The organism is Polaribacter uvawellassae (assembly GCF_039748955.1).
Classification (GTDB): domain Bacteria; phylum Bacteroidota; class Bacteroidia; order Flavobacteriales; family Flavobacteriaceae; genus Polaribacter; species Polaribacter uvawellassae.
Genome location: NZ_JBDIZN010000002.1, coordinates 173,015 through 230,685, shown reverse-complemented (window position 1 = coordinate 230,685; position 57,671 = coordinate 173,015). Strand labels below are relative to the sequence as shown.

The 57,671-nt window shown below is 30.6% G+C and carries 48 protein-coding genes and 1 tRNA gene (2 of these 49 running past the window's edge); 22 read left to right on the top strand and 27 right to left on the bottom strand.

Going from position 1 to position 57,671, the window contains the following annotated elements; all coding sequences use genetic code 11:
• The 18 genes from ABDX67_RS05265 to ABDX67_RS05180 form a co-directional block, all read right to left on the bottom strand.
• Positions 1-1,485, bottom strand: the 5' portion of a protein-coding gene (locus ABDX67_RS05265; RefSeq protein ID WP_298765373.1) for a heavy metal translocating P-type ATPase. It extends 474 nt beyond the left edge of the window; only the first 1,485 of its 1,959 coding nucleotides appear in the window; its start codon is at positions 1,483-1,485; its stop codon lies off the left edge, out of view.
• Entirely contained in the window at positions 1,482-1,844 is a 363-nt protein-coding gene (locus tag ABDX67_RS05260) for a DUF3703 domain-containing protein (protein WP_070238185.1), read from the bottom strand. The genes ABDX67_RS05265 and ABDX67_RS05260 overlap by 4 nt, the downstream gene beginning before the upstream one ends.
• A gap of 56 nt (positions 1,845-1,900) precedes the next feature.
• Positions 1,901-2,314 (bottom strand): Fur family transcriptional regulator, encoded by a 414-nt coding sequence (locus tag ABDX67_RS05255; protein ID WP_299059540.1) that lies wholly within the window; start codon positions 2,312-2,314, stop codon positions 1,901-1,903.
• Positions 2,315-2,316: 2 nt separating this feature from the next.
• Entirely contained in the window at positions 2,317-3,486 is a 1,170-nt protein-coding gene (locus ABDX67_RS05250) for an efflux RND transporter periplasmic adaptor subunit (protein WP_299059543.1), read from the bottom strand.
• Positions 3,487-3,490: 4 nt separating this feature from the next.
• Positions 3,491-7,825, bottom strand: coding sequence for a CusA/CzcA family heavy metal efflux RND transporter (locus tag ABDX67_RS05245; RefSeq protein WP_347173917.1), 4,335 nt, complete (start codon positions 7,823-7,825; stop codon positions 3,491-3,493).
• 120 nt (positions 7,826-7,945) lie between these two features.
• Entirely contained in the window at positions 7,946-8,257 is a 312-nt protein-coding gene (locus ABDX67_RS05240; protein ID WP_347173916.1) for a DUF6660 family protein, read from the bottom strand.
• A 116-nt stretch (positions 8,258-8,373) separates the two neighbouring features.
• Positions 8,374-8,772: a heavy-metal-associated domain-containing protein gene (locus ABDX67_RS05235; protein ID WP_088352998.1), complete on the bottom strand. Its 399-nt coding sequence runs from the start codon at positions 8,770-8,772 to the stop codon at positions 8,374-8,376.
• A gap of 31 nt (positions 8,773-8,803) precedes the next feature.
• Positions 8,804-10,573, bottom strand: a complete 1,770-nt coding sequence (locus tag ABDX67_RS05230) for an efflux RND transporter periplasmic adaptor subunit (protein ID WP_347173915.1) — start codon at positions 10,571-10,573, stop codon at positions 8,804-8,806.
• A 2-nt stretch (positions 10,574-10,575) separates the two neighbouring features.
• Positions 10,576-11,286 carry a PepSY domain-containing protein gene (locus ABDX67_RS05225; protein WP_347173914.1) on the bottom strand — a complete coding sequence of 237 codons (711 nt, stop codon included), beginning with the start codon at positions 11,284-11,286 and terminating at the stop codon, positions 10,576-10,578.
• Positions 11,287-11,288: 2 nt separating this feature from the next.
• On the bottom strand, positions 11,289-13,766 hold the full coding sequence (locus ABDX67_RS05220) for a heavy metal translocating P-type ATPase (protein WP_347173913.1): 2,478 nt from the start codon (positions 13,764-13,766) through the stop codon (positions 11,289-11,291).
• A 10-nt stretch (positions 13,767-13,776) separates the two neighbouring features.
• A complete protein-coding gene (locus ABDX67_RS05215) occupies positions 13,777-14,229 on the bottom strand; it encodes a heme-binding domain-containing protein (RefSeq protein WP_347173912.1) in 453 nt (150 codons plus the stop codon).
• A gap of 4 nt (positions 14,230-14,233) precedes the next feature.
• A complete protein-coding gene (locus ABDX67_RS05210; protein ID WP_347173911.1) occupies positions 14,234-14,884 on the bottom strand; it encodes a DUF3347 domain-containing protein in 651 nt (216 codons plus the stop codon).
• Between the two features lie 2 nt (positions 14,885-14,886).
• Positions 14,887-16,104 carry a TolC family protein gene (locus ABDX67_RS05205; protein ID WP_347173910.1) on the bottom strand — a complete coding sequence of 406 codons (1,218 nt, stop codon included), beginning with the start codon at positions 16,102-16,104 and terminating at the stop codon, positions 14,887-14,889.
• A complete protein-coding gene (locus tag ABDX67_RS05200; RefSeq protein WP_347173909.1) occupies positions 16,101-19,808 on the bottom strand; it encodes an efflux RND transporter permease subunit in 3,708 nt (1,235 codons plus the stop codon). Before ABDX67_RS05200 ends, ABDX67_RS05205 begins: the two co-directional genes overlap by 4 nt.
• 109 nt (positions 19,809-19,917) lie before the next feature.
• Positions 19,918-20,334 (bottom strand): HYC_CC_PP family protein, encoded by a 417-nt coding sequence (locus ABDX67_RS05195; RefSeq protein ID WP_347173908.1) that lies wholly within the window; start codon positions 20,332-20,334, stop codon positions 19,918-19,920.
• A 59-nt stretch (positions 20,335-20,393) separates the two neighbouring features.
• Complete coding sequence (locus tag ABDX67_RS05190) at positions 20,394-22,238, bottom strand: P-loop NTPase fold protein (protein WP_347173907.1); 1,845 nt, start codon at positions 22,236-22,238, stop codon at positions 20,394-20,396.
• Between the two features lie 29 nt (positions 22,239-22,267).
• Positions 22,268-23,524 (bottom strand): site-specific integrase, encoded by a 1,257-nt coding sequence (locus tag ABDX67_RS05185; protein ID WP_347173906.1) that lies wholly within the window; start codon positions 23,522-23,524, stop codon positions 22,268-22,270.
• 231 nt (positions 23,525-23,755) lie between these two features.
• Positions 23,756-23,830 (bottom strand) — tRNA-Pro (locus ABDX67_RS05180).
• Positions 23,831-23,959: 129 nt separating this feature from the next.
• Between ABDX67_RS05180 and ABDX67_RS05175 the strand changes: the two genes are divergently transcribed.
• A complete protein-coding gene (locus ABDX67_RS05175) occupies positions 23,960-25,072 on the top strand; it encodes a PQQ-dependent sugar dehydrogenase (RefSeq protein ID WP_347173905.1) in 1,113 nt (370 codons plus the stop codon).
• A 111-nt stretch (positions 25,073-25,183) separates the two neighbouring features.
• Complete coding sequence (gene trxB, locus ABDX67_RS05170; protein WP_347173904.1) at positions 25,184-26,122, top strand: thioredoxin-disulfide reductase; 939 nt, start codon at positions 25,184-25,186, stop codon at positions 26,120-26,122.
• Between the two features lie 145 nt (positions 26,123-26,267).
• Here the strand turns inward: trxB and ABDX67_RS05165 are convergent, their stop codons facing one another.
• From ABDX67_RS05165 to ABDX67_RS05150, 4 genes are all read right to left on the bottom strand, one after another.
• Positions 26,268-28,076 carry an acyl-CoA dehydrogenase family protein gene (locus tag ABDX67_RS05165; protein ID WP_347173903.1) on the bottom strand — a complete coding sequence of 603 codons (1,809 nt, stop codon included), beginning with the start codon at positions 28,074-28,076 and terminating at the stop codon, positions 26,268-26,270.
• A 132-nt stretch (positions 28,077-28,208) separates the two neighbouring features.
• Positions 28,209-29,399 (bottom strand): acetyl-CoA C-acyltransferase, encoded by a 1,191-nt coding sequence (locus ABDX67_RS05160; RefSeq protein ID WP_347173902.1) that lies wholly within the window; start codon positions 29,397-29,399, stop codon positions 28,209-28,211.
• Positions 29,400-29,483: 84 nt separating this feature from the next.
• Positions 29,484-31,889, bottom strand: coding sequence for a 3-hydroxyacyl-CoA dehydrogenase/enoyl-CoA hydratase family protein (locus ABDX67_RS05155; RefSeq protein ID WP_347173901.1), 2,406 nt, complete (start codon positions 31,887-31,889; stop codon positions 29,484-29,486).
• 17 nt (positions 31,890-31,906) lie between these two features.
• Complete coding sequence (locus ABDX67_RS05150; protein WP_347173900.1) at positions 31,907-32,365, bottom strand: MarR family winged helix-turn-helix transcriptional regulator; 459 nt, start codon at positions 32,363-32,365, stop codon at positions 31,907-31,909.
• Between the two features lie 198 nt (positions 32,366-32,563).
• Here ABDX67_RS05150 and ABDX67_RS05145 point away from each other — a divergent pair, with 198 nt between their 5' ends.
• The 7 genes from ABDX67_RS05145 (at position 32,564) to ABDX67_RS05115 (ending at position 38,260) form a co-directional block, all read left to right on the top strand.
• Positions 32,564-33,493: an ABC transporter ATP-binding protein gene (locus tag ABDX67_RS05145; protein ID WP_347173899.1), complete on the top strand. Its 930-nt coding sequence runs from the start codon at positions 32,564-32,566 to the stop codon at positions 33,491-33,493.
• Positions 33,494-33,496: 3 nt separating this feature from the next.
• The gene (locus ABDX67_RS05140; protein ID WP_347173898.1) at positions 33,497-34,822 is read left to right on the top strand and encodes an ABC transporter permease; all 1,326 of its coding nucleotides are present in this window, start codon (positions 33,497-33,499) and stop codon (positions 34,820-34,822) included.
• Positions 34,823-34,838: 16 nt separating this feature from the next.
• Complete coding sequence (locus tag ABDX67_RS05135; protein WP_347173897.1) at positions 34,839-35,663, top strand: mechanosensitive ion channel family protein; 825 nt, start codon at positions 34,839-34,841, stop codon at positions 35,661-35,663.
• 7 nt (positions 35,664-35,670) lie between these two features.
• Positions 35,671-36,834, top strand: coding sequence for a sigma-54-dependent transcriptional regulator (locus ABDX67_RS05130; protein ID WP_347173896.1), 1,164 nt, complete (start codon positions 35,671-35,673; stop codon positions 36,832-36,834).
• Between the two features lie 145 nt (positions 36,835-36,979).
• Positions 36,980-37,621, top strand: a complete 642-nt coding sequence (locus tag ABDX67_RS05125) for a peroxiredoxin (protein ID WP_347173895.1) — start codon at positions 36,980-36,982, stop codon at positions 37,619-37,621.
• Between the two features lie 70 nt (positions 37,622-37,691).
• Positions 37,692-38,000 (top strand): thioredoxin family protein, encoded by a 309-nt coding sequence (locus ABDX67_RS05120; protein ID WP_347173894.1) that lies wholly within the window; start codon positions 37,692-37,694, stop codon positions 37,998-38,000.
• A 2-nt stretch (positions 38,001-38,002) separates the two neighbouring features.
• The gene (locus ABDX67_RS05115; protein ID WP_347173893.1) at positions 38,003-38,260 is read left to right on the top strand and encodes a DUF6952 family protein; all 258 of its coding nucleotides are present in this window, start codon (positions 38,003-38,005) and stop codon (positions 38,258-38,260) included.
• Between the two features lie 51 nt (positions 38,261-38,311).
• Here the strand turns inward: ABDX67_RS05115 and ABDX67_RS05110 are convergent, their stop codons facing one another.
• From ABDX67_RS05110 to ABDX67_RS05100, 3 genes are all read right to left on the bottom strand, one after another.
• Positions 38,312-38,473: a hypothetical protein gene (locus ABDX67_RS05110; RefSeq protein WP_347173892.1), complete on the bottom strand. Its 162-nt coding sequence runs from the start codon at positions 38,471-38,473 to the stop codon at positions 38,312-38,314.
• 2 nt (positions 38,474-38,475) lie between these two features.
• Positions 38,476-39,459, bottom strand: a complete 984-nt coding sequence (locus ABDX67_RS05105) for a hypothetical protein (RefSeq protein ID WP_347173891.1) — start codon at positions 39,457-39,459, stop codon at positions 38,476-38,478.
• Between the two features lie 131 nt (positions 39,460-39,590).
• Positions 39,591-40,694, bottom strand: coding sequence for an aminotransferase class V-fold PLP-dependent enzyme (locus ABDX67_RS05100; protein ID WP_347173890.1), 1,104 nt, complete (start codon positions 40,692-40,694; stop codon positions 39,591-39,593).
• Between the two features lie 225 nt (positions 40,695-40,919).
• Between ABDX67_RS05100 and ABDX67_RS05095 the strand changes: the two genes are divergently transcribed.
• The 4 genes from ABDX67_RS05095 to ABDX67_RS05080 are packed head-to-tail and all read left to right on the top strand — an operon-like array spanning position 40,920 to position 46,056.
• Positions 40,920-41,747 (top strand): exonuclease domain-containing protein, encoded by an 828-nt coding sequence (locus ABDX67_RS05095; protein WP_347174286.1) that lies wholly within the window; start codon positions 40,920-40,922, stop codon positions 41,745-41,747.
• Positions 41,748-42,635, top strand: a complete 888-nt coding sequence (locus ABDX67_RS05090; protein WP_347173889.1) for a carboxypeptidase-like regulatory domain-containing protein — start codon at positions 41,748-41,750, stop codon at positions 42,633-42,635.
• A gap of 13 nt (positions 42,636-42,648) precedes the next feature.
• The gene (locus ABDX67_RS05085; RefSeq protein WP_347173888.1) at positions 42,649-43,134 is read left to right on the top strand and encodes an ABC transporter ATPase; all 486 of its coding nucleotides are present in this window, start codon (positions 42,649-42,651) and stop codon (positions 43,132-43,134) included.
• Between the two features lie 3 nt (positions 43,135-43,137).
• Positions 43,138-46,056, top strand: a complete 2,919-nt coding sequence (locus ABDX67_RS05080; protein WP_347173887.1) for a serine hydrolase domain-containing protein — start codon at positions 43,138-43,140, stop codon at positions 46,054-46,056.
• On the opposite strand, the gene ABDX67_RS05075 is transcribed toward ABDX67_RS05080, so the two are convergent.
• Complete coding sequence (locus ABDX67_RS05075; protein WP_347173886.1) at positions 46,040-47,080, bottom strand: lysophospholipid acyltransferase family protein; 1,041 nt, start codon at positions 47,078-47,080, stop codon at positions 46,040-46,042. The two genes, ABDX67_RS05080 and ABDX67_RS05075, sit on opposite strands and share 17 nt — an antisense overlap.
• 12 nt (positions 47,081-47,092) lie before the next feature.
• Positions 47,093-47,779 (bottom strand): Crp/Fnr family transcriptional regulator, encoded by a 687-nt coding sequence (locus tag ABDX67_RS05070; RefSeq protein WP_347173885.1) that lies wholly within the window; start codon positions 47,777-47,779, stop codon positions 47,093-47,095.
• A gap of 106 nt (positions 47,780-47,885) precedes the next feature.
• Here ABDX67_RS05070 and ABDX67_RS05065 point away from each other — a divergent pair, with 106 nt between their 5' ends.
• From ABDX67_RS05065 to ABDX67_RS05025, 9 genes are all read left to right on the top strand, one after another.
• Positions 47,886-50,264, top strand: coding sequence for a heavy metal translocating P-type ATPase (locus tag ABDX67_RS05065; protein WP_347173884.1), 2,379 nt, complete (start codon positions 47,886-47,888; stop codon positions 50,262-50,264).
• Positions 50,265-50,267: 3 nt separating this feature from the next.
• Positions 50,268-50,966, top strand: a complete 699-nt coding sequence (gene deoD, locus ABDX67_RS05060) for a purine-nucleoside phosphorylase (protein WP_347173883.1) — start codon at positions 50,268-50,270, stop codon at positions 50,964-50,966.
• A gap of 73 nt (positions 50,967-51,039) precedes the next feature.
• Positions 51,040-52,401, top strand: a complete 1,362-nt coding sequence (gene hemN, locus ABDX67_RS05055) for an oxygen-independent coproporphyrinogen III oxidase (RefSeq protein ID WP_347173882.1) — start codon at positions 51,040-51,042, stop codon at positions 52,399-52,401.
• An 86-nt stretch (positions 52,402-52,487) separates the two neighbouring features.
• Positions 52,488-52,661, top strand: a complete 174-nt coding sequence (ccoS, locus tag ABDX67_RS05050; RefSeq protein WP_347173881.1) for a cbb3-type cytochrome oxidase assembly protein CcoS — start codon at positions 52,488-52,490, stop codon at positions 52,659-52,661.
• A gap of 20 nt (positions 52,662-52,681) precedes the next feature.
• Complete coding sequence (ccoN, locus tag ABDX67_RS05045; RefSeq protein ID WP_347173880.1) at positions 52,682-54,877, top strand: cytochrome-c oxidase, cbb3-type subunit I; 2,196 nt, start codon at positions 52,682-52,684, stop codon at positions 54,875-54,877.
• A gap of 12 nt (positions 54,878-54,889) precedes the next feature.
• Positions 54,890-55,057 carry a CcoQ/FixQ family Cbb3-type cytochrome c oxidase assembly chaperone gene (locus ABDX67_RS05040; protein WP_347173879.1) on the top strand — a complete coding sequence of 56 codons (168 nt, stop codon included), beginning with the start codon at positions 54,890-54,892 and terminating at the stop codon, positions 55,055-55,057.
• A gap of 13 nt (positions 55,058-55,070) precedes the next feature.
• Positions 55,071-55,937 carry a cbb3-type cytochrome c oxidase N-terminal domain-containing protein gene (locus tag ABDX67_RS05035; protein WP_347173878.1) on the top strand — a complete coding sequence of 289 codons (867 nt, stop codon included), beginning with the start codon at positions 55,071-55,073 and terminating at the stop codon, positions 55,935-55,937.
• A gap of 30 nt (positions 55,938-55,967) precedes the next feature.
• A complete protein-coding gene (gene ccoG / locus ABDX67_RS05030) occupies positions 55,968-57,389 on the top strand; it encodes a cytochrome c oxidase accessory protein CcoG (protein ID WP_347173877.1) in 1,422 nt (473 codons plus the stop codon).
• A gap of 12 nt (positions 57,390-57,401) precedes the next feature.
• Positions 57,402-57,671: the 5' portion of a FixH family protein gene (locus ABDX67_RS05025; protein WP_347173876.1), read on the top strand. 186 nt of this gene lie beyond the right edge of the window; only the first 270 of its 456 coding nucleotides appear in the window; it begins with the start codon at positions 57,402-57,404; its stop codon lies off the right edge, out of view.

Genomic DNA, 57,671 nt, shown 5'->3' with positions numbered 1-57,671 from the left:
AGAAAGCATCATTATTTTTTTAATACCTACTTTATGTAAATTGGTAATTGTTTCTTTTGCATCTTCTTTTAGTTCATCTGCTATCACAACATAACCTGCAAATTGATTATCGATTGCAACTAAAACGATAGATTCTACAATAGATTCCGTTTCAGATGGAACATCAATATTATTAGAAGACATTAAGGCTTTATTTCCTACTAAAACTGTTTTACCATTTACAATCCCTTTTAAACCTTTACCTGCAATTTCCGATACTTCTGAAGCTTGAAAATCTTTACCATCTGCTTTATATTCTAAAATAGCTTTTGCAATAGGATGTGTAGATTGTTCTTCCATTGCCATTAGGTATTTCATAAACTCTTTTTCTTCCCAATTAATGGCTTTAATTTCTTTAATTTTAAACACTCCTTTTGTTACAGTGCCAGTTTTATCCATTACCAATGTATTTATCTTGGTCATAGCGTCTAAAAATGAAGCGCCTTTAAACAATATTCCATTTTTTGAAGCTGCTCCCAAACCACCAAAGTATCCTAAAGGAATAGAAATAACCAAGGCACAAGGACAGGAAATTACTAAAAATATTAATGCACGATATAGCCAATCTCTAAACACATAATCATCTACAAAAAAGTATGGTAAAAATGTTATCGCAATAGCCAAATAAACCACAATAGGAGTGTAGATACGAGCAAATTTTCTAATGAATAATTCTGTTTTAGATTTACGAGCTGTTGCGTTCTGCACCATATGTAGAATTCGAGAAATTGAACTATCCTTAAATTCTTTTGTAGTTTCGATTTCTATTACACCATCCATATTAATGCTACCGGCAAATACTTTTTCACCTTTTGAAATCGTATCTGGCTTGCTTTCACCAGTTAAAGCTGCTGTATTGAAAGACCCTTTTTCGGATAATAAAATACCATCCAATGGAATTTTTTCACCTACACGAACTTGAATTTTCTCTCCAATATTTACAGCTTCTGGCGACACACTTATATAGTCACCATCACGAAATACATTGGCTTCTTTTGGCCTAACATCCAATAATGCTTTAATATTTCCTTTTGCTCTATTTACTGCTGCATTTTGAAATAATTCTCCTACTGCATAAAATAGCATTACTGCAACACCTTCTGGATATTCACCAATTATAAATGCACCAATCGTGGCAATAGACATTAAAAAGAACTCGGTAAAAACATCGCCTTTTATAAGGCTTTTCCATCCTTCTTTAATTACTGGAAATCCAACTGGAATATATGCTAAAGTGTACCAAACTACTCGAATCCATCCTTTAAATTGAGGAATCACATCAAAATAATCTACAGCGATACCTACAATTAACATTACAAAACTTATGATAGCAGGAATGTATGTTTTGAATGCGCTACCATCTCCGTGGTCGTGACCATCATCGTGAGAATGTTGTTCCTTTGAATTTGGTTTTAAATCTCTTAAATTGACTTTCTTTTTCTTCATTTTGAATTGAATAAATTTTTAATATCATTAGGTATAATCATAGATTTTAATGGTGGTACGTTTGCACCGCCTGTGTTACCAAGTGGCACGTGGTCAATAAATGATTTCCAACCACCAACAAGTAACCTAATAATTTGACCGAGTACTTCTTTAGTATCTTTTTGCATAAATCCAAATTTTAGCATTAGCCAATGTGAATAGGTATGTTCTATAGGGTAAGATTGCCCTATTATATGACTGCGTTCTAAATGATACCAAGCATTATTATACTGCTTATTTTCTAAACATAAACTGTATAGTTTTAATTCTTCATTATAAGCCTGTTTAAGAGGTTTAGGTATTTTAGTATTAAACTTCATATCCACTAATTTTTTATAAAAATAATCTAATAGTAAGTGCAATGGAAGTGCATTTGTTATCTACTACACTTATCACAAATACCTTTTACAACCAAATTGACATTCTCTGACACAAAACCATCTGGCACTTTAATTTGAGGAATTTTATGCTCGGTTAAGCAAATGGTTTCATTACAGTTATTGCAATGAAAATGTAAATGCAAATCGGTTTCAATCTCGCAATTACAGCCCTTTTCACACAAAGCATATTTAGTAATTCCTGTACCATCATCTATTTGATGCACAATATCCTTTTCCTCGAATGTTTTAATAGTTCTGTACAATGTAGTTCTATCTGCTTTTTCAAAAGCATTTTCTATATCACTTAATGTTACTGCTACTTGTTTCTCTGCAAGAAACTTATAAATCAATAAACGCATTGCCGTAACACGTATATCTTTTGACTCTAATAATTGTTCTATGGTTTGCATAATTAATGTTCGTGTTCTGCTTCGCCTTTTTTCATTTCTGCTATAAGATAATAGGCATTATTATAAGCAAATTTTGTATTTGGTTTTATATCTTCAGAAAATTGAATAGCTATCCAATTGCCATCTTTTGCTCCTAAAAGCACTTCAACTGGTTTAAAACTCCAATCGTCATTTTCTTTTTCTGCCGAAAACACAAAAAATTTATCCCCTTCTTTTACTATCGCACTTTCGGGCAATGCCATAGTTTGTGTGTTTTCAGTTTGGATTTTTCCTTGAATATACATTCCAGGAATTAAGTTACCTTTCTTGTTTTCAATTTCAGCGTGTACGTGTACTGCTTTAGGGTCATCTTCAAATGTTTTGCTTACGGAATAGATTTCTGCTGTTAATTCTTCATCTTGCATTGTTTGTATATTAAAGCTTACTTTTTGACCTTTCATAACTTTATACACATCTTTTTCAAACACCATTAAATCAGCGTGAACGTGATACGTATTTACGATTTCAAAGAGTTCAGTTTGTGGTTCAACATACTGTCCTGTTTTTACTTCTACCTTTTGCACATAGCCTTCAATAGGACTGCGTAATGATATACTTTGAGCAATTGTTCCATTTCGTACTGATGACGTATTTATGTTTAATAGTTTCAACTGCGCTTCCAATCCATTTACCATTGCTTTAGAGGCATCATATTCGGCTTCGGCCTTTTGAAAATTTGCACCAGAGCCAACTCCTGCATCATATAATTTTTGTTGACGCTCAAAGTTCTTCTTTAAAAAATTACTATTGCTAAAAGCATTCAAATAATCGGTTTGCATTTGAATAATATTTGGATGTGAAAGATATGCCACAACTTGACCTTTATTTACTTTATCACCTTCAATCACTTTTATGGATAACACATTTGCACCAACTACAGAAGTTATTGCTGCTTCACTTTGTGGTGGCACCTCTAAAGTTCCATTTGCTTTAATATACCCACTCATATTACGTAATGCTATCGTGTCTATTTTCATTTTTAAAGCATCATACTGTTGCTGTGAAAGCATTACTTCTTCATTTTTGTTTTGTGTTTCTTTTATTTCTGCTTTTTTACTTTCTTTATGATTGCAGGCAACTACTAAAAGTGATATTATTAGTACTTTTAAAATTGTATATTTTGTGTTTTTCATTTTCTTATTTGTTAAAATATTGTAGTTGAAATGTACTTTCTAAATAATTGATAAGTGCTTCTTGAGCTTCTAATTCTGATTGAATGGCTTCTTTTATAATTTGTGTGAATCCTGTATAATCTATTTCACCTTCTTTATAAGCCAATAAAGCACCTTTTTTTTGTTCTTTTATAAGTGGTAAAACTTCATTTTTATAGAAGAACCAAGATATTTTCCATTTTTGGTAATTCTCTGTAGCCTGTATAAATTTAGATTCCACTTCTTGTTTTTTAAATTGAATATTGGATTCTGCAATTTCAGTATCAATTTTTGCCGTTTTAACTTTCGCTTTATTTGTGCCTGATAAAAAGGGGATTGAAATACCAGCTTGATAGGTATAGAAACCTGAATTACCGTTAACATTTTGCAAACCTGCTTGAAGATTTAACTTGGGCAAATTGTCTGCTTTAGCAGCCTTATATGTTGCTTTTGCTTCTGCTAGGTGTAATTGTGCAATACTGTATAATGGATGTTTCTCTGGATTAAAAGATCTTATATCAATTTTATTAATAATTTCAAAATCATTGGAAACTGTAAAAAAAGTATCAGAAATTAGCCATAAGTTTAGCTGTTGTAATGCGATATTATAGTCACTTTTAGACTTCGTAAATTTATTTTGAATTTGTAAAGCTTGATTTTTAGCAGCTGCATATTCCAGTCTTGAAATGGCTTCTACCTCGTAATTCAAAGCTACAGCTTTGTCAAAATTGGTATAAATGGAATCTAATTCTTTATATAGGTTATATTTTCTCTTGCTTTGAAATGCATTTGCCCAAGCTTTTTTTACCTCTAATTCTAAATCTAATTCCGAAAGTTGAAACGCTTTTTGAGCTAATTGAATGCGTTGTTGTTGCAATCTTTTTTTTGCAGAAACACCAAACACATCAATATTGTTTTGACCAATACCAATAGTTGTATAAATGCCATTCCCGTTATTAACTTCTTCACCACCTGTAAAAATTTGAGTAGTACCAAAATCGTAAGCTGTATTTTTTAGCTGCTCTTGTTTGTTGATTTCTAATTGCTTTTGTTTCAATAATGGGTAGTTTTCTTTGGCTAAATTCACAGCTTCTTGCATCGAAATAACTGGCAACGTATCATTAATTTCTTGTGCGTTTCCACTTAAAGGTAAAAAAAACATAAAAGCTACCATAGCAGTAACTGTAATTACCTTTTTATTTGCTCTAAACTTGAATGATTTGTTTTCTACCCAATGATACAATATCGGTAAAACGAATAATGTTAATAATGTAGAAGTAAGTAAACCACCAATTACAACCGTTGCTAAAGGTCTTTGTACTTCTGCACCAGCTGATGCCGAAATTGCCATTGGTAAAAAACCTAAAACATCTGTAAAAGCAGTTAACATAATTGGTCTAATTCTTCGTTTTGTGCCTTCTATAATACTATCTTTTAAATTAGTTACACCTTCTTCTTTTAGTTCATTTAAACCACTAATCATTACCAACCCGTTTAAAACTGCAACACCAAATAAAACAATAAATCCTACACCTGCAGAAATACTAAAAGGCATATCTCTAAACCATAAAGCAAATACACCACCAATAGTTGCCATTGGAATAGCTATGTAAATCATTAAGGTTTGTGGTAGCGATTTTAGAGCAAAATAAATGAGTACAAAAATTAGTAATAACGCAATTGGCACGACTGTTAATAAACGATTGCTGGCACGTTCTAAATTTTCAAAAGCGCCACCATAACGAATAAAATAACCTGTAGGTAATTCTAATTGCGCATCTAACTTTGATTTTATTTCCATTACCAAAGATTTTACATCCCTTCCTCTAACGTTAATACCAACATAAGTTCTTCTATTCGTATTATCTCTACTTATTTGCATTGGACCAGCTTTGTAGCTTACGTCTGCAATTTCACGAAGTGGAATTTGATTTCCAGACGGTAAATTGATGTATAAATTTTGAACATCTGAAATATTCTTTCGGTTTTGAGAATTTAATCTTACAACTAAATCAAATCGCTTTTCTCCTTCAAAAATGATACCTGCAGTACCACCTGCAAAAGCAGATTGCACCAATTGATTCATTTTATTTATTTGAAGACCATATTGGGCTAATTTATTTCTGTTATACGTTATTGTAATTTGTGGTAAGCCAGTTGTAGCTTCTGCTTTCATATCACCAATGCCTTCTGTACCTGCAATAATTTTAGATATTTCTTCTGCTTTTTGAGATAATATATTTATATCTTCACCATAAATTTTTATAGCAATATCTTCTCTAACACCTTCTAATAATTCATTAAAACGCATTTCAATTGGTTGGGTAAATTCGTAATTAACACCAGGAATTATTTCAACAGCTTCTTTGATTTGCTCAATGAGTTCGTCTTTAGAATTAACTGAAGTCCATTCATTTTTAGGTTTTAAAATCACAAAAATATCTGCAATATCCATAGGCATAGGATCTGTTGGTATTTCTGCAACACCAATTCGACTTACAATTTTTTGAACTTCTGGAAACTTTGCTTTAACAATTTGCTCAATCTTTGTTGTCGTTTCAATGGTTTCAGTTAATGAACTACCAGGTTTTAAAATGGCGTGAAAAGCAATATCACCTTCATCGAGTTGAGGTATAAACTCGCCACCCATTCTTGTAAACATAAAAACAGTAATGCCAAATAAAATGACAGAAACACCAATTATTAGTTTTCCTTTTTTTAAGGCTTTTTCTAATAAAGGTTGGTATTTACGTTCTACCCAATGCACAAATTTATCTCCATAAGATTTTTTTTCTGATTTTGGAGCTCTTAAAATTAATGCAGACATCATTGGCACATAAGTCAAACACAGCACCATTGCACCAATCATTGCAAAAATGAAAGTCAATGCCATTGGTTTGAACATTTTCCCTTCAATACCCTCTAATGCCAATATTGGCAGAAATACGATTAGAATAATAAGCTGACCAAAAAAGGCAGCATTCATCATTTTTTTTGAAGCATCTGCTGCAACGCCATCACGTTCTTTGGACGTCAATTTCTTTTTCTTTAATACTTTTGATGCAATGAGAAAAACGGTGCTTTCTACAATAATTACTGCGCCATCTACAATAATACCGAAATCAATTGCTCCTAAACTCATTAGATTTGCCCAAACATCAAATGCATTCATCAATATAAAAGCAAATAATAATGATAATGGAATAGTGGAAGCCACTATTAAACCACCACGCCAGTTTCCTAATAAGAAAATAAGGACAAAAATGACTATCAATGCACCTTCAATAAGGTTTGTTGCTACAGTTGATGTTGTTTCAGCTATTAGCTTACTTCGGTCTAATAAAGGTTCAATTATCACACCTTCTGGCAAAGATTTTTCAATTTGAGCCATTCTAACTTTAACATTTTCTATTACATCATTTGAATTAGCGCCTTTAAGCATCATTACCAAACCACCTACAACTTCTCCTTCGCCATCTTGTGTTAATGCACCATAACGAATAGCAGCACCAAATTGTACTTTGGCAATATCGCCAATAGTAATAGGAATATTATTAGTGTTTTTTACAACAATTTTTTTTATATCATTTAAACTACGAGCTAATCCTTCTCCACGAATGAAATTAGCTTGATGATTTTTTTCGATATACGCACCACCAGTATTTTGGTTGTTATTTTCCAGTGCTTCAAAAACGTCGGTAATGGTTAGTCCAATCGCACGTAATTCGTTAGGGTCAACAGCGACTTCATATTGTTTTATTTTACCTCCAATTGCATTTACTTCTACAACACCTTCTACCATCGCCATTTGACGTTGTACAATCCAATCTTGCATCGTACGTAAATCAGTTACAGAATATTTATCTTTAAATTCAGGTTTTACTTTTAATGTATATTGATATATTTCGCCTAAACCTGATGAAATTGGACCCATAGAGGGTTCACCAAAACCAGCAGGTATTTGTTCTTTGATGTCGTTCAATTTTTCAGCAACTAATTGACGAGGTAAATATGTCCCCATATCATCGTTAAAAACAATAGTAACTACAGACAAACCAAAACGAGATACAGAACGAATTTCTTGAACATTAGGTAGGTTACTCATAGCAATCTCTACAGGATAAGTAATAATTTGCTCAATATCTTCTGTACCTAAATTTGGTGCTTGAGTAATGACCTGTACTTGGTTATTTGTAATATCTGGAACTGCATCTATTGGTACTTGGGTCATACTCCAAATACCAGCTCCGATAATGGTAAGCGTTAGCAAACCAATTATAAATTTGTTATTGATTGAAAAATCAATGATTTTATTAATCATAGTGAATATGTTAATTCAGTTAAACTTATTGATATAATTCGTAAAAAAAAATAGAATTACACGAGATTTAAAGAACCTTTAGGTTCTAAATTGGATATAATTATCCTTTGAAAAACTGAATTAAGCCCTTGGTGGCTGTAAAATTGAAGTAGTAAAGTCTTTTTCTGTACCATTTTGGTAGAAAAAGTCTTGGGTAGAAATGTAGTATGAGATAATATTTACATCTATAAATTTGAAATCTATTGTATTAATATGACAACATTGACAAATACAAAAAGGAGAGCATAAGTCTAAATCTTGATGTTGATGATCACTGTTTGTTGCTTGTAAATTTTCTGTTTTAACCTCATTATCAAGCGCAGCATAATCTTCGCAAGGTGCTAAATTAAGAGCTAAAATATAAAGCCATAATATGAAGGTTAAATATTTCATTATAGCAAAGATATAAATAAATTAATGCAATGGTTGTGCAAATAATAAAGCTTAACTAATAGTTTTGGAAGAAGTGCTTTTTTATAAAAAAAAATACACTTCTTCCCTAAACAGTTTTATTGGTTCATTTCCATAGAATGATCATATTTACAACAACCAGGTAGCCCCTCATAAGCATCTAAATCTCCATTCACTTTTTCAGTATCATAACCAGAAGCTGCAATTGCTTTATGAATTGACATTACATCTGTTTTTCCTTCATCAAAGGATACTTTTATTAGCTTTTTATCTTTATCCCAATTTGCATTTGCTATACCCTCAACACTATTTGCTGCTTTTTCAATTGTTCTTTTACACATTCCACAGTTACCTCTAACACCAAAAGAAATATCTTTCATTGCCATTTCTTTAGACATTGTAGTAGTTGCTGAATTTGATTCTTTTTTGGCTTCGTTTTTACAACTAGTAAACACTATTGCTATAATAACTACCATACTTAAAATTACTTTCTTCATTGTTTTAAAATTTAATTATTGATTGACTTTATTACTCTAATATTTGTTTTACTTCTCCACAGCTTAACATTGCCTGACCATAATAAGGATTTGTTATTTTTTGCTGTTTGCTTAACCAATATGCCCCTTTATTGTTATTTGCCATTGGGCAAAAATCTACAAAGACTTTTTTATTAATACCAAATAGTTTAATTGCATTGATTAGATGTGAAGAAAGGTGTTTAAAATGGTCTCTTTGAACTTTGATATCTGAACTCTTTGAAATTGAATTGGCTGACACTTTTATTTCTTTTTCTATAGTCATCCAATGATTATGCGCATTCTTATCTGTTAATTGTTTCATATCAACTTGAGATATATTTTCTAATATTATTTTTGATGTTAACATTGCATTATTAGCATCCTCATTAACCAATTCATCTTTTAATTTTATGTAACTATTAAATACATTTTCTAGCTGATTTTGAAAATTTATTGAAACTTTAATACGCTCATTCATTTTAGAGTGGTCTATTTTATTTGTTTTCTTAGTTTCCATTCCTAGATGCCCTTCGTGACCTGTCATTACTTTACCACCCACTTTATTCATCATAGATTTCTTACCTTGTAATTGCGCTGCTGCATCAATAGTGAAAACACCATTTGTTACAATTTCATCACCATTACTTAAGCCCTCTAAAACTTCATAACTATCACCTAATTTTTTTCCTAACGTAATTTCACGCATTTCAAAAACTGGCTTAGTTGTATTTTGTTTTATATAAACAACAGATCTTTTTCCTGTCCATAAAACAGCAGAAGAAGGTATACTTACAGTATTATTTTTGTTACCTGTTCTATTTTTGATTTTAGCTTCAACAAACATTCCTGGTTTAAACTTATTATGCTTATTATTTAAAACAACTCTTAATGTTACTATTCTTGTTTCTGTATTTAAAATTGGGTCTATAAAATCTACTTTCCCTTTAAACTCTTCATTAGCATAAGCATTTGTTGATACCATAACTTCTTGCCCTTTTTTAAAGTTGTCTATTTGATTTTCATACACATCAAAATTACCCCAAACTGTACTTAGTTTTGAAATCTTTAAAAGTGGTTGCCCTTGTTTTATATAATCACCTTGCTCTACTAATTTTGCTGAAACTGTACCAGAAACTGTTGCATACACAGGAAAGTTCTCTATTACTTTACCTGAAGCTTCAATTTGGGTTATTTGCATATCATTTAATTTCCAAAGTTTTAATTTACTTTTTACAGCTTTATATAGAGTAGGTTGTGATTCTTTTAAATTAGCTGCAGTAATTAGTTCTTGTTGAGCGGCATATAACTCTGGAGAATAGATAGTTGCCAAAAGTTGTCCTTTATTAATTTTTTCACCAGTAAAACTGACATTTAATTTCTCTATCCTTCCAGAAAAATAACTAACCTGAACTGCATTTGATTCTTCATTTTCTACAATTTTACCTGACAGTTTTATAAAATTGTCTTGCTGATTGCCTTTGTCTACTATTGAAGTTTGAATGTTTGCCAGTGCCATTGCATTATTTGATAACATAAATTGATCTGCCAATAAACCATCTGAATTACTTGCAGCTGGAATTAAATCCATACCACAAATTGGGCAATCTCCAGGTTCTGATTTCATAATTTGAGGATGCATAGAACACGTCCATTTTTGGTTTGTATTTGTTGTTTCATTATGATTGTGTTGAGATTCTTGAGTTGATGAATTACCAAAAAGTATCCACCCTAATACTAGACCAATAGCTAATATTCCGATATAAATTGCGTATTTTTTCATTTCTAAATTGATTGTTTTTTTAATTTTTTTCTAATTGTAGGGGATGAGGTAAACCATAATAAAAACCCACTTAAAACTGTGATTAATCCTAAAAGTGAAAAGGCTCTTAAAACGATAGTATTAAAATTATCTCTACCTTCATAATCCATTGTGTGAGTCATCCATAAAAAATCAAACCATCTCCAACTTTGATGTCTAACAGTTTGAAATTTTCCATCTTTTATGGATACATAGGCTTTTATGTTCTCATCATTTGCGTAGGTAATTACATAAGCAGGTAGTAGTTTTTCTCTGTATTCGTGATGTTTACCTGTTTTATCAATTAAATTGATTTCAACTACTTCTAAACCCTTTTTCATATAGTTTTTAGCTACATAAAGAGCTTCTTCTTTAGTGATTGCAGCCTTTAAACTACCATCAATAGCATTGTATAATTGTTCTTTGTTAATCCAATAAAATGGGGAATTATTAATGTCTCTCAACTCAATAGAATTGATACCATTTTTAATTTTTAAATCTGATGGACTAATGAGGTTGTTAAATGCCTGTGGTTGATATTTTAAATTTTTGTATTGATCTCCGTGAATTTCATCAATATCTGTCCAACTAAAATATAAACCACTAATTGTCCAAAATAAAAACTGAATTCCTAAAAACAAACCTAAATAACGATGTATCTTTCTAATTTTTAATGCTGCTTGTCTGTTTACCATTGTTATAATTTAATATTTCTTAACCTTAAAGAGTTTACAATTACAGAAACTGAACTAAAACTCATAGCTGCTGCTGCAATCATTGGAGATAGTAAAATTCCGAAAAATGGAAATAATAAACCTGCAGCTACTGGAACACCCAGAATGTTGTAAATAAAAGCAAAAAACAAATTTTGTTTGATGTTTTTCATTACTCCTTTTCCTAGATTTATTGCTTTGACAATACCGAGTAAATCTCCTTTAACTAATGTTACTTCACTACTTTCTATGGCCACATCTGTACCTGTTCCCATTGCAATACCTATATTAGCTTGTGCTAATGCAGGAGCGTCATTAATGCCATCTCCAGCCATTGCAACTATTTTTCCTTGAGATTGTAATTTTTTTATGACATTTAATTTATCTTCGGGCAAGCATTCTGCTTGAAAACTAGCTAAGTTTAATTGGTCTGCAACATATTTTGCTGTTCGCTTATTATCGCCAGTTAACATAATTACCTCTATGCCTTGTTTTTGTAATTCACTTATCGCTTGTTTACTGGTAGCTTTTATTGCATCAGTTATGGTAACATAACCTACCACAATTTGATTAATAGCAATGTAAGAAACTGTTTTACCTTGTTCTTGTTCTGTAATAATTTTAGTGTCAAATTCAGAAGTAATTTTTGCTTTTACTAGCTCCATTAATTTTTTATTACCAAGCGCAATTTTCTTATTTCTAACCGTACCAATAACACCTTTGCCCATAACAGCTTCAAAATCTTTTGATTCTAGAAGTTTTATATTTTTTGCTTTTGCAAAATTTACAATAGCTTCAGCCAAAGGGTGTTCACTGTATTGGTTTAAGGAAGCAATACCTTGTAATAAGTTTTCATCAAATGTGCCAGCTGTATTTATTACTTTTTCTACAGATGGTTTACCTTCTGTTATTGTTCCTGTTTTATCAGTGATTAGTACATCTATTTTATTTAAGTTTTCTAAAGCTTCAGCATTTTTGATTAAAACACCATTTTGAGCACCTTTACCAACACCTACCATTACTGACATAGGTGTTGCCAAACCTAATGCACAAGGACACGCAATAATTAATACAGCAATAGAATTTACAAAAGCAAATACCATTGCTGGTTCTGGTCCATAATAACGCCAAACAATGAAAGTAATAACTGCTACTACAATAACAATAGGTACAAAATATTTAGATATTTTATCTGCTAATTTTTGGATAGGAGCTCTTGAACGACTTGCATTGTTAACCATATGAATAATTTGAGAAAGTAAGGTTTCTGAACCTACTTTCTCTGCAATCATAACAAAAGATTTTGTACCGTTAATTGTACCAGAACTTACAGCATCATCTATTTTTTTATCCACAGGAATAGGCTCTCCAGTTATCATAGATTCATCTATATTACTATGACCTTCTGTAATTTTTCCATCAACAGGAATTTTATCTCCTGGTTTAACACGAAGGAAATCTCCTTTTTTAATATTATGAATTGAAATAATCTCGTCACCTGATTCTGTAACTAAAGTTGCTTCTGTTGGTGCTAATTTTAATAGTTCTTTAATTGCACCATTTGTTTGACTATGTGCTTTCGCTTCTAACAATTGACCTAATAAAACAAGTGTAAGAATTACTGTTGTCGCTTCAAAATAGACGAATACTGTACCACTTTCCGTTTTAAATTGATCTGGAAATACATCTGGAAAAAACATTGCGACTAAACTGAATAACCAAGCAACCCCTGTACCTATACCAATTAGTGTGAACATATTAAGATTCCAAGTTTTTATACTTTTATAGGCACGTTCGAAAAACATCCAACAAGTATAAAATACTACAGGTAGGGATAGAATTAACTGTATCCAATTCCAAGTAGATTGAGAAAGCATTTTTGTTATTGGGTTTCCTGGAATTAAATCTGCCATTGCAATTATGAAAATAGGCACAGTAAATAGTACAGAAATTTTCATTTTTTTAAGCAAATTTTGGTAGGTTTTATCTTCTTCGTTTTCTGAAGGTTCAATTGCGACTAAATCCATTCCACAAATAGGACAGTTTCCTTGTTTATCCTTTATAATTTCAGGATGCATAGGACACGTATATTTAGTTGTTACTTGTAGTTTTGGTTGTTCTACTAAATCCATTCCACAAACAGGGCAACCTACTTGAGAATTATATGTTTTATCATCTTCACAATGCATTGGACAATAAAAAATACCATTACCTTCTTCAATAATTTTTACTTCTTTATGCTTTTTATGACCAGGCATTTCAATTGTATAATGTAACCCAGCATTCAATAAAGTTTCTTGTAATTTTTCTAAAGAAATATGTGAAGACATTTCTATAGCAACTGTTTTTTCTTTTAAAAATGCTTCTACTTTTGTAATCTCCTTTAGTTTACTTAAAGCATTTTCTACATTGGTTTTACAACCATTGCAAGTCATTCCTTGTATGTTATATGTATGTTTCATCTTTTATTTTTTAAAGACTATCAATTATTTTATTTATAAAATCAGTAATATTCTCTTTCTCATTCTTAGTTAATTTTGCATCACTATGAATTAAGGTATAAGAAGACAAAGGCATTTTGTTATCTCTTATTTGACTCATAATTGATTTTAATTTACTTTTCTTTCTTCTATTTGAATATTCTGTCCATTTACTAAAATCTAATTCTTTTTTTCCTTCTTGTATGTGACTTTCTAAAAACAAAGCTATAGGCTGAACTTTATTATACCAAGGATAATTAGTATTGTTACTATGACAATCATAACAGGATTTTTGTAATATTCTGCTAATATTTTTAGGAGTATTGTTTACCAACAAAAAATCAGTTTTTGGAATATTTTTACTTTGGTTGAGCGTTGTGGGAATAAATTGTATTCCCACAAAAGCAACCAGTAAAACCAATGTTATGATTTTTACAATTTTCATTTAATTAATTTATTTGCTTTTTTACACTACCACATTTAAGCATTCTTGCACCATAATATGGATTCTTTATGTCCTTGATTTCACTCAACCAATAACCTCCATTGTTGTTGTTAGCCATTGGACAGAAGTCTTTGTAAAGTGTTTTTTCTGTGCCTAATAATGCTACTAAATCAATAATATCTGTACTTAGAGAAAGAAAATGTTCTCTTTGATGCTTTATATCACTTTTTACAATATGTTCTGCGTGTTCCTTGGCACTTTCCATTATTTCCATATATTCTTTGTGATTTTCAGTTGATAATTTTGCCATATCAAAAACTGAAAATGCTTCCACTAGTGCAGTTCCTCCTTTTGCAGCGTTTTCTTTATTGTCAGAAGCTAAACCATTTTTAATTTCTATATAAGCCTCAATAATTAATGCAGTTGTGATGTTCTTTTGATTATTTACCTCAATTGTTCTTACTTCTTTTTTAATTGATTTTTTATGATGACCATCTGTGTTATTATGTTTCATCATAGAATGAGCTTCACCTTTCATTTCTGTTTGATGCTTCTTGTGATTTTTACTTTCTTTTTTACTGTCTTTGCAAGAAATTGCAATTGATAAGATTAATATTGCTACTATAATTCCTGTATTTAATTTTAAGTTTTTCATTTTTATTGTTTTAAATAATTAATAATTGTTGATTGTATGTAATACTTTCTAATAGACTCTACTTGATTTAGTTGAAACTTTAATTGCAATTCCTGAATGTCTAAAACATCATTGAAATCTATTTTTCCTGTTTCGTAGCTCTTCATTAGAATGTCCTGAGCATTTTTTGCTTGTTTTAAATTTTTAGATTGTGTTTTGTAACTAATACGAGCTGAAACTCTATCATTAACAGCTTTATCTAAACGAGTTATAAGTTTATTAAGACGTTCTTGCTTTTGTGATAATATCTCTTCCTGTTGTAATAGATTTTGTTTTGTTTTCGATTTGTATTTGTTGTTGAATATTGGAATTGATATAGACACCATTGGCATTATAATATCCTTACCATTGTCGCCAAAATCTAAATTTGGGCGTTTTTCTACATTTATATAATCTAATCCAAAACCAATCATTGGACTGCTCTCTTTTTGGTTTAACAATTCAGATTGTTCTACAGAATAATAAAGCTTATCGAATTTTAATAACTCTGGATGTAACTCCAAAACTTTCGAATTATCCTCAAAAGATTCTGAAGGAATTGTTAACTCATTAATAACAGTAACTTTTACTGCTTTCTCACGATTTAAGAGTTTGTTAAAAACAGTCTGTTCTGCAATAAATTGTTGAATCAAAACATCTAGTAATTGCTGCAATTCGTTTTGACGCATTTGTAATCTTAAAACATCAACTACAGAAGCATTACCAACTTCAACCGATGTTAAAGCTAATGTTTCGTAGGTTTTTAATAATTCTATATTTTCTATCAATACTTTTTGTTTCGCTTTGTTAGCATACAAATTGTAATACGATTGTGATACAGAAGTCATTAATTTGCGCTTTGCAATTACAATATCTTCATACTTTGCTTTGGCTAATGAACCTACATAATTCTCACGAGCAGCAATCGTGTTAAACCAAGGTATCATTTGCTTTGCAGATACCTTAAAGCGTTGAGCACCTGTTCTTGTTTCTGGTTCACTCACAAAATAACCTACACCAAATTCAGTATTCGGAATTGTATTCACCTCATTTATTTTTTCTGTAGCAATTTTATACCTCAATTCAAATTTTTGAATTTCTGGATTATTGGCCAATGCTATTTCTATAAGGCTTTCTAACTGTTGTGCTTTTACAGACACAGAAACAAATAGAACGAATATTAAAATTTTTATATGTTTCATTTTGCTGATTTTTTAAGTTGAATTTCAGCTTTCCAGCTGTATAGTACAGGAACAACAAATAAGGTAATTAGCGCAATTAACATTCCTCCAAAACTTGGAATGGCCATTGGAATCATAATATCACTTCCACGACCTGTTGAGGTTAAAACTGGTAATAATGCTAAAATTGTTGTAGCTGTTGTCATCAAACAAGGTCTGATTCTTTTTTCTCCAGCCTCTACAATAGATGCTCTAATTTCTTTTTTGTTTTTTGGTGTATTTCTATCGAAAATTTGAGTTAGATATGTTGCCATTACAACACCATCATCTGTAGCAATACCAAACAGCGCTATAAAACCTACCCAAACCGCTACACTTAAGTTGATTGGGTGCATTTGGAATAGTTCTCGTAGATTTTCACCAAAAAAATTAAAGTTTAAGAACCAACCTTGACCATATAGCCATATCATTATAAAACCACCTGCAAAAGCAACTGCAATACCTGTAAAAACCATTAAAGATGTACCTACTGAACGAAACTGGAAATATAAAATCAGAAATATAATTGCTAACGCAAGAGGAACAACTACAGACAATGTTTTTTCTGCTCTTAATTGATTTTCATAGGTTCCTGTGAATTTGTAATTAATACCTTTTGGTACAATTAGCTCACCATTATCTATTTTTTCTTGAATTAGTGCTTGTGCATTTTCTACTACGTTTACCTCTGCAAAACCTTCTAACTTGTCAAATAAAACATAACCAACCAAAAAAGTATCTTCACTTTTAATAACTTGTGGACCTTGTTCATATCTAATATTAGCGACTTCACTTAATGGAATAGAGCTTCCTTTTGCAATTGGTATGTAAATTTGTTTTAAATCTTCTGGATTGCCACGTAATTCTCTAGGATATCGAACACGTATACCATAACGTTCTCTACCTTCAACAGTTTGGGTTAATACCATACCACCAACTGCTACTTTAAGAACGTTTTGGACTTCTTCTATAGTAATACCATAACGTGCTATTTTCTTTCTATCTATATCAATCAATAAATAAGGTTTACCAACAATACGATCTGCAAAAACTGCTTCTTGTTTCACACCTTCAGCTTGCTTTAAAATATCTTCCAATTGAATACCAAAATCTTCAATTTGTTTTAAATCTTGCCCTTTTACTTTTATCCCCATTGGTGCACGCATACCAGTTTGTAACATTACCAAACGTGTTTCAATAGGTTGTAATTTTGGAGCAGAGGTAACACCAGGTAATTTTGTTACTCTAACAATTTCTTTCCAAATATCATCAGGTGATTCAATTTTTGGACGCCAGTTTCTATAAAATTCTCCATCATTATCTTCAATTAATTGAGAACTTTTAATATTACTGAAAGTAGTATTCTCAGAATTGTTAGGGTTTGCTATGAATTGACCATTTTTTAAAGCAAACAAGCCCTCATCATTTACTTTATATCTCTGTCTTTTTCCATTTTCATTCAATGCGTATTCTGATTTGTATTGAATAACGTTTTCATACATTGATAATGGAGCAGGGTCTAAAGCAGATTCTGTTCTACCCGATTTACCAACAACGGTTTTTATTTCTGGAATAGTTGCAACAGCCATATCTAATTGTTGCAATACTCTTTTATTCTCCTCAACACCAGAATGAGGCATTGAAGTTGGCATTAAAAGAAATGAACCTTCATTTAATGATGGCATAAATTCTTTACCAGTATTTTTCATAATGAAAACACCTGCAATTACAATAGCAGTAGGAACAGATAAGAATAATAATTTATGATCTAAACACCACTTTAAAATACGAGTATAAAACTTTATGAATAATGAGAAAACACCTAGTAAACCAAAACAAATAATACTTACAAAAATGAGGTTCCAAAAGATACTTTTATCAACTCCTAATGGTCTCCAATATTCTGCCAATAGAATTACAATTGCTGAAACAGAAATAATGATGTTTGCAAGGTTAGCATTCTTCTCATTTATTTTTTCTTGAAGTTTTAATACTCCAGTAACTCCAAAACCTATTAAAATTATACCTAACCAATATCCATAGAATAGAGCCGCAAAACCAACAATTATTAAGGTGGAATTTACAACATAATTGAAACTCTTTTTTATAGTTTTCTTTCTGAATAAAAATGCTGCAAAAGGTGGAATTAAAAATAAGGCAACAATTATTGAAGCCGTTAAAGCAAAGGTTTTTGTAAATGCTAATGGTCGGAAAAGTTTTCCTTCTGCACCAATCATTGTAAAAACAGGTATAAAGCTGATAATGGTTGTCATTACTGCAGTAATTATTGCGCCTGATACCTCTGCTGTTGCCTTGTATACTACAGAATTGATTGGAAGCTTATCATTATTTTCATCTAGATGACGAATAATATTTTCTGAAAGAATAACACCAACATCAACCATAGTACCAATAGCAATAGCAATACCTGAAAGGGCTACAATATTTGCATCCACATTAAAAAGTTTCATTGCAATAAATACCATTAACACAGCAACAGGAAGTAAACCCGAAATTAGAATTGAAGCTCGAAGATTAAAAACCATAATCATAATAACCAAAATTGTGATTAGAATTTCTAATGTTAAAGCTTCGTTCAACGTTCCTAAGGTTTCTTGGATAAGTTCTGTTCTATCATAAAATGGAACAATAGTTACTTGTGAGGTTCTACCATCTGCTAAAACTTTGGAGGGTAAACCTGCACTTAATTCGTTAATTTTTTCTTTAACGTTATTAATAACTTCCATAGGATTTGCTCCATACCTTGCTACTACAACAGCACCAACAACCTCAGCACCTTCCTTGTCTAATAATCCTCTCCGAGTTGCTGGACCTAAAGAAACTTTTCCTATATCTTTAATTTTTATAGCTGTAAAGTTTTCTGAAGTTACTACTGCATTTTCAATATCTGAGATTGATTTGACATAGCCTAAACCACGAACTAAATATTCAGCTTGATTGATTTCTAAAGTTTGAGCACCTATATCCTTATTACTTTGTTTTACAGCTTTTACCACTTGACTTAAAGTAATATTATACTGTCTCATTAATTCTGGATTGACATCCACTTGATACTCCTTTACATACCCACCAATAGAAGCTACTTCAGAAACTCCACTTGCAGATGATAAAGCATATTTTACATAGTAGTCTTGAATACTACGTAACTCTTGTAAATCCCAACCACCAGTAACATTTCCTTTTTCATCACGACCCTCCAAGGTGTACCAAAATATTTGACCTAAACCTGTTGCATCTGGACCCAAAGCAGGGTTTACACCTTCGGGTAATAATCCGCTAGGTAATGAATTTAGTTTTTCTAGAATTCGACTTCGACTCCAGTAAAACTCAATATCTTCTTCAAAAATGATATAGATACTAGAGAATCCAAACATAGAAGAGCTACGTATTGTTTTTACTCCTGGAATACCCAATAAAGAAGTTGTTAAGGGATAGGTAATTTGGTCTTCAATATCTTGAGGTGAACGACCATCCCATTTGGTAAATACTATTTGTTGATTTTCGCCAATATCGGGAATTGCATCAACAGCAACAGGATCACTTGGTAAAATTCCGGTCTCCCAATTAAAAGGCGCATTTACAGTTCCCCATCCTATAAATAGGAAAAGTAATAGAACTGCTACTAGTTTATTTTCTATTAAAAATTTTATACTTTTATTTATCATTTTTTGATAATTAAACAATTAGACTATGGTGTTTAAAAAAAACACCGAATACAGCAAATTATCCTTATAACTATGCAGTTATAGGATAAAACGGTCTATTGTTTAAAAATCAAATTAAATAACTCTCGTCAATCTTGTAGATTTGATTCGTGACGATGGGTGGGACGTATTCTTGAAAAGAAGATACATTTTTATCTAAACCTTCAAATAGATTTACATAAGAATAAATGAATGAAGCAATAAATACTTTTTGCTCAAAAGAAATTTTATCAAATTGAATTTGAACTTCATCTTGTCCATCAATTAAAATTTGTTCATCATTGCAACAGTTTTCTTTTATTACAGAACAACCTTCAACAGTAGAATCAAGGTCCATTTCCATACCACAGGTTTCAGCTTTGTTAAAAACTGCTGTATCAATAAGAGTATCACCACAATAATGTTTTGTGATTGCAAATGAAGTTGTAGAAAATAAAACTACAAACGACATTAAAACAGCTAATATTTTATGAGAAAACTCTTTCATTCGTACTGCAAAGGTACAATAATGAAATAAAAAAGATTAAATTTTATGTTAAAAATCTTTTATTCAACATCTTTTGATAGTTTTTTTGTTATCTCTTCTAAAGCATCAATGAATTCATTTAAATTGAAGTTTCTAAGCTTTTCTTCAGGTTTTAAAGTGGTCTTGTATAGTTTGATTTTTAGTAAAATTTTATTTAAAAAATCTAAATCACCTTCCATAAAATCAATAACATTACTATAATCATACCTATCTTTAAATATCTCACATAAACTGAAAATCATTTTATTTTTTGAACTTTTAACTGCTTTTATAAAGCTAGTTACATTAACAAGAGGAATGAAATCTTTATTAAATTTTTGTTCACTAAATAATACTGCTAAATTTACAATATCATTATTCGATATTAATTTAGAAAGTTTCATTGAAGTTTTGGTGTTATTTTCTGATTGTATTTTATTATGAAATTCAAAGATTTTGTCAAGTATTTTTTTTGTATCTGGATCTGGAGTGTTAAAATGTTTTAGAGTTTCAAAGGTTGCTAAATGAAATTCTTTTCTTTTAGCAGAAATTTTTAAGCCATCCAATAAGTTTTTTTCTAAATCTTTTTTTGATATACTTATTAAACCATTTTCTAAAAAATGAAAATAGAAATTTGCAATTTGCTTGTAATCGTACATCCAATAAATACCAGTTGCTGCTTTTTTAATAACATATTTTGATAAATTTTCAAATTCATTATCATCAAGTTCTCTAAACTTATAATTCAACAATTTTCTAAAACTTGTAATTTCTTCTGAAATCTTTTCAGGCTCTCTATTTTCTAATTCTTTTCTAAGTTTTTTGTTATCAAGATAACCAGATAAGACAAATTTATAAATACTTGGGTAAAAGAAGTATTGGTCAATTCTGTTTGTTAAATATCTATCATAAAATAATTCTGGATTTGATTTTTTTCTTGGCTTATCACTTTTATCATTTAAAAAATTAGATACTATTCTTGAATACCAATCTTTATTAATATTATCAAACTCCTTAAAATCATTGCTGTCTTTTGATGTTAGATTTCCGTTTTTGAATTCTATGCTAAATATAGCTGTTGAAAATAAAACTTCATTGATATATTTTTGGTCAGCTTTTTTTATGTTTGGATATACTGCCTCCAAAATATCTAAATAGAAAATTATATTTCGAAGGTTTTTTGATTTTTGTTCTTTAAATATCGAGATTATAAACTTTTGACTTTCATTTAAAAATTTATAAAAAATCTTTTTTGATTTATATTTTTCAATTAATTTTGGAAAAATATCTTCTAATTCAGGATTGAAATTAAGAACTCTACTAATAACTTTCTCTTTAATTTCATCGTATTTATGAGCTAACTGTTTATTAGATTTTTGTTTCTTTATTTTTTCTTCATCAGCGAGAATTATACATTTAGTATGCTTATGTTCAGTAAATTCAGATAAATAACCGATTAATTCATCAATAGGAATTTTGCACCTTTCTAAATCATCTAAACAAATACAATATTTTTTAAAATTAAAAGATTTTACAGTAGATCCTTTTAATAAATCTGTAGCTTCTGTTCTAAAGAAAAGTTTAGTCGTTGCATTTGCAATATTTGTAGAAATATTGGTAATACTTTTAACTAAATCACTTTGGTTTTCTCCTAATTTTGGAATAAAATGTAAGAATAGTTTGTGCTCTAAACTTTCAATAGAACTTATACCATTTAGAGATATGTACATAACTTTGAGATTATTTTTTTCGATAATCTCTTTTAATTGTGAATTTAAATAAAACGTTTTACCACTACCCCAAACACCATTAATTAAAATAGCACTCTGGGTATTTTCTTTTTTAAGATACTTTTCAATTATTTTTTCTATGTGAGCCGTTTTCATATTTTTTCTTACAAAATACTAAAATATAATTATAAGTAAAGTTCTTTTAGGCTTGTTTCATTTTTATTGTTTAGTTTTTGTCTTAATGAAGCCATATCATCACTAACTTTTCTTTCGATAACTTTAGCATAAATTTGAGTAGTAGCAATTTTAGTATGTCCTAATAATTTTGAAACAGTTTCTATTGGAACACCATTGCTTAAAGTAATTGTAGTAGCAAAAGTATGTCTAGCAATATGGAATGTAAGGTTTTTCTTTATTCTACATAAATCTGCAATTTCTTTCAAATAAGAATTTAATTTTTGATTTGAAATGTTAGGAAACAGCGTTCTAGTTTTCTTAGTTTTAGTGTGACCTTTATATTTGTTAATTAACATTTCTGCTATTGGTAGCAGAGGTATTTTTACTTTATTATGTGTTTTCTGTCTGTTAGTAATAATCCATCTACCACCATCTATTCCTAAAGCAATATTATCCTCATTTAATTGCATAACATCAACATATGATAAGCCAGTATAACAACTAAAAATAAACAAGTCTTTGACTAGGGTTAATCTTTCTATGCTAAATTCTTTTTCAATAATATCTTGCAGCTCATCTTCTCTTAAAAATTCACGTTCATTTTTAATATAAGTAGGCTTGAATTTTATGAAAGGATCTTTTTCAATCCATTCCATTTTATAAGCTAATGTTACCATTTTACGCATTCTTTGAATATGCTTCATAACTGTGTTATTTTCCATTTGTTTTTGATGGTCTTCTGGAGTATAAGAACGTAAGAACTTTTCAAAGTCAACTATAAAACGATATGTTAATTGAGATAAATATATGTCTTGAATTTTTCTTTTTTTAGTTAAAAATAGTTTGATATATTTTTGAGTTGTGAAGTAATTTTTTAAAGTACCATATGTTAATGATTCACTCATTTGAGTATTGTGATAATCGATTAAGGTAAGTAAAGAATATTCTTCATTATCTTCCCCTAAAAAACGAGCTTTAATAGATTGAGAGCAGATAAATGCTTTTTCTTTAATAAGCTCATCATAAGCTATATAAATTCTATTTTTTACTTGGTCTAAATATCTGTTAAGTAAACGTGATTCTTGTTTGTTACCTTTTGCTCTTCCTCTTTTAGAATCCCATTCGGATAATATAACTTTTCGTTGTAAGCTTATATTAGCTCTTTTACCATTTACAGTTATCCTGCCATACACAGAAACTTCATTGTTTTTAATACGTGTTGCGTTTACCCAAAAAGATAAGGTAAAGTTAATTTGTGATTGCATAGTTGTCGTCTTTTAATTAAACATTCTTCTAGACGAAAGTCAAATCAACTATTTCAATTACAGTTTATTAAGATTTAATTTGGTTCACACTTTCTTTATTTTGAAACTGTGAACCGAATTGTGAACCAAACTAAACTATATTAATTCAATTCTTATGATGACCTAAAAACCACAAAACCTTGTAAATCATACGATTTACAAGGTTTTAGTTTCTGTTGGTATTCATTTTAGTCGGGGTGGCAGGATTCGAACCTGCGACCTCCTCGTCCCAAACGAGGCGCGATGACCGGGCTACGCTACACCCCGAAATTTGAAATTTGTAATGTTGTTTGTCTTGAAAAAAATCAAGAGGTTACACCTCAAATATTCAGATTGCAAACATACTATATTATTTCTATATTGTAAAGCATTTCTATTTTAAAAACAAACAACAAAATGAAAAGTTTAAAAGCAATTTTCGGAGTACTAATAATGTGTGTTTTACTGTTTGGTTTTATCAACCAAAGCAACGTAAAATCTCAAGAAAGTAAAGAATATGAATTGGTTGTTCCCGATTTAACTATTCCGTGGGGATTTACTTTTTTACCAGATAATTCGATGTTGATAACTGAAAAAAGCGGAGAATTAATTCATTTTAAAAATGGTAAAAAGCAAAATATTACAGGGTTGCCAAAGATTAAAGTACAAGGTCAAGGTGGTTTGTTAGATATAGAATTACATCCAAGTTATAAAAAAAATGGTTGGATTTATTTTACTTATGCATCTGCTTCAGGAGAAGGAGACGGAGCAAACACAACGTTGATGCGAGCAAGGTTAAATAATACTAAATTAATTAATCAAGAAGTTTTATATAAAGCAAGTCCAAATTCTAGAAGAGGACAACATTTTGGTTCTCGAATTGCATTTGATAGAAAAGGATACATATATTTTAGTATTGGAGATAGAGGAGATAGAGATGTAAATCCGCAAGATCTTACAAGAGATGGTGGTAAAGTTTATAGATTGCATGATGATGGAAAAATCCCAAAAGACAATCCGTTTGTAAACGTAAAAAATGCAAAAACAGCAGTTTATAGTTTCGGACATAGAAATCCGCAAGGAATGGAAATAAATCCATTTACTGGAAACATTTGGACGCACGAACATGGGCCAAGAGGCGGAGATGAAATTAATATCATTAAAAAAGGGAAAAATTATGGTTGGCCAACAATAAGTTACGGCATCAATTATAGTGGAACAAAATTTACGGACAAAACTGCTCTACCTGGAATGGAACAACCTTTACATCAATGGACTCCTTCTATTGCTCCAAGTGGAATGGCTTTTGTAAATTCTGATAAATATCCAGGATGGAAAGGCAATTTATTAGTTGGGTCTTTAAAGTTTCAATACATTTCGTACTGTACTTTAAAAAATGGAAAAGTTGTTAAGGAAGAAAAAATATTAGAAGGATTAGGACGAGTTCGTTCTATTGAGCTAGGAAATGATGGATATTTATATGCAGGAATTGAACAATTAGGAATTGTTAGAATTCTACCAAAGAAATAGAGCATTAAACACTATTGGTTTTTATTATAAAACTATTTTAATTTATCATATCATATTCTTTAGAAAATAGTTTAAAAAAAATACATTTGCAATCATAAAATTAAAACAACAATGGCAGAAAGAATAAAATGTTTAATTATCGGTTCTGGTCCAGCAGGATATACAGCAGCAATTTATGCAGCAAGAGCAGATATGAAACCAGTAATGTACACAGGAATGCAAATGGGTGGTCAATTAACTACAACAACAGAAGTAGATAATTTTCCTGGTTACCCAGACGGAACAGATGGAACAGCAATGATGAACGATTTGCAAAAACAAGCAGAACGTTTTGGAACAGAAGTACGTTTTGGAATGGTAACAAAAGTTGAGCTGAGTGAAGAAGTTGGCGGAATTCACAAAGTTATTGTAGATGAATCTGTAGAACTTGAAGCAAATACGATAATTATATCAACAGGAGCAACAGCAAAATATTTAGGATTAGAAAGTGAACAACGATTAATTGGTGGTGGAGTTTCTGCTTGTGCAACTTGCGATGGTTTCTTTTATAAAGGACAAGATGTAGTTGTTGTTGGGGCAGGAGACACTGCTGCAGAAGAGGCAACATATTTGGCTAATATTTGTAAGAAAGTAACGATGTTAGTTCGTAAAGATTTTATGAGAGCTTCAAAAGCAATGCAACACAGAGTTAATAAAACTGAAAATATAGAAGTTTTATACAATTCTGAATTAGATGAGGTTCTGGGAGATAATGTTGTAGAAGGTGTTCGCGTTGTTAATAATCAAACAAAAGAAAAACATACTATTGATGTAACTGGAGTTTTTATCGCTATCGGACATAAACCAAATTCTGATTTATTTAAAGGTGTTTTAGATATGGATGAAGTTGGTTATTTAATTACCAAAGGAAAATCTACAAAAACGAATTTACCAGGTGTTTTTGCTGCTGGAGATATTCAAGATAAAGAATACAGACAAGCAGTAACTGCAGCAGGAACAGGTTGTATGGCAGCTTTAGATGCTGAACGTTATTTAGGAGCATTAGAATAGGTAATCTAAATATTATTATTAAAAAGAGATTGCGATTGTAATCTCTTTTTTTTTGCATTAAAAAGACCGTTAGAAATTTCTAACGGTCTTTAACAAACAACTAAATTCTAAAACTTATAAAAGTTTAAGAAAGTTTTAAATATCTTTAGAAACAATATTTGTTTTCTGCTTTTACTTTTTCTGCAATGATATTTCTTAATTCAACTACGTTTGGATAATTTGTGTATTTGGTAAAACGTTTTAACCCCATTAACATCATTCGTTGTTCATCACCTTCGGCAAAAGAAATGATTCCTTCTTTTCCGTTTTTATTAATGATTTCTACTGCGTTGTATAAGTATAATTGAGACATTGCAATTTGTTCTTTTTGAGAATCTGCACCAAAACGTTTTGCGTTCTTTTCAGTTCTTAATATTCCAGATTCTGCCATGTATATTTCAATTAAAATGTTAGCAGCAGCATTTAATAACTGTTGATGTTCTTCTAATTCTGGGCCAAATTTTTGAATAGCTGCACCAGCAACCATTAAAAATACTTTCTTTAAATTGACAATAATTTGTTTTTCTTCAGCAAATAATTCAGAAAAATCTGGTGTATCAAAAGAAGGAATTCCTAATAGTTCTTCACCAACTGCCATTGCAGGATTTAATAAATCAACATGACCTTTCATTGCTTTTTTTACCAACATTCCAACAGATAACATTCTGTTGATTTCGTTTGTACCTTCGTAAATACGAGCAATTCTTGCGTCTCTCCAAGCAGCTTCCATCGGAGTTTCTTCAGAGAATCCCATTCCACCAAAAATTTGAATTCCTTCATCAGCACAATGCTGTACATCCTCAGAAACGGCAACTTTTAATATAGAACATTCAATTGCATATTCTTCAACACCTTTAAGTTCTGCTTCTTGATGAGAATTTCCAGCAGCCTCACGCATTGCAATTCTATCTTCAATATTTTTTGCTGCACGATAAGATGCTGATTCGCCTATATAAGCGTTGGTTGCCATTTCAGCAATTTTAGATTTGATTGCACCAAATTCAGAAATTGGAGTTTTAAATTGTTTACGCTCATTGGCATAATTTACAGCAATACTTGTAACTCTACGTTGAGAATCTAAACAAGCTGCTGCTAATTTAATACGTCCAATATTTAATGCATTCATGGCAATTTTAAATCCTTCACCACGACCAGCTAACATGTTTTCAGCAGGAACAACTGTATCATTAAAAAATACTTGACGAGTTGAACTTGCTCTAATTCCTAATTTATGTTCTTCTTCTCCTAATGTAATTCCGTTTGGATTTTCACCATTATATTCAACGATAAATCCAGTAATGTTTTTGTCATTTTCTATACGTGCAAAAACAATCATCAAACTACAGAAACCTGCATTTGAAATCCACATTTTTTGTCCGTTGATTTTATAATTTTTTCCATCTTCTGATAATGTAGCAGTTGTTTTTCCTGAATTTGCATCAGAACCTGCTCCAGGTTCAGTTAAACAATATGCACCAAACCATTCTCCTGTAGCAAGTTTAGGAACGTATTTTTGTTTTTGCTCTTCAGTTCCGTATAAAGTAATTGGCATGGTTCCAATTCCTGTATGAGCACCAAAAGCTGTACTAAAAGATCCTGTTCCGCTTGAAATATAATCACACGTTAACATGGTAGAAACAAAACTCATTCCTAAGCCACCATAAGCTTCAGGAACTGCAACACCTAAAAATCCTAATTCACCAGCTTTACGCATCACTTCTTCAGTCAATGCATAATCTTTTGCTTCAAATCTTGCTTTGTGAGGAATAATTTCACGATCGTTAAATTCCATTACAGCTTCTTTCATCATGGTTTGTTCTTCCGTAAAATCTTCGGGAGTAAACACATCTTCACAGTTTGTTTCTTTTACAAGGAATTGCCCTCCTCTTAGTAATTCTTTATTTGTTGTTTCCATTTTCCTATCCCTAACCCTTTCCGAAGGAAAGGGAACTTGTCCGGGTTATTTTAAGTTATATTTTATTTTAATTATATATTTTTATTCAAATACTCAAAGTCTTCCCTTTGGGAAGATTTAGATGGGATTATATTACTTCAAAAACTCATAAATTCCTGCAGCACCTTGTCCGGTTCCAACACACATGGTAACCATTCCGTATTTTCCTGTCATATCTCTTTTACGCATTTCGTCAAATAACTGCACAGAAAGTTTTCCTCCAGTACAACCTAAAGGATGACCTAAAGCAATTGCGCCACCGTTTACATTTACGATATCTTGATTTAAACCTAACTCTCTAATTACTGCTAAAGATTGAGAAGCAAATGCTTCATTCAATTCAATTAAATCAATATCATTTTGTTTTAAACCTGCTTGTTTTAATGCTTTAGGAATTGCAGCAACTGGACCAATTCCCATGATTCTTGGCTCAACACCAGCCGCAGCATAATTTACCATACGCGCAATTGGTTCTATGTTTAATTCTTTTACCATTTCTTCGCTCATGATTAATACAAACGCTGCTCCGTCACTCATTTGTGATGAATTACCAGCTGTTACGCTTCCTCTTTGAGCAAATACTGCTCTTAGTTTAGCTAATGCTTCTTTACTTGTTCCAGCTCTTGGGCCTTCATCCTTTGTAACCGTGTAAGATTTTGTTGCTTTTTTACCATTTTCATCAACATAGGTTTGTGCTACATTAATAGGAACAATTTGATCTTGAAAACGATTTTCTGCTTGAGCTTTTAATGCTTTCATGTGAGAATTGTATGCAAATTCGTCTTGATCTTCTCTAGAAACGTTGAATTGATTTGCAACGGCTTCTGCTGTATTCCCCATACCCCAGTAATATTCTTCGTAACCTGCTTTTACTAGATCGTAATTTAATTCTGGTTTAAAACCCGTCATTGGAACTGCACTCATGCTTTCTGCACCACCAGCGATGATACAATCTGCCATTCCAGCTTGAATCTTAGCTGTTGCCATTGCAATTGTTTCTACTCCAGAAGAACAAAAACGATTTACCGTAACTCCAGGAACATCAACAATGTTTAATCCCATTAACGAGATTAATCGTCCCATGTTTAATCCTTGAGAACCTTCTGGCATTGCATTACCAACAATAACATCATCAATACGTTTCTTGTCAAAGTTTGGTAATTTATCCATCATATATTTGATGGTTTCAGCAGCCAATTCATCTGTTCTTTTAAAACGGAATACACCTTTTGGTGCTTTACCTACTGCGGTTCTGTATGCTTTTACTATATATGCTGTTTTCATTTTATTTTAAGTATTTAGTGGTTAGTAATTAGTAGTTAGTGATTTTCTAATCCCTAGTTACTAATTCCTTATTACTATTCGCAACTAGTTGCGAAGCGGTTTTCCTGTTTTTAACATGTGTTGAATACGCTCTAACGTTTTTCTTTCTGTACAAAGACTTAAGAAAGCTTCACGTTCTAGGTCTAATAAATATTGTTCTGTAACTCTTGTTGGTTCAGATAAATCTCCACCAGCCATTACATACGCTAGTTTATTTGCTATTTTCTGATCGTGTTCTGAAATGTAGTTACTAGCTTCCATAGAGTCAGTTCCAACTAAGAACATTCCCAGTGCTTGTTTACCAAGAACTAATACATCTTTGCGTTTTACTGGTTGAGTATAACCTGCTTCTGCTAATAAAACGGCATGTTTCTTAGCTTCTGCAATTTGACGATCTTTATTTACAACAACAACGTCTTTTCCTTTTTGCAAAATTCCTAAATCGAAAGCCTCATAAGCAGAAGTTGCTACTTTTGCCATTCCGATTGTTAAAAAGTATTCTTGTAATACATTTAATTGTACATCACCTTTTAGAAATAAATCTTGTGCTCTTAAAGCCATTTCTTTTGATCCACCACCACCAGGAATTACTCCAACCCCAAATTCTACCAATCCAATATAAGTTTCTGCAGCAGCAACAACTTTATCTGCGTGCATAGAAAGTTCACATCCGCCTCCTAAAGCCATTCCGTGTGGTGCAGCAATAGTTGGAATTGCAGAATAACGCATACGCATCATGGTGTCTTGAAAATATTTGATAGCCATGTTTAGCTCGTCATATTCTTGCTCAACAGCCATCATAAAAATCATTCCAATATTTGCTCCGACTGAGAAGTTTGCAGCTTGATTACCAACAACTAAACCTTGAAAATCTTTTTCTGCTAAATCTATTGCTTTGTTGATTCCTGCTAAAACATCACCACCAATGGTATTCATTTTAGATTGGAATTCACAGTTTAAGATTCCGTTTCCTAAATCTTCGATAACAACGCCAGAATTTTTAAATACTTCGTTTGATTTTCTGATATTATCTAAAATGATAAATGAATCTTGTCCTGGTTTTTTAGTTTGTGATTTTGCAGGAATGTCATAATAAAAAGTAGCTCCTTCTTTTACAGAGTAAAATGAAGTTGAACCATTTGCAATCATTTCTATTACCCAAGCAGCAGGAGTTTTCCCTTCTGCTTTCATAATTTCAATTCCTTTTTCTACACCAATTGCATCCCAAATTTCAAAAGGACCATTTTCCCAACCAAATCCAGCTTTCATTGCATCATCAATTCTGTAGACTTCGTCAGAAATTTCTGGAATTCGATTAGAAACATATTCAAACATTGCCGAGAAATTTTTTCTGTAAAATTCCCCAGCTTTGTCCTTTCCACTAACCAATACTTTAAATCTATCAATCGGTTTATCGATTGTTTTTGTCAACTCTAAGGTTGCAAATTTTGCTCTTTTATTTGATCTATATTCTAAGGTATCTAAATCTAACGTTAAGATTTCTTTTTTACCATTTGCATCCACAGATTTTTTGTAAAAACCTTGCCCTGTTTTGCTTCCTAACCATTTATTTTCCATCATGGTGTTGATGAAACCTGGCAGTTTAAACAACTCGTGCGCTTCATCATCTGGGCAGTTTTCGTAAATTCCGTTTGCTACATGAACTAACGTGTCTAAACCAACAACATCAACAGTTCTGAACGTTGCAGATTTTGGACGACCAATAACTGGACCAGTCAATTTATCAACTTCTTCAACAGTTAATCCCAATTCTTTTACTTGATGAAATAAAGACTGAATTCCGAAAATTCCAATTCTATTACCAATAAAAGCAGGTGTGTCTTTAGCTAAAACCGAAGTTTTACCTAAAAATTTAGAACCATAATCCATTAAGAAATCTGTTACTTCTGATTTACAATTTGGACCAGGAACCACTTCAAAAAGTTTTAAATATCTAGGTGGATTAAAAAAGTGTGTTACTGCAAAATGCTTTTGAAAATCTTCACTTCTTCCTTCGTTCATAAATTTGATCGGAATTCCAGAAGTATTTGAAGAAATAAGAGTTCCAGGAGTTCTAAATTTTTCAATCTTTTCAAAAACTTGTTGTTTGATGTCTAAGCGCTCAACAACAACTTCCATTACCCAATCAACATCTTTTATTAAATGCAAATCGTCATCAATATTACCTGTAGTAATTCTATCAGCAAATGCTTGGGAGTAAATTGGTGAAGGTTTCGATTTTAACGAAGCTGTTAAAGCATCATTTACCAAACGATTTCGAACCACTTTATCTTCTAAAGTAAGTCCCTTTGCTTTTTCTTTATCATTTAGTTCTCTAGGAACAATGTCCAATAAAAGTACTTCAACACCAATATTGGCAAAATGACAAGCAATTCCGCTTCCCATAATTCCAGAACCAACAATTGCTACTTTTTTAATTCTTCTAGTCATTTGTTTGTAGTTTATTTTTATACAGCTTGATTATTGATTTCTTTAAAAATCTGTTTGTCTGTAATTAATTTATTTATAGTAGAAGTTACTTTTAAAAAAGTACTTACTTCTTTTTCTGTTAAATGATCACGTACAGCTTCATTAAATTGAATAACAGTGTCTTTAGATATTTTACGCATCTGTTTTCCGTACTCTGTCAATTTAATTAGTACACTTCTTCCGTCTTCTGGATTTTTTTCTCTAGAAATAGCTCCTTTGTCTTCCATCGTTTTTAAAATTCTAGACAAACTCGTAGGTTCCATTCCCATTAAAGGTCCTAAAGCGGTTGATGGCGTTCCGTTTTCATAATCAATATTTAACAATACAAAAGCCGTTGCCATTGTGCTATCGTGCTTTGCCGCTTGCTCGTTATACAGCTTTGCAACTGCTTGCCAAGTGGCTCTTAATTGATGATCTATTGAAAACGTTTTATCCATGTTTACAAATGTATAAAAAATATATTATGCACGCATAGTAAATTGTAAAAAAATTATGCACGCATAGTAAATTTTAATTTTAACGCTTAATTTTATTAAGAAACAATTAAAAACTTATACGATAGAGTAAAAGAATATTACTTAATTTTGTTCGACATTAAAAACTACTAGTATTAGTTTAATAATTAAATCAAATCAATGAGTAACTTATTAGAAATAAATAATGTAACTAAGAAATACGGAGAGTTTACTGCTTTAAATAATATCTCCTTAAGCATTCCAAAAGGAAGTGTTTTTGGATTGTTAGGTCCAAATGGAGCAGGAAAAACGTCGTTAATTAGAATTATAAATCAGATTACATTACCAGATAGCGGAACTATTTTGCTAGACGGACAACCTTTACAGCCAAGTCATATTGAGCAAATTGGTTATTTACCAGAAGAACGTGGTTTGTACAAAAGTATGAAAGTTGGTGAGCAAGCGTTGTATTTAGCACAATTAAAAGGTTTGTCTAAAACGGAAGCTAAAAAACGATTGAAATATTGGTTTGATAAATTTGATATTTCTGCTTGGTGGGATAAAAAAATAGAAGAACTATCAAAAGGAATGGCGCAAAAAGTACAGTTTATAGTTACAGTTTTGCATCAACCAAAATTATTGATTTTTGATGAGCCTTTTTCTGGATTTGATCCAATTAATGCACAATTAATTGCCAAAGAAATTTTACAATTGCGTGATGAAGGCGCAACCATCATTTTTTCTACACACAGAATGGAATCTGTTGAAGAAATGTGTGATGATATTGCTTTGATTGATAAATCGAACAAAATTGTTGATGGAAAATTAGACGATATTAAAAGGCAATATAGAAGTAATACTTTTCAAATTGGATTAAAAACTGATAACTCTTCAGAAATTGAAACCATTTTAAAACAACAATTTGAGGTAACTCCAACAGATTTTAGAATGTTAAGTGAAGGTTTTACAGCCAACGTAAAAATCCCTGAAAACGAATCTCCAAACCAATTAGTATCCTTGTTAACAAAGTATGGAGAAGTGCAACATTTTTTAGAATTGGTGCCAAGTGCAAACGATATTTTTATTCAAGCAGTAAACAAAAACAGCTAAGTTATGAAGAAGTTAAAATTAATTATCAGAAGAGAATTCTTAGCAAAAGTGAAAAACAAATCATTTATAATGATGACTTTTTTAAGTCCGTTATTAATGGTCGGAATTGGGTTTTTAGTATTCTTTTTAAGTAAAAAGAATGACGAAAAAGTAAAAGAAATCGCATATGTTGATGAATATAAATTGTTTACTAAAGAAGATTTTAAAGACTCTAAAACGGTACATTATTTAGATTATACAACTATAGGAATTGAAGATGCAAAAACAAAAGTTGAAGCTGGAAATTACTACGGCGTTTTATACATTCCTAAAAAAGATAGTTTAGAAACATTGGCAAAAGCTGTTGAGTTTTATTCTAAAGAATCGCCAAGTATGTCGGTTATTGGAAATTTAGAAAACAAAGTAGAAACCAAGTTAAGAAACCTAAAACTAGATCAGTTTGGAATTGATTTAGAAAAAATAAAAGCATCGCGAATATCCACAAATATTAAAATGTATAATTTTTCTGGAGAAGAATCATCCAAATTAATTAACGGTTTAAAAATTGGAGTTGGTGCAATTGCGGGTTATATGTTAATGATGTTTGTAATGATATACGGAACATCTGTAATGCGAAGTGTAATTGAAGAAAAAACGAGTAGAATTATAGAAATAATTGTTTCGTCTGTAAAACCTTTTCAATTAATGTTAGGTAAAATTATAGGAAATGCATCTGCAGGATTGTTACAATTCTTTATTTGGGGAATTGTTTTATTGATAATTAGTATCGTTTCATCATCTGTTTTTGGAATTGGTATGACAGAAGTGCAAGCTTCAAAATTATCGCCAGAACAAATTGCTGCAATGAAAGATGTTGCTGGAAATGGAGAAATGCAAAAAGTAATTCAAGAATTTTTTAGATTACCATTAGTAACTATTTTTATCTTATTTATTTTTTACTTTTTGGGCGGATTCTTTTTATACAGCTCTTTATTTGCCGCTGTTGGCGCTGCTGTAGACAACGAAACAGATACGCAACAATTTATGTTGCCAATAATGTTGCCTTTAATTTTAGGAGTTTATGTTGGTTTTGCAACAGTAATTAATGATCCTCATGGACCAATTTCTACCATATTTTCTATGATTCCATTTACATCGCCAATTGTAATGTTAATGCGTGTTCCGTTTGGTGTTCCTTGGTATGAAATTGCTATTTCTATGGCATTATTATTGTTTACTTTTGTGTTTATGGTTTGGATTGCAGCTAAGATTTATAGAGTTGGTATTTTAATGTACGGTAAAAAGCCAACCTATAAAGATTTATATAAATGGATAAAATATAAAGGATAAAATGTACCTTTAAAACATGGAAAAAATAAGAGAGTTTTTAAATTATTCATTTTATTTTGGCGAAAAGAGTCATATAAGTGTTTTGGCAATTATAATTTTGATTATTGCTTTAATGCTAACAGGTTTTTTGTTAAAATTATTGCGAAAGTTTATCACTAGAAAACTGCCAGATACTGATAAAGCAAAATTTATTTCAGTTTTTAATTACTTAAAATGGTTGATATATATTGTTATTTTCTTAATAACAATGCACACCGCAGGTGTTAATGTAACAGCAATTTTTGCAGCATCAGCAGCATTATTAATTGGTGTTGGTTTGGCATTGCAAACATTGTTTCAAGATATAATTTCTGGAATTTTTATTTTAAGTGATCAATCTGTGCATGCCGGAGATATTATTGAATTAGAAGGAAAAGTTGGTAGAGTTACAGAAATAAATTTACGAACAACTAGAGCTGTTACTGTTGATAATAAAGTAATGGTAATTCCCAATCATTTATACTTAACAAATACATTGTATAATTGGACAGCAAATGGAGAAGAAACAAGAGAAGCAGTAGAAATTGGTGTTGCTTACGGAAGTGATGTCGAACTTGTAAAAAAGTTGTTGTTGCAAATATCATCTGAGCATAAATTAGTTTTAGATTATCCAGAGCCAAAAGTGTTTTTTACCGATTTTGCTGACAGTTCTTTAAACTTTCGAGTTTCATTTACTGTTCAAAATAGTTTCGATGTACGTTTTACCCAAAGTGATATCCGTTTCGAAATAGATAGATTGTTTAGAGAAAACAATATTTCTATTCCTTTTCCACAAAGAGATATTCATATTATAAATAAATAAAATACATATGCCAAAAATTTTAATCATAGAAGACGAAGCAGCAATTAGAAGAGTATTAAAAAAAATTATTTCAGAAGAGAATGATGCTTATAATGTAGAAGAAGCAGAAGATGGTTTGCAAGGAATTGAAATGATTATGAATACTGATTACGACTTGGTTTTTTGTGATATAAAAATGCCAAAAATGGATGGTGTTGAGGTATTAGAAAAAGCAAAAAAGATAAAACCAGAAACACCGATTGTAATGATTTCTGGTCATGGAGATTTAGAAACTGCTGTAAAGACAATGCGTTTAGGAGCTTTTGATTATATTTCTAAACCGCCAGATTTAAACCGTTTGTTAAACACAGTTCGTAATGCATTAGACAGAAAAGAATTGGTTGTAGAAAACAAACGATTAAAGAAAAAAGTAAGCAAAAATTATGAAATGGTTGGCGAAAGCGATGCTATTTCTCATATTAAAGAGATAATAGAAAAAGTTGCGGCAACAGATGCACGAGTTTTAATTACGGGACCAAACGGAACAGGTAAAGAATTGGTTGCGCATTGGTTACACGAAAAATCGGATCGCTCTAAAGCAACTATGATAGAAGTTAATTGTGCGGCTATTCCGTCTGAATTAATAGAAAGCGAATTGTTTGGACACGTAAAAGGAAGTTTTACTGGAGCAAATAAAGACCGAGCAGGAAAGTTTGAAGCCGCAAATGGTGGCACTATTTTCTTAGATGAAATTGGTGATATGAGTTTGTCTGCACAAGCAAAAGTGTTACGTGCTTTACAAGAAAGTAGAATTTCTAGAGTTGGTTCAGATAAAGATATAAAAGTAGATGTTAGAGTAGTAGCAGCAACAAATAAGGATTTAAAAAAGGAAATTGCAGAAGGAAGGTTTAGAGAAGATTTATATCATAGGTTGGCAGTAATTTTAATTCAAGTTCCGGCTTTAAATGACCGTAGAGAAGACATACCATTATTGGTAGATTTCTTTTCTCAAAAGATATCCGAAGAACAAGGCGGAGCAAAAAAAGGTTTTACTAAAGAAGCAATTCAATTATTACAAGAATACGATTGGACAGGAAATATTAGAGAATTAAGAAATGTAGTAGAGCGTTTAATTATCCTTGGAGAAAAAGAAGTAACAAAAAGTGATGTAAATTTATTTGCCAGCAAATAGTTTAAATCTATTTTGATTCAAGTCGATTATAAATAAAGCTGATAACAATATAAAAAATTAGCATCAACTTTTTTCATTTTTACTCTAAATGCTTGGTATATTTGTAATTGAAAAAAGAATATTAATCATTATAAAATATAAGAAAATGGCAACAGCAGTTGGTAAAAAATTTCCAGATTTAAACGTAGATGCAATGAATGAAATGGGTGATACATTTAAAATAAATGTATTAGAAGAAGCAGTTAACAACAAAAAGAAAGTTGTGTTGTTTTGGTATCCAAAAGATTTCACATTTGTTTGTCCAACAGAATTACATGCTTTTCAAGCAGCAATTGGAGAGTTCGAAAAAAGAAATACCATTGTAATTGGTGCATCTTGTGATACACCAGAAGTACATTTTGCATGGTTAAGTACAGCAAAAGATAATGGAGGAATTGAAGGTGTAACGTATCCAATTTTAGCAGATAGCAATAGAAACTTATCATCAATCTTAGGGATTTTAGACATCACTAACGAAACTTTTGATGAAGCAACACAAACAATTCAAGTTGAAGGAGATAACGTAACATACAGAGCTACGTATTTAATTGACGAAGAAGGAACTGTTTTTCATGAAGGGATTAATCACATGCCAGTTGGTAGAAATGTAAATGAATATTTACGTTTAATTGATGCATATACTCATGTTCAAACAAACGGAGAAGTTTGTCCAGCAAACTGGGAAGAAGGTAAAGATGCAATGCAGGCAAATGCAAAAGGAACTGCAGCTTATTTAGCATCACATTAAAAAATAATTACGAATTATGAATTACGAGTTTTAAAATTCGTAATTCATAATTTTAAAATGCATAATTAAAATGGTACAAGAATTAGATCAAGATAATTTACAACAAATAGTTGCAGACAATAAAACAGTTGTTGTTCAGTATTCTGCTACTTGGTGTGGAAACTGTAGAATTATGAAACCAAAATTTAAGAAGTTAGCTTCAGAAAGTGAAAACATGGTTTTTGTAATTGCTGATGCAGAAAAGTTTCCTGAAAGTAGAAAATTAGCAGATGTAAGTAATTTACCAACATTTGCCACTTTTGTAGATGGTAAATTTGTGAATCAAACACAAACAAACAAGTTTGATGTTTTAAAAGAATTAGTAAACGAAGTTGTGTAATTATGAAACTACCAATAATAAAACACTTAACAAATTTTATCGAAGAAAACGATCAGGACTATATTATTGAAACCATAGAAACCTTAGAAGCATTAACAGAAGTTCCGTCTTTAAAAGACGAAGAGTTAGATGTTATTGGAGAGTTAATTTCTAATATGTACGGAGCTATTGAAGTAGATAAAATGATTAAAGAAGGCACACCAAAAAAAGAAGCATTAAATGCTTTTATGAAACGTGTTTTGGGTTCTATTGATAGCTAATTTTTTTAAACATAATTAAAACAAATCCCGAGTTAGTTAACTCGGGATTTTTTATGCTTCTTTATTTTTTATTTCATTTGCCTTTTTAATAATAGCTTTTAGTTTTTCTTGATTGGCTATTTTATCTTGCTTTACCTTATTAATTTTACGATTCATTAATTTGGTATGCTTTGCTTTGTTTACGGTGTTTTTTGCTTTTCCTTTTTTAGGCATTTCTAGTTTAATTGATGTTTAATCCAACGCATTAATTCATCTTTGTCAATTGCTCTCCAAGTAGAATCTGGATTTTTTATTTGAGATGTATTATCTTCTGGTTGTAAAACTATTAACTCTGTGTTGTTGTTTCCTCGAAGTTCTAATTCTGCCAATAAACCAACCATATCTGGTGAGTTATTGTCATACATCGTTTTTCCTCTTTTCTTTAGCCAATACTTTATTGCAGGTTCAATATATGCTCTAACTGCATAATTTTTATAGTATTTTATATTGTCGTTCTTCTCGTCAAAATAACTATATGTAGAAAAATTAAAATAGTTTTGGATGTTATTTTTAGGAGTTCCTTTAAGATTTTTTTCTAACATATAATTTACAAAAGTAGGTTCCCATAAATCATTTCGTTTATTTCTAATTTCTCGGTCAAACTTATACCATTCGCTAGACCAATCTAAAATAGAATTGCAAACAACAATGCCTTTAATATTTAATTGAAATGTGTAGTTGTCTTCTATCATAAACTCGATGTGCTTCATTGCTCTATGTCCAGAAAGTCCAACACCAATAAAAAAGATATTGTTGTTTGGTAAATGGTATTTTTCAAAAACTTGTTTTATTATTTTATGTGAATGTAACGCTGAGTTTTTAGAGAAATAAAAATCAAAAGGAATTTCTGATGAAACAGATAAGGTGGCAAAATTATTAGATATTGCTTGTTTATAAATCTGTTTTGCGCTTTTATTCTTCTTGTCGAAACCAGAATCTTCAAGAAAAATGAGAACTCCTTTTATGTTTTTGCCTTTTGGTAATGATAACGTAAAACCTTTTTTAATTAGCGGAATAAAATCTTTATTGGTTGTTCCAATTCGTAAACTATCGCCGCTTTTTGGAGTATAGTTTTCTATTATTTTTTGAGAAAAACCTTTTGAAAAGATTCCGAAAAGAATGGAAAAGAGTAAAATGTATCTATATGAATTGTGTTTCATTTTTAAACAAGCAAGTTTTAGGTTCCGCTAAATCGCATTTTGATATGAATCCGATTTATATCAGTAGTTAGCGAAGTTATCTAAAAATAAACTTAGAAACAAGCTGAATTTATGATTATAAACTCAATGGTTTAGATTAAATTTAAAAAAGTAATAATGTCTTCTTTTGAGGTGTAAAAATTTGGACTAACTCTAATGTTTTCTCCTTGTAACGTAACTAGAATGTTATTTTCTTTAAGCTTGTGAAACAAAGTTTTTGTTTTTTCAAAAGAACCCGTATTAAAATGAACAATAGCAGATCTTTCTTCTCTTTTTTCAATTGGTGTTACTATTTTGTACTCTTTCTTTTTAAGTCCGTCAATTATAAGATCTGTGTTTTCTAACGCTTTGTTGTAAATATTTTCAATTCCAATTTCTAACAATAATTGAAGTCCGGCAGACCAAGCATTAAAAAGCGAATATGCCATTGTGCCCGTTTCAAATTTTCTAGAATCAGTATAAAAAGAAAGTGTGTCATCAACTCTTTCGGCAGAGAACATTCCTGGTAAAACGGGATTTATCGTTTTTACAATACGTTTACTCACGTATAAAAAACCAGTTCCGTCCATTCCGAGCAACCATTTAAAACCACAACCAGACATTACATCAATTTCATCTTTTTCAACATCAATCGGAATTATACCAGCAGCTTGTGCAACATCTACTACAAAAAGTGCATTATTTTTATGCGCAATTTTTCCAATTGCAGCTAAATTTGGTCTAAAACCGCTGTTATATCTTACAGCTGCTACAGCAACAACACGTGTATTATTATCAATAAGTTTTTCAATTGCTTCAGCATTAAAACTATTGTTTTCATTTAGTTTGACAAATCGAATTTCAACGCCTTTTTTTTCGAGTTGCAACCAAGGAAAAGAATTGTTCCAATGTTCGCGTTCTGGTAGAATTATATTATCTCCTTTTTTAAAGTTGATTCCTTGCGCAACAATTCCAATTCCAACTCCAGTACTTGTTGTTAATGCATATTCTTCTGGTGAACCTCCTAATATTTTTGATAAAGGAATACGAATTGTATCACGATTAAAACCTTTTTTACCAATAAGATAAAACTCTGTTTTTAAATAGGATTGAAGTTTCTCATAAACCAATGTATTTAGTGGCGCTTGTGAAGCGTTATTAAGATAAGTTGCTTCTTTTGTAACAGGAAATAACGATCTAATTTCTTCAATATTCATTTCAAGATTAACTTTTAATTTTTAGTGATATTAACTTCAGATTTGATAATAAGTTAAATTTAAAGTGTTAGCTAAGTTATCAAAAATTTTAAATGTATTTAATATCATATAAAAATGTATTTAATCTCAAAAATAAAGTGATATCTACCTCTAAAATTGATAGAAAATTAAACAGATTTATATACCTTTAGCGTACTATAGAATTTAGGAGAGAAAGTTAAAATGATGAAATTAAAGTTAGAGAAGCCAATCGTATTTTTCGATTTAGAAACAACAGGAATTAATATTGGAACTGATAAAATTGTTGAAATAGCAATTTTAAAAGTCTTTCCGAACGGAAATAAAGAAAGTAAAACTTGGTTGGTAAATCCAGAGATTGAAATCCCGAAAGAAGCTTCAGATATTCACGGAATTACAAATGAACAAGTAGTTACAGAACCAACGTTTAAAGAATTGGCGCCTCAAATAAATGAGCTAATTGCAGATTGCGATTTGGCCGGATTTAATTCTAATCGATTTGACATTCCACTTTTAGCAGAAGAGTTAATGCGAGCTGGTATTGATTTTGATATGAATAAGAGAAAAGCAATTGATGTACAAGTAATTTTTCATAAAAAAGAACAAAGAACCTTAAGTGCTGGTTATCAATTTTACTGCGGAAAAGAATTAGAAGGAGCGCATGGAGCAGAAGCAGACACAAATGCAACTTACGAAATCTTATTAGCGCAATTAGAAAAATACGAAGATATTGGAACTACTGTAAATGAATTAAGTGAATTTTCATCGCACGGAAAAAGAGCTGATTTTGCAGGTTTTATTTTGTTTAATGATGATGACCAAGAAATTTTTTCCTTCGGAAAATATAAAAATAGAACGGTAGAAGAAGTTTTTAAAGAAAACCCAGGTTATAATAATTGGATGCAAAACGCAGATTTTCCGCTATTCACTAAAAAAGTATTGAGAGAAATTAAAGAGCGTATGTCTGAACCAAAAAATACTATGACAGATGATGAAAAGCTAAACGCTTTACAGCAAAAATTTAATTTACGTTAAATGAAAAAATGGTTTCTTTTATTTGTTTTTATGTCTTTTCAACTTGTTGGTCAGCAATCAACCTTTAAAGGTAAATTGTTAGACGCAAAAACAAAAGAACCCGTTGTGTACGCAAATATTAGCTTTATAGAAACTACAAAAGGAATTTCTACTACAGAAGATGGTGCTTTTTTTATGAACATCAGTGAGAAATATTTAGAAGGTAAAGTGCATATTTCTTGTTTGAATTATAAAGACACAATTGTAAATGCTTCGGATATAAATAAGAAAACCTTGTTTATGATTCCGAAAGAGAATGTTATTGATGAGGTTGTAATTTCTAAAAGAGTTGATAAATCAATTTTAATAGATAAAATAAAAAGGAAAGTTCATGGAGTTCATACAGTCGGGATGCGAATGTTGGCAAAGTATTTTCCGAACACAAAGAAAAATGAATGCTGCAATTATGTTTCTAAAGTAGCAATTTACTTTTCTAAAAGACACAATAAAAAATCGAAATTCAGAGTTCGTGTTTTTGATAGAGATGAAATAACGGGTTTACCAAAAAACGATTTGTTAAATGTAAATTTACCGGTAACAATATCTGAAGGGCAATTGCAAACAGAAATTAATTTATCAAATTATAGTATTGAAATGCCAAAGAATGGCTTGTTTATTGCATTTGAAAAATTATATATTCCATTTAATAAATATGGAAACGATATAGAAGGAGAATCAGATTTAGAAACTTTGTATGCGCCAGTAATCGGTTTTACAAAATACAATTATAAAAAACCAAAAGAAAGAACGTATTATTATGTGAAAGGAAATTGGAGGAAATCTGAATTTACTAAAATTAGTAGATTTAGAAAGTTTGCTCCTGCAATTTCTTTAACTTTATCAAATTAAAAAAAAGATAGAAATGTTTACAGAATATAAAAATTTACCAAATAATTCTAGAGTTTGGATGTATCAATCCGATAGAGTTTTTACAAATAAAGAAATCGAATTTATTTCGAGAAAAGCAACTGATTTTATTGAACAATGGACGCGTCATGGAGATAATTTAAAAGGTTCGTTTACCATTAAATACAATCAATTTTTAGTCTTAGCGGTAGATGAAGGTTTTAACAATGTTTCTGGTTGTTCAATTGATGCTTCGGTTCGTTTTGTAAAAGAATTAGAAAACGAATTGCAAATTGATTTAATGAATAAAATGAATGTTTCTTTTAAAGATGGTGATAACATTAATATTATAAAGTTAGCAGAATTTCAGCAGTTTGCCAAAGAGCAAAAAATTACCAAAGAAACCATTGTTTTTAATAACATGGTTCAAACCAAAGAAGAAGTAGAGAATAATTGGGAAGTTCCGGCAAGTAAAAGCTGGCATAATCGTTTTATGATATAATTTATGAAAAATAGTTTAAGTTTTCTTTTTGTGCTTTGTTTATGTATAGCACAAGCGCAAACAAAAGATCCATTATTAACAAAAGATAAAGAAGCTCAAGAAATATGGGTAAATAATATCTTAAATAAAATGACTAATGAAGAAAAAATTGGTCAATTATTTATGGTACAAGCCTATTCTACAAACGATACTGTAAACGAAAAATTAGTAGAAGAATTGATACAAAAATATCATGCCGGAAACTTAATTTTTATGCAAGGAACTCCACAGAAACAGGCAGAATTAACAAATAAATATCAAGCAATGTCAAAATATCCTTTGCTAATTGCAATTGATGCAGAATGGGGATTAGACATGCGTTTACAAAATTCATTTCGATATCCTTGGAATATGGCTTTAGGCGCAGTTAGAGACAATTCTTTGATAGAGAAATTTGGAGAACAATTAGGAAAACATTCTAAACGATTAGGAATACACATAAATTTTGCTCCGGTTGTTGATATCAATGTCAACCCAAAAAATCCAATTATTGGAAATCGTTCTTTTGGAGAAGATAAAAATAATGTTACCGATAAAGCAATTGCTTTTACTCGCGGAATGCAGCGTTTTGGAGTGTTGGCAAATGCAAAACATTTTCCAGGTCATGGAGATACAGCGGCAGATTCTCATCACACATTACCAGTTATTAATTTTGATGCAACGCGTTTAGATACGTTAGAATTGTATCCGTATTATAAATTGTTCGATGAAAATTTAGCAAGTGTTATGACAGCGCATTTGAGTATTCCTAAATTAGAACCAAACAAAAGTTTGCCTTCTTCGTTATCTCATAAAATTACAACTGGCTTGTTAAAAGAAAAAATGGGTTATAAAGGATTGATTATAACCGATGGATTAAACATGAAAGCTGCTGCAGATTTTGCAACGTCTAAAGAAATAAACTTAGAAGCAATTTTAGCAGGAAATGATTTGTTGTTGATTCCGCATGAAGTTCCAGAAACAATGGACTATTTTCTAAAAGCAATTAAAGATAAAAAATTAACTATTGAAAGATTAGATGAATCTGTTCGTAAAATATTAAAAGCAAAATATTGGGCAGGATTACAAAATTACAAACCGATAGAATTAAATAACTTACATGAAGATTTAAATACCAAAACGGATGAATTATTACATAGAAAACTGGTTGAAAATTCTATAACTGTAATAAAAAACGAAGATGATATCATACCTATTCAAGATTTAGATAAACAAAAAATTGCCTACGTTAAATTTGGTGATGATGATAGTGAGCCATTTGTTACTATGTTAAATAATTATGCAAAAGTAGATGTAGTTTCGGGCACAAGTGCATCTAATTTGTTGTCAAAATTAAAACCATATAATTTAGTAATTATTGGATATCACACTTCAAACTTACATCCTTGGAAAAGTTTTAAATTTAAAAAAGAAGACATTGCTAAAATTCAGCAAATAGCAAAAACAAACAAAGTGATTTTAGATGTTTTTGCAAGTCCGTATAGTTTGTTAGATTTTACATCTTTTACAAATATAGAGGGATTAGTTGTTTCGTATCAAAACAGTAAAATTGCTCAAGAAATTTCTGCACAACAATTATTTGGTGCAGTAAAAGCAAAAGGAAAATTACCAGTTTCTATCAATAATAATTTTAAGGAAGGCTTTGGTTTGTATTCATCAACATTAAGTAGATTAAAATACGGATTACCAGAAGAAGTAAAAATGTCTTCTGTAAAATTGACAGAAATTGATGTGATAGCAAATGAAGTTGTAAAAAAAAAAATGGCACCAGGATTGCAAATTCTAGTTGCAAGAGCCGGAAAGGTAATTTATCAGAAAAGCTTTGGTTATCATACAAATGATTCTCTTTTAAAGGTTAAAAACTCAGACATTTATGATGTTGCTTCTTTAACTAAAATTTTAGCAACATTGCCAATGGTAATGAAAGCTGAAGGCGAAGGTAAATTTAGAATTGCAACAAAATTAAAACACTTATTACCAGAATTTAATCACACGAATAAAGACACAATAACGTTAAAAGAAATTCTGTCTCATAATGGAAGATTAAAAGCTTGGATTCCATTTTATTTATTAACTCAAGATAGCGTTACAAAAGAAAATTTACCAGATTTTTATCAACTTAAAAAAACTAAAACTTACAATATAGAAGTTGCTAAAAACTTATTTTTAAAAACGACTTATAGAGATTCTATTTTAACGCGCATTAAAAAAGCAGAACAAAGAGAGCACGAAGGTTATAAATATAGTGATTTAGGGTATTATATTTTAAAAAAAACATTAGAGGAAAAGTATAAAAAACCGTTAGACGAGTTAGTGCAAGAAAACTTTTATACTTCATTAGGAGCTAATAGAACAAGCTATTTACCTTTAAGAAAATTTCCTAAAAATGAAATAGTTCCTACAGAAAAAGACGAATATTTTAGACATCAATTATTACAAGGATATGTGCACGACATGGGCGCAGCAATGTTAGGTGGTGTTGCTGGTCATGCAGGTGTGTTTTCTAATGCAAACGACGTAGCAAAGATTATGCAAATGTATTTGCAAAATGGATATTACGGAGGCAAAAGATATTTAAAAAGTAATACTGTAAAGAAATTTAATACACGTTATTACGCAGACAAAAAAATACGTAGAGGTTTGGGTTTTGATAAACCACAATTAGACCCAGATATTGAGGCAACTTGTGGTTGTGTTTCTGACGAAAGTTTTGGACATAGTGGATTTACAGGAACCTATACTTGGGCAGATCCCAAAAGTAGAATTGTATATGTTTTTTTATCAAACAGAGTGTATCCAACTATGGATAATAATGGGTTGATTACAGAAAATATTAGAACGAAAATTCAGCAAATTATACAAGATGCTATTCTGTTGGAGTAGTAGCAAGTTTGCTGTATAAAAGTTGTAATGCTAAAATTAAAATAAAATAAATTCCTGCAATTTCTAGTGAGAAAAACGTATAAATTGCCAAGGCTTGAATAAAGTGAAAAATTGGAAAAATACTGATTCCTAACCCGAATCTAAACGTGTCTACAAATTCAGTCTCATCAATTTTTTTTGACAAGATTTTCCAAATAATCCACGGAAAAATACTGTTTAAGATTATCAGAAAATAGAGCGGTTTAACAAAATTAAAACTATTTTTTCGTTTTGTGGTTTTCCCAGATTTTGTACTGTTGTTAACTGTGTTTACATCAGTAAAATCAACATTATTTGTGTTTAATTTATTTAGAATAGTTTCGTAATTTTCATCCGCAGGAATATGAACCGACAATTCTTTTAGCTGATTAGAAATTTCTTCTTTTATTGAATTGATAGATTTGTTAATTTCATTAGGATTGTAATACTCATTTGCTAAAATTGGTTTGCCGTAATGTATGGCAACTTTACAAGGAAATTGACCAATGTTTTGATAGGTAATTCCGACTGGAATAACAGTTACTTTTAACTCTGGATATTTATCAAAAGCACCAAAAAGAATTCGTGTAAATCCTTTACTTAAGTTCCGTACAGTTCTTCTTTTATCGTGACTTCCTTCAGGAAAAATCATTAATGCTCTTTGTTTATTTAGAATTTCGTAGCAATCATTAAATACTTCTGTGTTTTTAGATAGTTCTTTTACGCCGTCTCTAATTCTGTAAATTGGCATCAAATTTAATGTTCCTAAAAACTTTTTTACCAATGGTTTTTTAAAAACAGCGGCTCTAACTAAATAATGTGTAACTCTTGGTGTGTTTGTAGTAACTAATAACGGATCTAACAATCCGTTTGGATGATTTACAGCAAAAAGCACTGCGCCTTTTTTTGGAATATTTTCTTTGCCAACAATCTTTATTTTTTTAGTGTAAAAAAACAAGCCTGTTTTAATATAAATTTTAAAGAAGTTGTACCAAATTTCTTTCAAAAAAGTAAAATTTTAAAATCCTTGAGCTATTTTTTTAAGTTTAGGAATATCAATTAAAGAAATATTTTTTCCTTTTAAAGAAATAATTTTTTCTCTTTTAAATTCTGATAATAAGCGAATTGCAGATTCTGTAGCGGTTCCAATTATATTAGCAATATCTTCTCTTGATAAGTGAATGTCTAATATATTATCTCTATTATGACCGAATTTCTCATCTAAGTTTAATAACATTTCTGCCAAACGTTGTTTTACAGTTTTCTGAGCCATATCTACAATTAGATTGTCGGCATTTTTTAAAGAGTTTGCCATGTCTTTTAAAACACTTAAAGAAAAATCTGGGTTTTGTCTTAAATCATTAATAATTTCTTCTCTTGGAATAAAGCAAACTTCCATATCGCTAATTGCAGTTGCTTTTAAGTTAGCAACATCGTCATTAATTAAACTTCGTTCTCCTAAAAAATCTCCTTTATTTACTAGATGAATAATTTGTTCTCTTCCGTTAGAGCTCATTTTAGAAACTTTACAAACACCAGAACTAATACAAAAAACACCATTTATATGTTCGCCTTCATCAAAAAGCACATCGCCTTTTTTTACTATTCTGGATGTTTTACAAGCAGAAATTTTTGAAAGTTCTTTTGCTGTTAGTTTTTTTAAGGAGTTTAACTGCCTGACAATACATTGCTCACATTTGCTCATTTTCCCTGTCGATTTTCGCATTCAAATATAAGCAAAAACTGACAATTATCATGTTATAAATTAAAGTTATCTTAGACATTTGTTCCAGGCATTTAGAGTAAATAATATGAGCGATTTGTTATGTTATCATTGTGGTAATACTTGTGATAATAAGTCAATTACAATAGACGATAAGTTTTTTTGTTGTAATGGATGTAAAACTGTTTTCGAAATTTTTTCTGACAACGACTTAACGTGTTACTACGATTTTGATAAAAATCCGGGAGCAATTCCAGAAGAAATTCAAGGAAAATACGATTTTTTAGACAATCAAAAGATTGTAGAAAAATTAATCGAATTTAACGATAGCAACAAGCAAGTTGTTTCATTATACATTCCACATATTCATTGTAGCTCTTGTATTTGGGTGTTAGAAAATTTAAATAAACTACAAAAAAACATTATTGCTTCTCAGGTTAATTTCCCAAAGAAAACCATCAGGATTACATTCGATTCAGAAAAGACAAGCTTAAAAGAAATTGTTTTAATGCTGAGTTCAATTGGTTACGAGCCGTACATTAGTTTAGAAGATTATGAAGTTGGTAAAAAGAAAATAGACAGAACTTTATTATATCAATTAGCTTTTGCTGGCTTTGCATTCGGAAATGTAATGTTTTTGTCGTTTCCAGAATATTTTGAAGTAAACGAATTTTGGTTAGAGCAATACAAACATTTGTTTAGATGGTTGATGTTTGCCTTTTCTTTACCTGTAGTTTTTTATTCTGCAAAAGATTATTTTATTTCTGCTTACAAAGGTTTGCGTTCTAAAATGCTAAATATTGATGTGCCAATTGCGCTCGGGGTTTTAGTTTTGTTTATAAGAAGTACAGTAGAAATTGCGTTTGATTTAGGCTCAGGCTTTTTTGATAGTTTAACAGGTTTGGTTTTCTTTTTATTGACAGGTAAATTTTTTCAACAAAAAACCTATAGTTTCTTGTCTTTTGAGCGCGATTTTAAATCTTATTTTCCAATTGCAGTTACCAAAATAAATACTGATAAAACAGAAGAAAACACACAAATTTATGATGTTGTAAAAGGCGATCGTTTATTAATTAGAAACAACGAATTAATTCCTGTTGATGGAATTCTAATTAACGGAGATGCAAATATAGATTATAGTTTTGTTACTGGAGAATCTGTTGCGGTAGAAAAGAAATCTGGAGATAAAATTTTTGCTGGCGGAAAACAACTCAACGGAATTATAGAAATGGAAGTTTTAAAATCTGTTTCGCAAAGTTACTTAACACAACTGTGGAGCAATGATGTTTTTAATGAAGAAAAAACTTCAAAATTTAAAAACCTAACTGATACAATTAGCAAACGATTTACCATTTTTGTTTTGTCAATTGCTACAATTGCTACATTATTTTGGTTGTTTACAGATGCAAGTAAAGCATTAAATGTGTTTACTGCTGTATTAATTATTGCGTGTCCGTGTGCAATTGCATTAGCTGCACCTTTTACTTTGGGTAATTTGTTAAGGATTCTTGGAAAGAAAAAACTGTATCTTAAAAATGCAGCAATTATCGAAAAAATGGCAAAAATAAACTCCATTATTTTTGACAAAACAGGAACGTTAACATCCACCAAAAAGAACGAAATACATTATGAAGGAAAATCATTTTCAGAAATAGAAAAAGAGGTTTTACAAAATGCAGTTCGAATTTCTAATCATCCATTAAGTAGAATGTTGTACGATACTTTTGGTGCAATAAACCATGTTGAATTAGATGCTTTTCAGGAACTTGTTGGAAAAGGAATTGAGGCAAATGCAAACGGAATTTCAATAAAAATTGGTTCGCAATCATTTGTAGAAAATAGCCCGAAAGACAATCAGTTTGAAACGGCAATTCATATCAGTATAAACGGAGAATATTTTGGGAAATACGTTTTTAAAAATTCGTACCGAAAATATATGAAACGATTGTTTCAAAAATTGAAAAACAATTATAATTTATCAATTCTTTCTGGTGATAACGAAGGCGAAAAAGAATATTTAGAAAAAAAATTACCAAAAAAAGTAGAGTTTTTATTCAATCAAAAACCAGAAGATAAATTAGACTACATAAAATCATTACAAGAAAAAGGAAACAAAGTATTAATGATTGGCGATGGTTTAAATGACGCTGGAGCTTTGGCGCAAAGTGATGTTGGGTTTTCTTTGTCAGAAAATATAAACGTTTTTTCGCCAGCTTGTGATGCTATTTTAGATGCTAGTAAATTTAAAAATATTGCCACTTATTTAGAAATGTCTAAAAAAGCAATCAAGATTATTAAATATAGTTTTGTATTATCTTTATGTTATAATGTTATTGGGTTGTATTTTGCTGTAACAGGACAATTAGAACCTGTAATTGCGGCAATTCTAATGCCGTTGAGTTCAATTACAATTGTAGTTTTTACAACAATTATGACAAATATTTTAGGAAGAAAATTAAAAAATTAAATTATGAGTATTCATATTGATGCAAAACCAGGAGATGTAGCAGAGTCTATTTTGTTGCCTGGAGATCCGTTAAGAGCAAAATGGATTGCAGACACATTTTTAGAAAATGTAGTTTGTTATAATGAAGTTAGAGGAATGTTAGGTTTTACAGGAACTTATAAAGGGAAAAGAGTTTCTGTTCAAGGAACAGGAATGGGAATTCCGTCTGCATTAATTTACGCAAATGAATTGATTACGCAATTTGGAGTAAAGAATTTAATACGTGTTGGTTCTGCAGGTTCTTATCAAAATGATGTAAAAATTAGAGATATCGTTTTAGCAATGGCAGGTTCTACAACATCAGGAATTAATGCACAACGTTTTCATGGAGCAAGCTATGCGCCAACAGCAAATTTTGAGTTATTTAACAAAGCCGTTATTGCTGCAAAAAAACAAAACATTCCGATTAAAGCAGGAAACGTGTTAAGTTCTGATGAATTTTATACAGATAATTTTGAAGATTATAAACATTGGGCAGAATTTGGTGTGTTGTGTGTAGAAATGGAAACGGCTGGTTTGTATACAACTGCGGCAAAACACAATGTAAATGCCTTATCAATCTTAACAATTTCTGATAGTTTAGTTACCAAAGAAAAAACATCAGCAGAAGAAAGAGAACAAACGTTTAAAGAAATGGTTTTAATCGCCTTAGATATAATTTAAATCGATTAAATTTCAATCAAATCAAACGGAGTCGAGAATAAGAAAATATATGTAGAGAAAAGACAATATAATAATGAGTTCATTAATACAAAAATACAATATTCCAGGACCAAGATATACAAGCTATCCAACGGTTCCGTATTGGGATAAAGAAGGAATTTCTAAAGAAAATTGGATAAAAAGTTTTCAAAAATCTTTTACAGAAAGCAATCAATCAGAAGGTATTAGTTTATATATTCATTTACCATTTTGTGAAAGTTTGTGTACGTTTTGTGCCTGCCATAAACACATTACCAAACGTCACGAAGTTGAAGAGGATTATATTGATACCGTTTTAAAAGAATGGAAATTATATGTTGATTTGGTGGGTGAAAAACCAATCATAAAAGAAATTCATTTAGGTGGCGGAACACCAACATTTTTTTCGAGCTTTCAACTTAAAAAATTAATTGACGGATTATTTGTGTATGCTGATAGACATGCTGATTATGAGTTTAGTTTAGAAGGACATCCAAACAACACAACCAAAGAGCAATTGCAAACTTTGTATGATTTAGGATTTACAAGAATTAGTTTTGGTGTACAAGATTATGATCCAATTGTACAAAAAGCAATTCATAGAATTCAACCTTTCGAAAATGTTGAAAATGTAACAAAATGGTCTCGAGAAATTGGATATACATCTGTAAGTCACGATTTAATTTTTGGTTTACCTTTTCAAACCAAAGAAAATATTATCGAAACAATTGAAAAAACAAAAATATTACAACCAGATAGAATTTCGTTTTATAGTTATGCACATGTTCCTTGGGTAAAAGGAGTTGGTCAACGCGGATTTAACGAAAAAGATTTACCAAAAGACGATGAAAAAAGAGAACTATACGAAGTTGGTAAAGAATTGTTTGCAGAATTAGGTTATGTAGAAATCGGGATGGATCATTTTGCTTTAAAAACAGATTCGCTTTTTAAAGCAACAGAAGAAAAAACGTTGCACAGAAATTTTATGGGTTATACAGCTAATAAAACATTACTAATGGTTGGATTGGGAATGTCTGCAATTTCAGATTCTTGGTACGCGTTTGCACAAAATGTAAAAACAGTAAAAGAATATCAAAAATTAGTAAATGAAGGTGAAATTCCAATCTTTAAAGGACATTTATTAACAGAAGAAGATTTAATTGTAAGAAAGCATATTTTAAACATGATGTGTCATTTTAATACAACATGGAATAAAAGTGATTTAAAAATTATAGAATTAGAAAAACATTTTTTACTTTTAGACGAGATGGTATCAGACGGATTGGTAATTTTAGATGATAATTCTTTAATAATACCAGAAAAAGCAAGACCTTATGTAAGAAATATATGTATGGCATTTGATGCACGTTTGCAAAGAAGTAAACCAGAAACGCAATTATTTTCAATGACAATTTAATTTTTTCAATAAATAAGAAAAGATGATAAATATCATATTATGAGCAAACGAGAAACTGTATTTTTGAAATTCAAATCAGGCAAGATATGAGCGTTATATATTTACTACTTACACTAAGTATCTTAGTGGCAATCATTTTTTTTATAGCATTTATTTATTCGGTAAAAAGCGGGCAGTATGATGATTCGTATACGCCATCTGTTCGAATGCTGTTTGATGATGAATTAGTAAAAACACCAACCAAAAAAGAAACTAACTAGATATTAAATACAATTAAATTATGGAAATGCAACAGTTTTATTACGATAACAAGATCGTAAAGAAATTTATCTACGCTACTTTACTATGGGGAATAGTAGGGTTTACCGTCGGGTTAATGCTAGCTTTTATGTTTTTATTCCCAAACTATACTGACGGAATTTCGTGGTTAAGTTTTGGACGTTTAAGACCATTACACACAAATGCAGTAATTTTTGCTTTTGTTGGTAATGCAATTTTTGCAGGAGTTTATTACTCGCTTCAAAGATTGTTAAAAGCAAGAATGGCAAGTAACTTTTTAAGTAATTTTAACTTTTGGGGTTGGCAGTTAATCATTGTTGCAGCTGCAATAACATTGCCTTTAGGATACACAACATCTAAAGAGTATGCCGAATTAGAGTGGCCAATAGATATTGCAATTGCTTTAGTTTGGGTAGCATTTGGTGCCAACATGATTTGGACAATCTTACAAAGAAGACAAAGACATTTATATGTTGCAATATGGTTTTATTTAGCAACTTTTGTTACTGTTGCAGTATTACACATTTTTAATAGTTTGGCGTTGCCGGTAAGCTTCATGAAAAGTTATTCTGTGTATGCAGGAGTTCAAGATGCTTTGGTGCAATGGTGGTACGGACATAATGCAGTTGCATTTTTCTTAACAACACCTTTTTTAGGACTGATGTATTACTTTGTTCCTAAAGCTGCAAACAGACCAGTATATTCTTATAGATTATCAATTGTACACTTTTGGTCGTTGATCTTTATTTACATTTGGGCTGGTCCTCATCACTTATTATATACATCTTTACCAGATTGGGCGCAAAACTTAGGAGTTGCATTTTCTGTAATGTTATTGGCTCCATCTTGGGGTGGAATGATAAACGGATTATTAACACTGCGTGGAGCTTGGGATAAAGTAAGAACGGATCCTGTTTTAAAATTCTTTGTAGTTGCAATTACTGGTTATGGTATGGCAACTTTTGAAGGTCCAATGTTATCATTAAAAAATGTAAATGCAATAGCGCATTTTAGCGATTGGATTATTGCTCACGTTCACGTTGGAGCATTAGCTTGGAATGGTTTCTTTGCCTTTGGTATGATTTATTGGTTAGTTCCAAGAATGTTTAAAACAAAATTATTTTCTACAGGATTAGCAAATGCTCACTTTTGGATTGGAACATTAGGAATCATTTTATATGCATTACCAATGTATGTTGCTGGATTTGTACAAGCATCTATGTGGAAACAATTTAATCCAGACGGAACTTTAACTTACGGTAACTTCTTAGAAACCGTTAACGAAATTGTACCAATGTATTGGATGCGTGCAATTGGTGGAACTATGTTTATTATTGGAGCAATAATAATGCTTTACAATATAATTCTAACAATTAAAGCAGGAAGTGATGTTACCGATGAATTGGCCGAAGCACCTGCTTTAGAAAAAGTATCAAAATACAGAACAAAAGGAGAAGGATGGCACACTTGGTTAGAGCGTAAGCCAATAAAACTTACAATTTATGCAACTATTGCTATTTTAATAGGTGGTGCAGTTCAGATTATTCCAACTTTATTAGTAAAATCAAATATTCCTACAATTAGTAGTGTAAAACCATATACTCCTTTAGAATTAGAAGGAAGAGATATTTATATCCGTGAAGGTTGTGTGGGATGTCACTCACAAATGATTCGTCCTTTTAGAAGTGAAGTTGAGCGTTACGGAGAATATTCAAAGGCAGGAGAATTTGTATACGATCATCCATTTTTATGGGGATCTAAACGTACTGGGCCAGATTTACACAGACAAGGAGGAAAATATTCTGATAGTTGGCATTTAAATCACATGTACGATCCTCAGAGTACATCACCAGGATCAATTATGCCAGGTTATAAGTGGTTGATTAAAAATGAATTAGATAAGTCCGATACAGAAAGTAAAATGAAAGTAATGGTAACACTTGGTGTACCGTATACAGAAGAAGATATTGCAAACGCTCAGCAACATATGTTAGAGCAAGGAACAATTATTGAGCAAAACTTATATGCCGATCCTGATTTTGTAAAAAATTATGAAGCAGATAAAAAATATGCAGAAGATAATAATGAGCCTTTTGTTGAAATGAAGAATAGAGAAATTGTAGCGCTTATTGCGTATTTACAAAGACTTGGTACAGATATTAAGGTGAAAGATGTAGAAGCTTTATTAAACGATTAAAAATAGAAAATCATGTTAAAATTTGTAAAAAATCATATGGAAAGTATTACAGGGATAGAAATTTATCCAATGATTTCTCTGTTAGTCTTTTTCGGATTCTTTGTAGTGCTATTTTGGTGGGTATTTACCTCTAAAAAAGAATACATTAATAAAGTAAGTCAAATACCATTAGATAATTAAAAAATAAAAAGTAATGAAAAAATATATTATAGCAATCGTATCTGTTCTTTTCATTTTTGCCATGCCGTTTGTTTTCACAGAAATAGCGGATAGTTTTGAAGAACCATTCAACTTTTTGGATAATCCTTTACCAGGTTTAGTATTAACTACTTTTTTAGTAGTTGTATTAATGCTTGTCTTAATATTAATAATGGCACTTAAAAAAGTTCAATTATTAGAAAACGAGAAAAATGGAGTTATACCAGAAGAGTCTAAAAGTAATTATGCAGCTTGGGTAAAAGAGTTGTTGCAAAAATGGACAAATACAAAAGGAATTGATCAAGAAGAAGAAATTATTTTAGATCATGAATATGACGGAATAAAAGAGTTAGATAATTCTTTGCCACCATGGTGGGTGTATATGTTTTATGCAACTATCGTTTTTGCAGTTGTTTATTTAATTCGTTTTGAAGTAATGGACGGAGATAACCAAATAACGGAGTATAATAACGCCGTTGCAGAAGCTAAAGTATCATTAAATAAGTACAAAGAAACTGCAACAGATATTATTGATGTTTCTACAGTTACATTATTAACTGATGAAAAAGATTTAAGTAGAGGAAAAGCTATTTTTAATTTAAATTGTGCAGCTTGTCATGGTCCAGATGGTGGTGGTACTATTGGTCCGAACTTAACAGATGAAAACTGGATTTTAGGCGGTGGAATAAAAAATGTTTTTACAGTCGTTTCTAACGGAGGTAGAGATGGAAAAGGGATGGTTGCTTGGAATAAAATTTTAAAACCAATAGATATTGCAAAAGTTTCTAGCTATATTATTTCACTTCAAGGAACTACACCCGCAAACCCTAAACAACCAGAAGGAGAAGTTTGGAAAGAATAATTTTTATTGATTCTGAAATTTAATACATAAATGGAAACACCCGATAACGAACAGTTTAGAGATAGTATTGGTACCATCAATAAAGAAGGAAAACGTTCTTGGGTTTTTCCAAAAAAACCTAGCGGAAAGTTCTATAAGTACAGAAGTTATGTAAGTTATTTTTTACTAACGGTTTTATTAGTTTCGCCTTTCCTTAAAATTAATGGCAACCAGTTTTTACTTTTCAATGTATTAGAACGTAAGTTTAATATTTTTGGGTTTCCGTTTTGGCCACAAGATTTTCATTTGTTTGTTATTTCAATGATAATTGGTGTTGTTTTTATTATACTTTTTACCGTTGTTTTTGGTCGGATATTTTGTGGATGGATTTGTCCGCAAACTATTTTTCTAGAAATGGTTTTTAGAAAAATAGAATATTGGATTGATGGTGATAGAGGAAAACAAATTAGACTTAGTAAACAACCTTGGAATGCAGAAAAAATAAGGAAAAGAGTTTTAAAATGGAGCATCTTTTTTATCATTTCTTTTATTATAGCTAATGTGTTTTTAGCCTATTTAATTGGTGGAGACACACTTATTGAATACATCACTAGTTCTCCATTTGATAATTTAAATACATTAACATCATTATTAATTTTTACTGGAGTTTTCTATTTTATATTCGCTTGGTTTAGAGAGCAAGTATGTATTATTGCTTGCCCGTACGGAAGATTACAAGGTGTTTTATTAGACAATAAAACCATTAATGTTGCCTACGACTTTGTTAGAGGAGAAAAGGAAGTAGGAAGAGCAAAATTTAAGAAAAATGAAGACAGAGAAGCTTCTGGAAAAGGAGATTGTATTGATTGTTTTCAATGTGTACATGTTTGTCCAACAGGAATTGATATTAGAAACGGTACACAATTAGAATGTGTTAATTGTACAGCTTGTATTGATGAATGTGATGATATGATGGAAGCAGTTGGGCTTCCAAAAGGATTAATTCGCTATGCAAGTGAAGATAATATAGAGAAAAAAGCGCCTTTTAAACTAACCGCTAGAATGAAAGGTTATTCTGCAGTGTTATTTATTTTAGTTGGTATTTTAATTGGAATGTTATTTTTAAGAAATGATGTTGAAGCAACTGTATTAAGATTGCCAGGTCAATTATATCAACATAAAGAAGGAGGTATGATTAGTAATGTGTACACATTTAAAGTCATCAATAAAACAACACAAGATATTAATGATGTAAACTATAAGTTGCTTTCTCATAAAGGAACAATTGAATTGGTTACACATAAAGATTTTTCTGTACCAAAACAAGGCTTAGCTCAAGGTACTTTGTTTATAGAAATTCATAGTTCTTTAATGGAGAAAGATAAAATTGAGCTTAAAATAGGAGTGTTTAGCGGAGATAAATTAATAGAAACAACAAAAACCAATTTCTTAGGACCAAGAAGTTATCGATAAAAAATTTTAAAAATGAAGATTAAATTAAATTGGGGATTTGGAGTGGTAATAGCTTTTATTGGCTTTATTAGTTTTATTATGTATTTTATTATTACGATGAGTTCTGATAATAAATACAGTTATGATTTAGTTGCAACAGATTATTATAATCAAGAATTAAAATTTCAAGATAATATAGACGCAACACAAAACGCAAAAAACTTAAAAGAAAATATTAAGATAGAACGCGTTAAAGAAGGAATGAAAATTATCTTTCCTAAAGAATTTAAAGTACAAGATATC

Bases quoted from the DNA above. Each gene is read 5' to 3' on its own strand.
- ABDX67_RS05260 (WP_070238185.1), bottom strand. From the start codon at position 1,844: ATGAAGTTTAATACTAAAATACCTAAACCTCTTAAACAGGCTTATAAT.
- ABDX67_RS05255 (WP_299059540.1), bottom strand. From the start codon at position 2,314: ATGCAAACCATAGAACAATTATTAGAGTCAAAAGATATACGTGTTACG.
- ABDX67_RS05250 (WP_299059543.1), bottom strand. From the start codon at position 3,486: ATGAAAAACACAAAATATACAATTTTAAAAGTACTAATAATATCACTT.
- ABDX67_RS05245 (WP_347173917.1), bottom strand. From the start codon at position 7,825: ATGATTAATAAAATCATTGATTTTTCAATCAATAACAAATTTATAATT.
- ABDX67_RS05240 (WP_347173916.1), bottom strand. From the start codon at position 8,257: ATGAAATATTTAACCTTCATATTATGGCTTTATATTTTAGCTCTTAAT.
- ABDX67_RS05235 (WP_088352998.1), bottom strand. From the start codon at position 8,772: ATGAAGAAAGTAATTTTAAGTATGGTAGTTATTATAGCAATAGTGTTT.
- ABDX67_RS05230 (WP_347173915.1), bottom strand. From the start codon at position 10,573: ATGAAAAAATACGCAATTTATATCGGAATATTAGCTATTGGTCTAGTA.
- ABDX67_RS05225 (WP_347173914.1), bottom strand. From the start codon at position 11,286: ATGGTAAACAGACAAGCAGCATTAAAAATTAGAAAGATACATCGTTAT.
- ABDX67_RS05220 (WP_347173913.1), bottom strand. From the start codon at position 13,766: ATGAAACATACATATAACATACAAGGAATGACTTGCAATGGTTGTAAA.
- ABDX67_RS05215 (WP_347173912.1), bottom strand. From the start codon at position 14,229: ATGAAAATTGTAAAAATCATAACATTGGTTTTACTGGTTGCTTTTGTG.
- ABDX67_RS05210 (WP_347173911.1), bottom strand. From the start codon at position 14,884: ATGAAAAACTTAAAATTAAATACAGGAATTATAGTAGCAATATTAATC.
- ABDX67_RS05205 (WP_347173910.1), bottom strand. From the start codon at position 16,104: ATGAAACATATAAAAATTTTAATATTCGTTCTATTTGTTTCTGTGTCT.
- ABDX67_RS05200 (WP_347173909.1), bottom strand. From the start codon at position 19,808: ATGATAAATAAAAGTATAAAATTTTTAATAGAAAATAAACTAGTAGCA.
- ABDX67_RS05195 (WP_347173908.1), bottom strand. From the start codon at position 20,334: ATGAAAGAGTTTTCTCATAAAATATTAGCTGTTTTAATGTCGTTTGTA.
- ABDX67_RS05190 (WP_347173907.1), bottom strand. From the start codon at position 22,238: ATGAAAACGGCTCACATAGAAAAAATAATTGAAAAGTATCTTAAAAAA.
- ABDX67_RS05185 (WP_347173906.1), bottom strand. From the start codon at position 23,524: ATGCAATCACAAATTAACTTTACCTTATCTTTTTGGGTAAACGCAACA.
- ABDX67_RS05175 (WP_347173905.1), top strand. From the start codon at position 23,960: ATGAAAAGTTTAAAAGCAATTTTCGGAGTACTAATAATGTGTGTTTTA.
- trxB (WP_347173904.1), top strand. From the start codon at position 25,184: ATGGCAGAAAGAATAAAATGTTTAATTATCGGTTCTGGTCCAGCAGGA.
- ABDX67_RS05165 (WP_347173903.1), bottom strand. From the start codon at position 28,076: ATGGAAACAACAAATAAAGAATTACTAAGAGGAGGGCAATTCCTTGTA.
- ABDX67_RS05160 (WP_347173902.1), bottom strand. From the start codon at position 29,399: ATGAAAACAGCATATATAGTAAAAGCATACAGAACCGCAGTAGGTAAA.
- ABDX67_RS05155 (WP_347173901.1), bottom strand. From the start codon at position 31,889: ATGACTAGAAGAATTAAAAAAGTAGCAATTGTTGGTTCTGGAATTATG.
- ABDX67_RS05150 (WP_347173900.1), bottom strand. From the start codon at position 32,365: ATGGATAAAACGTTTTCAATAGATCATCAATTAAGAGCCACTTGGCAA.
- ABDX67_RS05145 (WP_347173899.1), top strand. From the start codon at position 32,564: ATGAGTAACTTATTAGAAATAAATAATGTAACTAAGAAATACGGAGAG.
- ABDX67_RS05140 (WP_347173898.1), top strand. From the start codon at position 33,497: ATGAAGAAGTTAAAATTAATTATCAGAAGAGAATTCTTAGCAAAAGTG.
- ABDX67_RS05135 (WP_347173897.1), top strand. From the start codon at position 34,839: ATGGAAAAAATAAGAGAGTTTTTAAATTATTCATTTTATTTTGGCGAA.
- ABDX67_RS05130 (WP_347173896.1), top strand. From the start codon at position 35,671: ATGCCAAAAATTTTAATCATAGAAGACGAAGCAGCAATTAGAAGAGTA.
- ABDX67_RS05125 (WP_347173895.1), top strand. From the start codon at position 36,980: ATGGCAACAGCAGTTGGTAAAAAATTTCCAGATTTAAACGTAGATGCA.
- ABDX67_RS05120 (WP_347173894.1), top strand. From the start codon at position 37,692: ATGGTACAAGAATTAGATCAAGATAATTTACAACAAATAGTTGCAGAC.
- ABDX67_RS05115 (WP_347173893.1), top strand. From the start codon at position 38,003: ATGAAACTACCAATAATAAAACACTTAACAAATTTTATCGAAGAAAAC.
- ABDX67_RS05110 (WP_347173892.1), bottom strand. From the start codon at position 38,473: ATGCCTAAAAAAGGAAAAGCAAAAAACACCGTAAACAAAGCAAAGCAT.
- ABDX67_RS05105 (WP_347173891.1), bottom strand. From the start codon at position 39,459: ATGAAACACAATTCATATAGATACATTTTACTCTTTTCCATTCTTTTC.
- ABDX67_RS05100 (WP_347173890.1), bottom strand. From the start codon at position 40,694: ATGAATATTGAAGAAATTAGATCGTTATTTCCTGTTACAAAAGAAGCA.
- ABDX67_RS05095 (WP_347174286.1), top strand. From the start codon at position 40,920: ATGAAATTAAAGTTAGAGAAGCCAATCGTATTTTTCGATTTAGAAACA.
- ABDX67_RS05090 (WP_347173889.1), top strand. From the start codon at position 41,748: ATGAAAAAATGGTTTCTTTTATTTGTTTTTATGTCTTTTCAACTTGTT.
- ABDX67_RS05085 (WP_347173888.1), top strand. From the start codon at position 42,649: ATGTTTACAGAATATAAAAATTTACCAAATAATTCTAGAGTTTGGATG.
- ABDX67_RS05080 (WP_347173887.1), top strand. From the start codon at position 43,138: ATGAAAAATAGTTTAAGTTTTCTTTTTGTGCTTTGTTTATGTATAGCA.
- ABDX67_RS05070 (WP_347173885.1), bottom strand. From the start codon at position 47,779: ATGAGCAAATGTGAGCAATGTATTGTCAGGCAGTTAAACTCCTTAAAA.
- ABDX67_RS05065 (WP_347173884.1), top strand. From the start codon at position 47,886: ATGAGCGATTTGTTATGTTATCATTGTGGTAATACTTGTGATAATAAG.
- deoD (WP_347173883.1), top strand. From the start codon at position 50,268: ATGAGTATTCATATTGATGCAAAACCAGGAGATGTAGCAGAGTCTATT.
- hemN (WP_347173882.1), top strand. From the start codon at position 51,040: ATGAGTTCATTAATACAAAAATACAATATTCCAGGACCAAGATATACA.
- ccoS (WP_347173881.1), top strand. From the start codon at position 52,488: ATGAGCGTTATATATTTACTACTTACACTAAGTATCTTAGTGGCAATC.
- ccoN (WP_347173880.1), top strand. From the start codon at position 52,682: ATGGAAATGCAACAGTTTTATTACGATAACAAGATCGTAAAGAAATTT.
- ABDX67_RS05040 (WP_347173879.1), top strand. From the start codon at position 54,890: ATGTTAAAATTTGTAAAAAATCATATGGAAAGTATTACAGGGATAGAA.
- ABDX67_RS05035 (WP_347173878.1), top strand. From the start codon at position 55,071: ATGAAAAAATATATTATAGCAATCGTATCTGTTCTTTTCATTTTTGCC.
- ccoG (WP_347173877.1), top strand. From the start codon at position 55,968: ATGGAAACACCCGATAACGAACAGTTTAGAGATAGTATTGGTACCATC.